Source organism: Streptomyces sp. NPDC104202, assembly GCF_055584185.1.
The window spans coordinates 55,063-108,679 of record NZ_JBVJMN010000008.1 but is presented as its reverse complement, the minus strand read 5'-3'; the positions used below and the strand labels follow the sequence as shown (position 1 = coordinate 108,679).

General features: G+C 74.1%; 55 protein-coding genes and 1 other RNA gene (2 of these 56 running past the window's edge). 28 read left to right on the top strand and 28 right to left on the bottom strand.

The features are described from left to right. The 3 genes from ACZ60W_RS08190 to ACZ60W_RS08180 form a co-directional block, all read right to left on the bottom strand. Positions 1–3 carry the 5' end (the start) of an endonuclease/exonuclease/phosphatase family protein gene (locus ACZ60W_RS08190; protein ID WP_469754553.1) on the bottom strand. It extends 1,020 nt beyond the left edge of the window, so 3 of the gene's 1,023 nt are visible here — the first part of the coding sequence; its start codon is at positions 1–3; the stop codon falls past the left edge of the window. Between the two features lie 188 nt (positions 4–191). Further along, positions 192–965, bottom strand: a complete 774-nt coding sequence (locus tag ACZ60W_RS08185) for a TetR/AcrR family transcriptional regulator (RefSeq protein WP_469754616.1) — start codon at positions 963–965, stop codon at positions 192–194. 34 nt (positions 966–999) lie between these two features. Beyond that, positions 1,000–2,634, bottom strand: coding sequence for an MFS transporter (locus ACZ60W_RS08180; protein ID WP_469754552.1), 1,635 nt, complete (start codon positions 2,632–2,634; stop codon positions 1,000–1,002). A 194-nt stretch (positions 2,635–2,828) separates the two neighbouring features. Here ACZ60W_RS08180 and panB point away from each other — a divergent pair, with 194 nt between their 5' ends. From panB to ACZ60W_RS08165, 3 genes are all read left to right on the top strand, one after another. Continuing rightward, complete coding sequence (gene panB / locus ACZ60W_RS08175) at positions 2,829–3,692, top strand: 3-methyl-2-oxobutanoate hydroxymethyltransferase (protein WP_469754551.1); 864 nt, start codon at positions 2,829–2,831, stop codon at positions 3,690–3,692. A 153-nt stretch (positions 3,693–3,845) separates the two neighbouring features. Then, entirely contained in the window at positions 3,846–4,838 is a 993-nt protein-coding gene (locus ACZ60W_RS08170) for an ATP-binding cassette domain-containing protein (protein ID WP_469754550.1), read from the top strand. Then, on the top strand, positions 4,835–5,707 hold the full coding sequence (locus ACZ60W_RS08165; protein WP_469754549.1) for an ABC transporter permease: 873 nt from the start codon (positions 4,835–4,837) through the stop codon (positions 5,705–5,707). The genes ACZ60W_RS08170 and ACZ60W_RS08165 overlap by 4 nt, the downstream gene beginning before the upstream one ends. 13 nt (positions 5,708–5,720) lie before the next feature. Here the strand turns inward: ACZ60W_RS08165 and ACZ60W_RS08160 are convergent, their stop codons facing one another. Then, entirely contained in the window at positions 5,721–9,047 is a 3,327-nt protein-coding gene (locus ACZ60W_RS08160; protein WP_469754548.1) for an AfsR/SARP family transcriptional regulator, read from the bottom strand. 99 nt (positions 9,048–9,146) lie between these two features. Between ACZ60W_RS08160 and ACZ60W_RS08155 the strand changes: the two genes are divergently transcribed. Further along, positions 9,147–9,941: a site-2 protease family protein gene (locus tag ACZ60W_RS08155; RefSeq protein WP_469754547.1), complete on the top strand. Its 795-nt coding sequence runs from the start codon at positions 9,147–9,149 to the stop codon at positions 9,939–9,941. A 4-nt stretch (positions 9,942–9,945) separates the two neighbouring features. Here ACZ60W_RS08155 and ACZ60W_RS08150 read toward each other — a convergent pair whose 3' ends face one another. Further along, positions 9,946–10,179: a hypothetical protein gene (locus ACZ60W_RS08150; RefSeq protein ID WP_469754546.1), complete on the bottom strand. Its 234-nt coding sequence runs from the start codon at positions 10,177–10,179 to the stop codon at positions 9,946–9,948. A 47-nt stretch (positions 10,180–10,226) separates the two neighbouring features. Then, positions 10,227–10,925: an NADPH-dependent F420 reductase gene (gene npdG, locus ACZ60W_RS08145; RefSeq protein WP_469754545.1), complete on the bottom strand. Its 699-nt coding sequence runs from the start codon at positions 10,923–10,925 to the stop codon at positions 10,227–10,229. A gap of 102 nt (positions 10,926–11,027) precedes the next feature. On the opposite strand from npdG, the gene ACZ60W_RS08140 reads away from it, so the two are divergent. After that, positions 11,028–11,630, top strand: coding sequence for a hypothetical protein (locus ACZ60W_RS08140; protein WP_469754544.1), 603 nt, complete (start codon positions 11,028–11,030; stop codon positions 11,628–11,630). Positions 11,631–11,791: 161 nt separating this feature from the next. Then, complete coding sequence (locus ACZ60W_RS08135; protein WP_469754543.1) at positions 11,792–13,099, top strand: MFS transporter; 1,308 nt, start codon at positions 11,792–11,794, stop codon at positions 13,097–13,099. A 59-nt stretch (positions 13,100–13,158) separates the two neighbouring features. On the opposite strand, the gene ACZ60W_RS08130 is transcribed toward ACZ60W_RS08135, so the two are convergent. Next, complete coding sequence (locus ACZ60W_RS08130) at positions 13,159–13,392, bottom strand: hypothetical protein (RefSeq protein WP_469754542.1); 234 nt, start codon at positions 13,390–13,392, stop codon at positions 13,159–13,161. Between the two features lie 61 nt (positions 13,393–13,453). Between ACZ60W_RS08130 and map the strand changes: the two genes are divergently transcribed. After that, positions 13,454–14,311, top strand: a complete 858-nt coding sequence (map, locus tag ACZ60W_RS08125) for a type I methionyl aminopeptidase (protein ID WP_469754541.1) — start codon at positions 13,454–13,456, stop codon at positions 14,309–14,311. A 115-nt stretch (positions 14,312–14,426) separates the two neighbouring features. After that, positions 14,427–15,077, top strand: coding sequence for a biliverdin-producing heme oxygenase (locus tag ACZ60W_RS08120; protein ID WP_469754540.1), 651 nt, complete (start codon positions 14,427–14,429; stop codon positions 15,075–15,077). A gap of 96 nt (positions 15,078–15,173) precedes the next feature. Here the strand turns inward: ACZ60W_RS08120 and ACZ60W_RS08115 are convergent, their stop codons facing one another. Both ACZ60W_RS08115 and ACZ60W_RS08110 read right to left on the bottom strand, forming a co-directional pair. After that, positions 15,174–15,842 (bottom strand): PhzF family phenazine biosynthesis protein, encoded by a 669-nt coding sequence (locus ACZ60W_RS08115; RefSeq protein ID WP_469754539.1) that lies wholly within the window; start codon positions 15,840–15,842, stop codon positions 15,174–15,176. An 87-nt stretch (positions 15,843–15,929) separates the two neighbouring features. Then, positions 15,930–16,760, bottom strand: a complete 831-nt coding sequence (locus ACZ60W_RS08110; RefSeq protein WP_469754538.1) for an HtaA domain-containing protein — start codon at positions 16,758–16,760, stop codon at positions 15,930–15,932. Between ACZ60W_RS08110 and ACZ60W_RS08105 the strand changes: the two genes are divergently transcribed. The 5 genes from ACZ60W_RS08105 to ACZ60W_RS08085 all read left to right on the top strand — a co-directional run bounded on the left by ACZ60W_RS08105 (position 16,752) and on the right by ACZ60W_RS08085 (position 21,522). Continuing rightward, positions 16,752–16,976, top strand: a complete 225-nt coding sequence (locus tag ACZ60W_RS08105; RefSeq protein ID WP_469754537.1) for a hypothetical protein — start codon at positions 16,752–16,754, stop codon at positions 16,974–16,976. The two genes, ACZ60W_RS08110 and ACZ60W_RS08105, sit on opposite strands and share 9 nt — an antisense overlap. 194 nt (positions 16,977–17,170) lie before the next feature. Continuing rightward, positions 17,171–18,328, top strand: coding sequence for an iron uptake system protein EfeO (gene efeO, locus ACZ60W_RS08100; protein ID WP_469754536.1), 1,158 nt, complete (start codon positions 17,171–17,173; stop codon positions 18,326–18,328). A gap of 31 nt (positions 18,329–18,359) precedes the next feature. Continuing rightward, positions 18,360–19,631 carry an iron uptake transporter deferrochelatase/peroxidase subunit gene (efeB, locus tag ACZ60W_RS08095; protein WP_469754535.1) on the top strand — a complete coding sequence of 424 codons (1,272 nt, stop codon included), beginning with the start codon at positions 18,360–18,362 and terminating at the stop codon, positions 19,629–19,631. 27 nt (positions 19,632–19,658) lie between these two features. After that, positions 19,659–20,540, top strand: coding sequence for an iron uptake transporter permease EfeU (gene efeU / locus ACZ60W_RS08090; protein ID WP_469754534.1), 882 nt, complete (start codon positions 19,659–19,661; stop codon positions 20,538–20,540). Further along, a complete protein-coding gene (locus ACZ60W_RS08085) occupies positions 20,497–21,522 on the top strand; it encodes an SCO2278 family lipoprotein (protein WP_469754533.1) in 1,026 nt (341 codons plus the stop codon). The genes efeU and ACZ60W_RS08085 overlap by 44 nt, the downstream gene beginning before the upstream one ends. 37 nt (positions 21,523–21,559) lie before the next feature. Here the strand turns inward: ACZ60W_RS08085 and ACZ60W_RS08080 are convergent, their stop codons facing one another. Together ACZ60W_RS08080 and ACZ60W_RS08075 are read right to left on the bottom strand one after the other, a co-directional pair. Continuing rightward, positions 21,560–22,339 (bottom strand): bifunctional DNA primase/polymerase, encoded by a 780-nt coding sequence (locus ACZ60W_RS08080; RefSeq protein WP_469754532.1) that lies wholly within the window; start codon positions 22,337–22,339, stop codon positions 21,560–21,562. Between the two features lie 125 nt (positions 22,340–22,464). Beyond that, on the bottom strand, positions 22,465–23,097 hold the full coding sequence (locus ACZ60W_RS08075) for a TetR/AcrR family transcriptional regulator (protein WP_469754531.1): 633 nt from the start codon (positions 23,095–23,097) through the stop codon (positions 22,465–22,467). A 155-nt stretch (positions 23,098–23,252) separates the two neighbouring features. Between ACZ60W_RS08075 and ddaH the strand changes: the two genes are divergently transcribed. Continuing rightward, entirely contained in the window at positions 23,253–24,083 is an 831-nt protein-coding gene (gene ddaH, locus ACZ60W_RS08070; RefSeq protein ID WP_469754530.1) for a dimethylargininase, read from the top strand. Between the two features lie 69 nt (positions 24,084–24,152). On the opposite strand, the gene ACZ60W_RS08065 is transcribed toward ddaH, so the two are convergent. From ACZ60W_RS08065 to ACZ60W_RS08055, 3 genes are all read right to left on the bottom strand, one after another. After that, positions 24,153–25,163, bottom strand: a complete 1,011-nt coding sequence (locus tag ACZ60W_RS08065) for a small ribosomal subunit Rsm22 family protein (protein WP_469754529.1) — start codon at positions 25,161–25,163, stop codon at positions 24,153–24,155. Positions 25,164–25,221: 58 nt separating this feature from the next. Next, positions 25,222–25,674 (bottom strand): hemerythrin domain-containing protein, encoded by a 453-nt coding sequence (locus tag ACZ60W_RS08060; RefSeq protein WP_469754528.1) that lies wholly within the window; start codon positions 25,672–25,674, stop codon positions 25,222–25,224. A gap of 89 nt (positions 25,675–25,763) precedes the next feature. After that, positions 25,764–27,035: a Bcr/CflA family multidrug efflux MFS transporter gene (locus ACZ60W_RS08055; protein WP_469754527.1), complete on the bottom strand. Its 1,272-nt coding sequence runs from the start codon at positions 27,033–27,035 to the stop codon at positions 25,764–25,766. An 83-nt stretch (positions 27,036–27,118) separates the two neighbouring features. On the opposite strand from ACZ60W_RS08055, the gene ACZ60W_RS08050 reads away from it, so the two are divergent. After that, complete coding sequence (locus ACZ60W_RS08050) at positions 27,119–28,120, top strand: Gfo/Idh/MocA family protein (RefSeq protein WP_469754526.1); 1,002 nt, start codon at positions 27,119–27,121, stop codon at positions 28,118–28,120. On the opposite strand, the gene ACZ60W_RS08045 is transcribed toward ACZ60W_RS08050, so the two are convergent. Further along, on the bottom strand, positions 28,107–29,738 hold the full coding sequence (locus tag ACZ60W_RS08045; protein ID WP_469754525.1) for an alkaline phosphatase D family protein: 1,632 nt from the start codon (positions 29,736–29,738) through the stop codon (positions 28,107–28,109). The two genes, ACZ60W_RS08050 and ACZ60W_RS08045, sit on opposite strands and share 14 nt — an antisense overlap. A gap of 102 nt (positions 29,739–29,840) precedes the next feature. Here ACZ60W_RS08045 and ACZ60W_RS08040 point away from each other — a divergent pair, with 102 nt between their 5' ends. Continuing rightward, positions 29,841–30,617, top strand: coding sequence for an SDR family oxidoreductase (locus ACZ60W_RS08040; protein ID WP_469754524.1), 777 nt, complete (start codon positions 29,841–29,843; stop codon positions 30,615–30,617). 30 nt (positions 30,618–30,647) lie between these two features. Here the strand turns inward: ACZ60W_RS08040 and ACZ60W_RS08035 are convergent, their stop codons facing one another. Beyond that, a complete protein-coding gene (locus tag ACZ60W_RS08035; RefSeq protein WP_469754523.1) occupies positions 30,648–30,971 on the bottom strand; it encodes a nuclear transport factor 2 family protein in 324 nt (107 codons plus the stop codon). A 204-nt stretch (positions 30,972–31,175) separates the two neighbouring features. Between ACZ60W_RS08035 and ACZ60W_RS08030 the strand changes: the two genes are divergently transcribed. Both ACZ60W_RS08030 and ACZ60W_RS08025 read left to right on the top strand, forming a co-directional pair. After that, positions 31,176–31,610, top strand: a complete 435-nt coding sequence (locus ACZ60W_RS08030; RefSeq protein ID WP_469754522.1) for a hypothetical protein — start codon at positions 31,176–31,178, stop codon at positions 31,608–31,610. Positions 31,611–31,754: 144 nt separating this feature from the next. Further along, on the top strand, positions 31,755–32,276 hold the full coding sequence (locus tag ACZ60W_RS08025; protein ID WP_469754521.1) for a DUF1203 domain-containing protein: 522 nt from the start codon (positions 31,755–31,757) through the stop codon (positions 32,274–32,276). Between the two features lie 1,170 nt (positions 32,277–33,446). Here ACZ60W_RS08025 and rnpB read toward each other — a convergent pair. Next, positions 33,447–33,845, bottom strand: an RNA gene (rnpB, locus tag ACZ60W_RS08020) — RNase P RNA component class A. A gap of 78 nt (positions 33,846–33,923) precedes the next feature. Here rnpB and ACZ60W_RS08015 point away from each other — a divergent pair. Together ACZ60W_RS08015 and ACZ60W_RS08010 are read left to right on the top strand one after the other, a co-directional pair. Then, positions 33,924–34,706, top strand: a complete 783-nt coding sequence (locus ACZ60W_RS08015; protein ID WP_469754520.1) for a MerR family transcriptional regulator — start codon at positions 33,924–33,926, stop codon at positions 34,704–34,706. Beyond that, positions 34,703–35,560: a hypothetical protein gene (locus ACZ60W_RS08010; protein ID WP_469754519.1), complete on the top strand. Its 858-nt coding sequence runs from the start codon at positions 34,703–34,705 to the stop codon at positions 35,558–35,560. Before ACZ60W_RS08015 ends, ACZ60W_RS08010 begins: the two co-directional genes overlap by 4 nt. On the opposite strand, the gene ACZ60W_RS08005 is transcribed toward ACZ60W_RS08010, so the two are convergent. Next, positions 35,505–36,947 (bottom strand): RNB domain-containing ribonuclease, encoded by a 1,443-nt coding sequence (locus ACZ60W_RS08005; protein ID WP_469754518.1) that lies wholly within the window; start codon positions 36,945–36,947, stop codon positions 35,505–35,507. The genes ACZ60W_RS08010 and ACZ60W_RS08005 overlap by 56 nt on opposite strands. A 150-nt stretch (positions 36,948–37,097) precedes the next feature. Between ACZ60W_RS08005 and yaaA the strand changes: the two genes are divergently transcribed. Both yaaA and eda read left to right on the top strand, forming a co-directional pair. After that, on the top strand, positions 37,098–37,865 hold the full coding sequence (gene yaaA / locus ACZ60W_RS08000) for a peroxide stress protein YaaA (protein WP_469754517.1): 768 nt from the start codon (positions 37,098–37,100) through the stop codon (positions 37,863–37,865). A gap of 74 nt (positions 37,866–37,939) precedes the next feature. Further along, positions 37,940–38,578: a bifunctional 4-hydroxy-2-oxoglutarate aldolase/2-dehydro-3-deoxy-phosphogluconate aldolase gene (gene eda, locus ACZ60W_RS07995; protein WP_469754516.1), complete on the top strand. Its 639-nt coding sequence runs from the start codon at positions 37,940–37,942 to the stop codon at positions 38,576–38,578. Between the two features lie 15 nt (positions 38,579–38,593). On the opposite strand, the gene ACZ60W_RS07990 is transcribed toward eda, so the two are convergent. The 5 genes from ACZ60W_RS07990 to ACZ60W_RS07970 are packed head-to-tail and all read right to left on the bottom strand — an operon-like array spanning position 38,594 to position 43,451. Beyond that, positions 38,594–39,400, bottom strand: a complete 807-nt coding sequence (locus ACZ60W_RS07990; protein ID WP_469754515.1) for a GNAT family N-acetyltransferase — start codon at positions 39,398–39,400, stop codon at positions 38,594–38,596. A gap of 50 nt (positions 39,401–39,450) precedes the next feature. Then, positions 39,451–40,782 (bottom strand): bifunctional RNase H/acid phosphatase, encoded by a 1,332-nt coding sequence (locus ACZ60W_RS07985; protein ID WP_469754514.1) that lies wholly within the window; start codon positions 40,780–40,782, stop codon positions 39,451–39,453. Beyond that, positions 40,782–41,525: a zinc ribbon domain-containing protein gene (locus tag ACZ60W_RS07980; protein WP_469754615.1), complete on the bottom strand. Its 744-nt coding sequence runs from the start codon at positions 41,523–41,525 to the stop codon at positions 40,782–40,784. The genes ACZ60W_RS07985 and ACZ60W_RS07980 overlap by 1 nt, the downstream gene beginning before the upstream one ends. Further along, positions 41,522–42,352, bottom strand: coding sequence for a Nif3-like dinuclear metal center hexameric protein (locus tag ACZ60W_RS07975; protein WP_469754513.1), 831 nt, complete (start codon positions 42,350–42,352; stop codon positions 41,522–41,524). The genes ACZ60W_RS07980 and ACZ60W_RS07975 overlap by 4 nt, the downstream gene beginning before the upstream one ends. A 58-nt stretch (positions 42,353–42,410) precedes the next feature. After that, positions 42,411–43,451 (bottom strand): ABC transporter substrate-binding protein, encoded by a 1,041-nt coding sequence (locus ACZ60W_RS07970; RefSeq protein ID WP_469754512.1) that lies wholly within the window; start codon positions 43,449–43,451, stop codon positions 42,411–42,413. Positions 43,452–43,681: 230 nt separating this feature from the next. Between ACZ60W_RS07970 and ACZ60W_RS07965 the strand changes: the two genes are divergently transcribed. Next, positions 43,682–44,821: a hypothetical protein gene (locus ACZ60W_RS07965; RefSeq protein WP_469754511.1), complete on the top strand. Its 1,140-nt coding sequence runs from the start codon at positions 43,682–43,684 to the stop codon at positions 44,819–44,821. A gap of 48 nt (positions 44,822–44,869) precedes the next feature. After that, complete coding sequence (locus ACZ60W_RS07960; protein WP_469754510.1) at positions 44,870–44,998, top strand: hypothetical protein; 129 nt, start codon at positions 44,870–44,872, stop codon at positions 44,996–44,998. Positions 44,999–45,122: 124 nt separating this feature from the next. Here ACZ60W_RS07960 and ACZ60W_RS07955 read toward each other — a convergent pair whose 3' ends face one another. Genes ACZ60W_RS07955 through ACZ60W_RS07945 form a run of 3 tightly spaced genes read right to left on the bottom strand, consistent with a single transcriptional unit; the run spans position 45,123 to position 48,116 of the window. Then, entirely contained in the window at positions 45,123–46,064 is a 942-nt protein-coding gene (locus ACZ60W_RS07955; protein ID WP_469754509.1) for a 3-oxoacyl-ACP reductase, read from the bottom strand. A gap of 49 nt (positions 46,065–46,113) precedes the next feature. Then, positions 46,114–47,190, bottom strand: a complete 1,077-nt coding sequence (locus ACZ60W_RS07950) for a Zn-dependent alcohol dehydrogenase (RefSeq protein WP_469754508.1) — start codon at positions 47,188–47,190, stop codon at positions 46,114–46,116. A gap of 53 nt (positions 47,191–47,243) precedes the next feature. After that, on the bottom strand, positions 47,244–48,116 hold the full coding sequence (locus ACZ60W_RS07945; protein ID WP_469754507.1) for a MaoC/PaaZ C-terminal domain-containing protein: 873 nt from the start codon (positions 48,114–48,116) through the stop codon (positions 47,244–47,246). Positions 48,117–48,404: 288 nt separating this feature from the next. On the opposite strand from ACZ60W_RS07945, the gene ACZ60W_RS07940 reads away from it, so the two are divergent. Genes ACZ60W_RS07940 through ACZ60W_RS07925 form a run of 4 tightly spaced genes read left to right on the top strand, consistent with a single transcriptional unit; the run spans position 48,405 to position 51,837 of the window. After that, on the top strand, positions 48,405–49,337 hold the full coding sequence (locus tag ACZ60W_RS07940) for an ABC transporter ATP-binding protein (RefSeq protein WP_469754506.1): 933 nt from the start codon (positions 48,405–48,407) through the stop codon (positions 49,335–49,337). Continuing rightward, positions 49,334–50,053 carry an ABC transporter permease gene (locus ACZ60W_RS07935; protein WP_469754505.1) on the top strand — a complete coding sequence of 240 codons (720 nt, stop codon included), beginning with the start codon at positions 49,334–49,336 and terminating at the stop codon, positions 50,051–50,053. Before ACZ60W_RS07940 ends, ACZ60W_RS07935 begins: the two co-directional genes overlap by 4 nt. 9 nt (positions 50,054–50,062) lie before the next feature. Further along, positions 50,063–51,235: a sensor histidine kinase gene (locus tag ACZ60W_RS07930; RefSeq protein ID WP_469754504.1), complete on the top strand. Its 1,173-nt coding sequence runs from the start codon at positions 50,063–50,065 to the stop codon at positions 51,233–51,235. Then, on the top strand, positions 51,232–51,837 hold the full coding sequence (locus ACZ60W_RS07925) for a response regulator (protein ID WP_469754503.1): 606 nt from the start codon (positions 51,232–51,234) through the stop codon (positions 51,835–51,837). The genes ACZ60W_RS07930 and ACZ60W_RS07925 overlap by 4 nt, the downstream gene beginning before the upstream one ends. A gap of 180 nt (positions 51,838–52,017) precedes the next feature. Here ACZ60W_RS07925 and ACZ60W_RS07920 read toward each other — a convergent pair whose 3' ends face one another. Next, positions 52,018–53,226 (bottom strand): lipid-transfer protein, encoded by a 1,209-nt coding sequence (locus ACZ60W_RS07920; protein ID WP_469754502.1) that lies wholly within the window; start codon positions 53,224–53,226, stop codon positions 52,018–52,020. 13 nt (positions 53,227–53,239) lie between these two features. Continuing rightward, positions 53,240–53,617, bottom strand: the 3' portion of a protein-coding gene (locus ACZ60W_RS07915; protein ID WP_469754501.1) for an acyl-CoA dehydrogenase. It continues 1,818 nt past the right edge of the window; the window shows 378 of its 2,196 coding nt (coding positions 1,819–2,196); the start codon falls outside the window, past its right edge; its stop codon occupies positions 53,240–53,242.

Here is a 53,617-nt window from a genome sequence, read left to right as displayed (position 1 = left end):
CATCGCACTGTCCTCACTGCTGCCGTGCCGTCTTGCGTGACCCGGAGTCGACACTAGGCGATTCCGGGTCCGTCGTACTCCCCCAGGGACGACGGAGGCGCGTGGCGGGTTCCTGCAGGTGGCGCGGGCGCCGACCCTGTGACAGAACGCGCACATTCGTACGGGTCGGTGCCGCTGTGCGCCGGTCCGGGTCAGCCGCGGGGGCGCAGGCCCTCCATGACCGCGTCGACGACCCGTTCGGCGAGGCCGGGCTCCAGGGTGGCGCCGGGGCGGATGACGGTCCGCAGCAGCAGGGGGCCGGTGAGGAGGTCGTTGACGAACTCGACGTCGAGGTCGGCGCGGATCTCCCCCCGCTCCATGCCGCGGCGCACGGCGTCCAGGCCGATGCGGCGGCGCGGTTCGATGACGGTGTGGTGGTAGGCGTCCCAGAGCTTGGGGTAGCCCTGCATCTGCGCGAAGACGTGGTGGAGCACCGCGGAGCTGCGCTTGGCGAGGCCGCGCCGGCGCAGCGACTCCAGGAGCGCGACGAGGTCGTCCCTGACCGAAGTGCCGGGGAGCACCGGGTCCGGGGGCTCCACCGAGCGCACCAGGTCGATCAGGAGCTCCTCCTTGCCGGCCCAGCGGCGGTAGATCGTGGCCTTGCCGACGCCGGCGGTGCGGGCGATCCGCTCGACCGACAGGTCCGCGAGCGGCACCCCCTCGGCGAGGAGGCCGGCGGCCGCGTCGAAGATCGCCTGCTCGACGGCCTCGCTCCGCGGCCGCCCCCGGCGGGCGGGCTCGGCGGCGGCCCCGGGTTCGGCGGCGGCCCCGGGCGCGGCGGCTGCTCCGGGCGGCGAGGGCGCGGCGGGGGTGCCCGCCGCGCCCGGCGCCCCGGCGTCGGGGCCCGTGCCGGCTCCCCCGCCGGCGCCGGGGCGCGGGTGCCCGGCGTCGTGGGGGTCCGGGGTTCCGCCGTCCTGCAGCGACACGTGCTCCGCCTCTCGTCCGGGTGCTGCCACCTGGCTATCGTCGGGCCGATTCTCCCGCCTCGCCGCCGGTCGCGGGGACCGCGGCCCGGGCGGCGTCGCCGTCCGGGCCGTCGTCCGGGGTCTGCGGGGCGCGGCCCGGGAGGAACGCGGCGACGACGGCCGCGCCGGCCAGCGCGATGGCGGCGGAGGCGACGGCGGTGACGTGCATGGCGCCGAGGAAGGCGTCGTAGGCGGGGGCGACGAGGTCACGGCCCGCCGGACCGAGCTTCTCGGCGACGGCCAGGGTGGCCTCGACGGACTCGCCGGCCGTGTCGCGCAGGGCGGCCGGGACGGCGCCGAGGTGGCCCTCGATCTCGCCGCGGTAGGTGGAGGAGAGCACCGAGCCGAGGACGGCCACGCCGAGGGCGCCGCCGACCTGGCGGAAGGTGTTGTTGATCGCCGAGCCGGAGCCGGCCTTCTCGCGGGGCAGGGTCTGCATGATCGCGACGGTGACCGGCGGCATGATGTGGGCCATGCCGGCGCCCTGGAGGAAGAACACGACCTCCAGGACCCACACGGGCGTCGAGGCGTCGAAGAGGGCGAAGGCGGAGAGGCCGAGGGCGACGAGGAGCATGCCCGCGGTGCAGACGGCCTTGGCGCCGAAGCGGTCGACGACGAGCCGGGCCCGGGGCGAGAACACCATCTGCGCGACGGCGAGCGGCAGGATGAGCAGTCCGGACTGCAGGGCGCTGTAGCCGCGGACGCTCTGGAGGTAGAAGGCGGAGAAGAAGGTCACGCCCATGAGCGCGAAGAAGACGAGCGCGATCGCGGCGACGGCGGCGGCGAAGGCGGGCTTCTTGAAGTAGGTCATGTCGATGGCCGGGTGGTCGCTGCGCCGCTCGTGGAGCACGAAGCCGACGAGGACCGCGAGGCCGCCGAGGACGGGGGCGAGGACGGTGACGTCGGTGAAGTCGGCCAGCTCGCCGCCGCGGATGATCCCGTAGACGAGGAGGACGAGGCCGACGACGGAGAGCAGCACGCCGGGGACGTCGACGCGGCCGGGGCGGGGGTCGCGGGAGTCGGGCACGAGCCAGGTCATCAGGGCGAGGGCGAGGATCACCACGGGCACGTTGACGAGGAAGATCGATCCCCACCAGAAGTGTTCGAGGAGGACGCCGCCGGTGATGGGGCCTATCGCGATGGCGAGGCCGACGCTGCCGGCCCAGATGCCGATGGCCTTGGGCTGCTCGTCGCGCTCGAAGACGTTCATGAGGACGGCGAGGGTGGCGGGCATGACGAACGCGGCGCCGAGGCCCATCACGGCCCGGTAGGCGATGAGCTCGCCCGGGGTGGCGGAGAAGGCGGCGAGGGCGGAGCCGATGCCGAAGACGGTGATGCCGAAGAGGAGCACCTTCTTGCGGCCGAGCCGGTCGCCGAGCAGTCCGGAGGTGAAGAGGAGTCCGGCGAAGACGAGCGTGTAGGAGTTGATCGACCACTCCAGCTCGCTCTGGGTGGCGCCGATGCCGGTGGGCGCGGGGGCGGCGATCGTCCTGACCGCCACGTTCAGGATCGAGTTGTCCAGGACGACGATCAGCAGGCTGAGCATGAGGACGCCGAGAACGGCCCAGCGGCGCCGGTGGACGGCTTCGGACACGCGGGGCGGGGCGGGGACGACGGACTGCGGTGACATACGGACCACCGTAAGGGCGATTTTCGATACGAGACCGTCTCGTATCGAAAACCTGACCGAGGCTTTACGTTGCCGGGGTGTGAACAGCGCCACTCCGGCCCACTTCCCCGCCCGCCCGGCGAAGTGCCACCATGGATGTGGTCCGGGGACGCCGTGAGGGCGCCTCGAGATGACACAACAAGGAGCCGTTCACCATGACGCTTCAGGCTGCCCCGAAGACGTCCGCCGACAGCAGCAAGGCGCTGTACGGGGGCAAGGGCACTCGCCGCATCACCGTCCACGACATCGCCGCCGCCAAGGTCCGCGGCGAGAAGTGGCCCATGCTCACCGCCTACGACGCGATGACCGCCTCCGTCTTCGACGAGGCCGGCATCCCCGTGATCCTCGTCGGCGACTCGATGGGCAACTGTCACCTCGGCTACGACACCACCGTGCCCGTCACGATGGACGAGATGACGATCCTGTCCGCCGCCGTCGTCCGGGGCACCCGGCGCGCCCTCGTCGTCGGCGACCTCCCCTTCGGCTCGTACCAGGAAGGTCCCGTCCAGGCCCTGCGCAACGCCACCCGGCTGGTCAAGGACGCGGGCGTCCACGCGGTGAAGCTGGAGGGCGGCGAACGCTCGCTGGCGCAGACCGAGCTGCTCGTCCAGGCCGGCATCCCCGTCATGTCCCACCTGGGCCTCACCCCGCAGTCCGTGAACACCATGGGCTACCGGGTCCAGGGCCGCTCCGACGAGGCCGCGCACAAGCTGCTCCGCGACGCCAAGGCGGCGCAGGACGCGGGCGCGTTCGCCGTCGTCCTGGAGCTCGTGCCGGCCGAGCTGGCCGCCGAGGTCACCCGCTCGCTGCACATCCCGACCGTCGGGATCGGCGCGGGCGCCGGCACCGACGCCCAGGTGCTCGTCTGGACCGACATGGCCGGCCTCACCGGCGGCAAGGTCCCGCGCTTCACCAAGCAGTACGCGAACCTCCGCGAGACGCTCGGCGACGCCGCCCGCGCCTTCGCCGAGGACGTCTCCGGCGGGGCGTTCCCCGCCGAGGAACACACGTTCCACTAGGTCCGCCCCGGTCGTCCGGCCCGGAAAGCCCCAGGGCCGGACGAACCGGCACAAGCCACTGCGGCACCACCTACAGCCCGCCGACATCCCCCATCGGCGGGCTGTAGGCCGCCTGTAGGGGAATTGTCGGTGGCCCCTGGTCTAGTAGCGACCATGACGCGATCACACACCAACGCCGTCGAGGTCCGGGGCCTCGTGAAGCACTTCGGCGAGACGAAGGCCCTCGACGGGGTCGACCTGGACGTACGGGAGGGCACGGTCCTCGGGGTGCTCGGCCCCAACGGCGCCGGGAAGACCACCCTCGTCCGCTGTCTGTCCACCCTCCTCGCCCCCGACGCCGGGACCGCCGTCGTCGCCGGCTTCGACGTGGTGAAGCAGCCCCGGCAGCTCCGCCGCACGATCGGCCTCACCGGGCAGTACGCCTCGGTCGACGAGAAGCTGTCCGGCTTCGAGAACCTCTACATGATCGGGCGCCTGCTCGACCTGTCCCGCAAGGACGCCCGGAGCCGCGCCGACGAGCTCCTGGAGCGCTTCTCGCTCACCGAGGCCGCCAAGCGGGCCGCGATGACCTACTCCGGCGGCATGCGCCGGCGGCTCGACCTCGCCGCCTCGATGATCGGGAAGCCCGCCGTCCTCTACCTGGACGAGCCGACGACCGGTCTCGACCCCCGTACCCGCAACGAGGTCTGGGACGAGGTCCAGCGGATGGTCTCCGAGGGCGTCACCGTCCTCCTCACCACCCAGTACATGGAGGAGGCGGAGCAGCTCGCGAACGAGCTGACCGTCATCGACCGCGGCCACGTCATCGCCAACGGCAAGGTCGACGAGCTGAAGGCCAAGGTCGGCGGCCGCACCCTGAAGATCCGTGCCGCGGACCCGGCGGAACTGCCGGCCATGGCGTCGGCGCTGCGCGAGACCGGGCTGGACGGTGTCGCCGGCTCGACCGTCGTGCCCGACGAGGACGCGCTCTACGTGCCGATCCTCACCGACCAGCAGCTGACCGCCGTCGTGGGCCTGCTCGGCGCGCGCGGCTTCGGCATCGCCCACATCGGCACCCACCTGCCCAGCCTGGACGAGGTGTTCCTCGCGATCACCGGCCAGAAGTCGACCACGTCCGACGCGCTTCCCGAGGAGGTCGCCGCATGAGCGCCACCACGACCACCACCGAGCTCTCCACGTCCCCCGCCGACGCCGCCCCGGGTCCCGACCGGTCCCCGGCGCGTCCGGCCGGCGGCGAGGGCCGCATCGGCCTGCGGGCCAACATCCGCCACATCGGCGCGCTGGCCCGCCGCAACGCCCTCCAGATCAAGCAGGACCCGGAGTCGATGTTCGACGCGGTCCTGATGCCGATCATCTTCATCCTGCTGTTCGTGTACGTCTTCGGCGGCGCGATCGCCGGCAAGGGCAACAACGACGCGTACGTCAACTACGTGACCCCCGGCCTGATGGCGATGATGGGCATGAACATCGCCATGGGTGTCGGCGTCGGCATCAACGACGACTTCAAGAAGGGGGTGATGGACCGGTTCCGGACGATGCCGATCGCCCGCTCCTCGGTCCTCATCGCCAAGATCGTGGTCGAGGTCGGCCGCATGATGATCGCCACCGCGATCCTGCTCGGCACGGGCTTCCTGCTCGGCCTGGAGATCAAGACCTCGTTCGTCGAGCTCCTCGCGGCCATCGGCCTCGCGGTGGTCTTCGGCGCCTCGCTGATGTGGATCTTCATCCTGCTCGGTCTGACCATGAAGACGGCCCAGGCCGTCCAGGGCATGGCCATGCTCGTCCTGATGCCGCTCCAGTTCGGCTCCTCGATCTTCGCCCCGCCGACCTCGATGCCCGGCTGGCTGGAGGCGTTCACCGACTACAACCCCCTGTCGAACCTCGCCGACGCGGCCCGCGGCCTCATCAACGGCGGTCCGATCGCCCACTCCGTGTGGATGACCCTCGGCTGGGCCCTGGCGATCACGGTCGTCACGGCGCCGCTGGCGGTCTCCAAGTTCCGCAAGAAGACCTGACCGGAGCGGGGGCTCAGGACTCGGCGCGCTCTCTGATCGCGTCGGCGGCGCGACCGAGCAGGGCGGCGGCCTCCTCCGAGGAGAGGCCGCCGCCTTCGTCGTACGCCGCCGCGAACGCGTCCGCGCCGAGCGCGGCCCTGACGGCCTCCGTGGCCCGCTCCAGGTTCTGCCGCTCCAGCGGCGGCGCCAGGTGCCCCGGCTGCACCAGCCCCTCCCGGGCGCCGAGCAGCACCGCCCCGGTCCGGGCCGACGCACCGCCCAGCCCGCCCAGCGCCCACGCGGCGGTGGCGAGGTGGACCGCCGTCATCTGCGGGGCCACCATCATCGACAGCGCGCCCAGGGACCGCTCGTACGCCTCTGCGGAGTGCTCCAGCGCGGACGCGTAGTCCCCGTCCAGGTTGTCCAGCCAGCCGAGGCTGCCGAGCGTGAAGCCCTCGAAGATGGAGAGCGTCTCGGAGTCGAACTCGCTCCGCAGGTGCTGGAGGTGCTCCCTCGCCTCGGCCGTCCGGCCGCTGCGGCCGAGCGCCAGCGCGAGGAACAGCCGTGCCCCGAGCAGGGGTTCGTGGCTCCAGGTGTGCCCGCCGTCCGCCAGGATCCCGCGCAGGATCGCCACCCCCTCGTCGAGCCTTCCGGTCTCCACGAGGATGTCCGCGTACCGGGCCCGCAGCAGCGCCATCTGCGACTGGGCGCCGATCCGCTCCGCGTAGCCGATGGCGGCCTCGAAGTCCTCGGCGGCGCCCTCGAACTCCAGCCGCCGCTCCCGGGCCTCGGCGCGGGAGGAGAGGGCCTCCGCCGCGCCCCACGCGTCGCCGAGCCGGACGAAGATCTCCAGGCTCTCGTCGGCGTCGGCGCCCGCCTCGCCGGCCCAGTCGGACCGGTTGGCGAACATGTCGGCGCGCATCTGGAGGGCGTTGGCCAGCTCCCAGTCGTAGCCGTGCCGGCGGCAGGAGTCGACGGTCGTGTCGAGGAGTTCGCGCAGCCGGCCCGCCTCGCCGATGAGGAGCACCGCGAAGACGGCGAAGGAGCCGGGGAGCCGGCAGGTCTGGGGCAGCCCCGGCGCGTAGACGGCGGTCATCTCCCGCAGCCGCCGGACGCCGGCGGCGCTGGTCCACCGGCCCGTCTCGTGGTCCATGTTGAGGAGTTCGATCAGCCGCACCCCGCGCCGCGCCTCCCAGCGCTGCTCCTCGGAGAGCGGCGGCGGCAGCGCGGTGCACGGCTCGTGCAGGGGGGTGACGGGGGCGGCGGGCGGCGCGAACGGGTCGGGGCCGAGGGCGGCCGCGGCCCGCGCCCACTGGAGCGCGTCGACGCGCAGGTCGCGCATCTGCCAGTACCAGAGCAGCGAGTGGACGAGGACGAGCGCCTCGTCCTCGTCGCGGGCGGCGACGGCCCTGCGCAGCGCCGTGCGGAGGTTGCCGTACTCGGCACCGAAGCGGGCGATGGCGGCGACCTGGCCGGCGCCCCGCAGCTCGGGGTCGAGCCGGCGGGCCAGCTCCCGGTAGTGCGTGAGGTGGCCGCGTTCGGCCGCCCCGCGCTCGCCCGCCTCGTCGAGCCGCTCCGCGGCGTACTCCGCGACCGTCTCCAGGAGCCGGTAGCGCATCCCCGCGTCGTCCGGCTCCGACACGACGAGCGACTTGTCGACCAGCGAGCCGAGCACGTCGAGGACGTCGGCCCCGGTGTCGGCGCAGACCGCCTCGGCCGCCTCCAGGTCGCCGCCGCCGGTGAAGACCGCCAGCCGGCGCAGGACGGCCCGTTCGGGGTCGTCGAGCAGGTCCCAGGACCAGTCGACGACCGCCCGCAGGGTCTGCTGGCGCGGCAGCACGGTCCGGGCCCCGGAGGTCAGCAGCCGGAACCGGTCGTCGAGCCGGTCGGCGATCTGGCGCAGGGTCAGCATCCGCAGCCGGGCGGCGGCCAGCTCGATCGCCAGCGGCAGACCGTCCAGCCGCCGCACGATCTCCGCCGCCGCCTCCGCGTCCTCGTCCGTCCGGAACCCGGGGCGGACGGCCGCGCCGCGCTCCCCGAAGAGCCGCAGCGCGGTCCGCGCGGGCAGCGGGCCGAGCGGGCGCAGCACCTCGCCGGGCACCCCGAGGGGCTCCCGGCTGGTCGCGAGGACCCGGAGTCCGGGGCAGCGGGCGAGCAGGGTCTCGGCCAGGGCGGCCGCGGCCGCCACCAGGTGCTCGCAGTTGTCCAGGAGCAGCAGCATCCGGCGGCCCGCGCAGTGCTCGACGAGCCGGGCGAGCGGGTCGTCGCCGGTCCGCAGCTCCTCGGCGCCGGCGCCGCGCAGGACGGTCTCGCGGGCGCCGACGGCGGCCAGCACGGCCTCGGGCACGGCCTCCGGGTCGCGCACGGCGGCGAGTTCGGCCACCCAGACGCCGTCCGGCCAGGCCCCGGCCCCCCGCTCGGCCGCCTCCTGCGAGAGCCGGGTCTTTCCGGCGCCCCCGGTGCCGAGCAGGGTGACGAGGCGGGCGCCCCGCAGGTCCTCGCGGAGCGCGGCGATCTCGTCGTCCCGCCCGACGAAGCTGGTCAGCCGGGCGCGGAGGTTGCCGGGCGCGGCGGGGGCGCGCGGGCCCTCCGGGTGCGCGGCGTGCGCGGGCGGGGCGGGGGCGCGGGCGGGCTCCGGCGCGGGGGCCAGCAGTTCGGCGTGGAGCGCGCGCAGGGCCGGCGAGGGGTCGGTGCCGAGCCGGTTGGCGAGGGCGCGGCGCACCGACTCGTACGCGGCGAGCGCCTCGGCGGCCCGGCCGGTGTCCCGCAGGGCGCGGATCCGCAGGGCCTGGAGGGTCTCGTCCAGCGGGTGGGCGGCGCAGAGCGAGGTCAGCTCGGGGAGGACGGCGGGCGCCCCGCCGAGGGCGAGGGCGGCGTCGAGCCGGGCGCGGCGGGCGTCGAGCCGGCGGGCCTCCCAGCGGACGGCCTCGGCGTCCCGGTCGGGGAGGTCGGCGAGGGCGGGTCCCCGCCAGAGCGCGAGGGCGTCGTCGAGGACGGCGGCGGCGCGGGCCGGGTCCCCGGCGCCGAGTGCGGCGACCCCTTCGGCGGCGAGGCGCTCGAAGCGCCGGGCGTCGACGTCCTCGGGGCGGGCGTCGAGCCGGTAGCCGCCCTCGGCGGAGACCACCCGGTCCCGGCCGACGGCCTTGCGCAGCCGTCCGACGAGGGCCTGGAGCGCGGCGACGGCGTCGGCGGGCGGCTCGTCGCCGTGCCACACCTCGTCGACGAGGTCGGGCACGGGCACGGTCCGGCCGGCCCGCAGGGCGAGCACGGTCAGCAGCGCGCGGACCCGCGGGCCGCCGACGGTGACGTCGGTGCCGTCGGGCGCGTGGGCGAGGGTCGGGCCGAGCACGGAGTAACGCACGGGTCCCATTCTCCGCGAGACGGTCCCCGGCGGCGGAACTCGCCCCGCCCCCCGGTACGTTTCCCCCGCACCAGCCCTCCGTCCCCGGGAGTTCCCTCGATGACCACGGCCACCACCCGGAGCCACGAACGGCGGATCAGCCCCGTCTTCCTGGCGATCCTCGCCGTCATGGCCGTCACCGGCTGGGCGGTGTGGACGGACTTCGCCGCCCAGCCCGGTCTGGCGGTCTTCCTGTTCGTGACGTCGGCGTGGGTGGTGTCGCTCTGTCTGCACGAGTACGCGCACGCCAGGACGGCGCTGCACGGCGGGGACATCACGGTCGGCGCGAAGGGCTATCTGACCCTGAACCCGCTGGCCTACACGCACGCGGTGCTGAGCGTCGTCCTGCCGGTGCTGTTCGTGATCATGGGCGGGATCGGTCTGCCCGGCGGCGCGGTCTTCATCGAGCAGGGCCGGATCAAGGGCCGCTGGAAGCACAGCCTGATCTCGGCGGCGGGTCCGCTGGCGAACGTCCTGTTCGCGCTGGTCTGCACGGCGCCCTTCTGGCTGGGCGCCCTGGACGGCGTGCCGGTGGCCTTCCGGTACGCGCTGGCGTTCCTGGCGTTCCTCCAGGTGACGGCGGCGATCCTGAACCTGCTGCCGGTGCCGGGGCTCGACGGGTACGGCGTGGTGGAGCCCTGGCTCTCGTACGGGGTGAAGCGGCAGATCGCGCCGTACGCGCCCTACGGCTTCTTCGTCGTGATCGCGCTGCTGTTCGTGCCGGCGGTCAACGGCGCCTTCTTCGACGCCGTCGACGGGCTGATGCGGGCGCTCGGCGTGCCGGAGCTGAGCCGGTACTGCGGTGCGCAGATGTTCCGCTTCTGGGAGGGCACCCCGGACGTCTGCGGGGTCTGATCCCCTAGGCGTCGGCGGCCTTCTCGGTGCGGGCGCGGCGGACGTAGTACCAGGCCATGTTCGAGGAGAGGCCCGCGAGGAGGACCCAGACCACGCCCAGGAAGTTGCCCTGGACGAAGGAGACGACGGCCGCGGCGACGGCCAGGGCGCAGACGACGAGGGCGTAGAGCGCGAGGCGGGGCATGGGGGACGACTCCTGTCCGGGTACGGCCGATGGTGCCCGTCCAGTGTCCCCCATGCCCGGATGCGTCCGGTCTCCGGCTCCGTCACCCGGCCGGGGGCGGCTCAGACGTCGGTGACCCGCAGCCCCGCGTGGGCCTTGTAGCGGCGGTTGACCGAGATCAGGTTGGCGACGAGCGACTCGACCTGGTGGGCGTTGCGCAGCCGGCCGGCGAAGACCCCGCGCATGCCGGGGATGCGGCCGGCGAGGGCCTGGACGAGCTCGACGTCGGCGCGCTCCTCGCCGAGGACCATCACGTCCGTGTCGATCTCCTCCAGCGCGGCGTCCTGCAGGAGGACGGCGGAGAGGTGGTGGAAGGCGGCCGTGACCCGGGACTCCGGGAGCAGCGCGGCGGCCTGCTCCGCGGCGGAGCCCTCCTCGGGCTTCAGGGCGTAGGCGCCCTTCTTGTCGAAGCCGAGCGGGTTGACGCAGTCCACGACGAGCTTGCCGGCGAGTTCCGTGCGCAGGGACTCCAGGGTCTTGGCGTGGCCGTCCCACGGCACGGCGACGATCACGATGTCGCTGCGGCGGGCGACCTCGGCGTTGTCGGCGCCCTCGACGCCGTGGCCGACCTCCGCGGCCACGGCGCGGGCCCGGTCGGCGGCCCGGGAGCCGATGAGGACCTGCTGGCCGGCCTTGGCGAGCCGGTAGGCGAGGCCGCGGCCCTGGTCGCCGGTGCCGCCGAGCACGCCGACGACGAGACCGGAGACGTCGGGGAGGTCCCACGGGTCCTTGGGGGCGGGCTTGGTGTCAGTCGTAGTCATGGCCCCGACATTACCGACCGGTCGGGGCCGTGGACCTCTCGTACGGGTGGAACGTCGGCAACCGGCCGCACGGCGGGCCCCGCTGCGGCAGGATGCGGGCCCATGGATGCCGTACGGGTCGCGTTGCTGCGGGAAGTGCTCGCCGGGACCGAGTGGCCGGCGGCGGCCCGCCGGTTCGCGGGTGCGCTGCGCTCCTCGGTCGTGCCGCACCGGGGCGGGCTGCTCCTGGTGGGCACGGAGGAGTACGAGCCCTGGCACCTGGCGGCGCACCTCGTCGACGAGGCCGCCTGGTCGGGGCTGCCCGAGCTGGCGCCGACGCTGGTGCGGCACCGGGTGCGCCCGGGCGATCCGGCGCACCTCGCGGTCGGCCTCGGGCGGCTGGAGGCGGCCGGGCGCGGGGCGACGCTGCTGATGGTGGCGCCCGGCCGGCCGGAGCCGGGGCTGCTCCAGCGGGTGCACGACGCCCGGCGGGCGGGGGCGACGGTGCTCTCGCTCGACGGCGGCGACACGGAGGTGCGGGCGCTGGCCCACGAGACGCTGGCGGTGACGGAGGAGGCGGGTGTGGACCTGGACACGGTCCAGCACCTGGTGAGCGCGGCGGCCGGCGAGAACAGCCTGCCGTCCCCGCGCGGGAGCCGTCGCCTGCGCGACCGGCTCTCGGCGCTCGCGGACCGTCTGACGGCCCCGCCGCCGGCCCGGTGGTGAGGGCGGGGGCCCTGGCGGACCGGCCCCGCCGGTGGGCCGCGGCTCCGGCGGCCGGACGGGCCGCGGTGACGCGGCGCCGTCCGCCCGCCGTCGGTCCGGGACGCCCGACCGCCCAGTAATCGGGTTGCCCCGGGCACCGCGCCGACGGAACATGTCCCCTCGTGTCCTCCCCCCTTCTTTCCCGGCTCTCCGCCCTGCTGCCCGACACGGCGCCGTGGAGGTCGTCCCGCGACTTCCGGCTCCTGTGGGTGCAGGGGCTCGTCACCTACTTCAGCAGCGCGATGGCGATGATCGCCCTGCCGCTCCAGATCAAGGAGCTGACGGGCTCACCGCTCGCGGTCGGCGCGATGGGCGCGGTCGAGCTGGTGCCGCTGGTGGTGTTCGGCCTGTACGGCGGGGCGCTCGCGGACGCGGTGGACCGGCGGAAGGTGATCCTGGGGACGGAGGCGGGGCTGGGGCTGCTGGCCGGCCTGCTGCTGCTCAACGCGCTGCTGCCGGAGCCGATGCTGTGGCCGCTGTACGTGGTGGCGGCCGGGGTCTCGGCGCTCGCGGGGCTCCAGCGTCCGGCGCTGGACTCGCTGCTGGCCCGGATCGTGCCGCACGAGCAGCAGACGGCGGCGGCCGCGCTGAACTCGCTGCGCTGGCAGATGGGCTCGATCGCCGGTCCGGCGATCGCGGGTCTCGTCGTGGCGTGGGCGGGTCACGCGCCCGCGTACGGGGTGACGATCGCCGGCTTCGCGGTCTCGGTGCTGATGTGCCTCCGCCTCTCCCCCGCGCCGGCCGCGCGGGACGCGGAGAAGCCCTCGCTGCGGGGCATCGCGGAGGGAGCGCGGTACGCCTGGTCAAGGCCGGTACTGCTGGGCACGTACGCGGTCGACCTGGCGGCGATGTTCTTCGCCTTCCCCAACACGATCTTCCCGTTCCTCGCGGACGAGCTGGACGCCGACTGGTCGCTGGGGCTGATGTACGCGGCGGGCTCGGTCGGCTCGCTGGTCCTGGGGCTGACCAGCGGCTGGACCTCGAAGGTGCGCCGGCACGGGCTGCTCGTGGTCGGGGGCGCGGCCGGCTGGGGGCTGGCGATCGCGGCGGCGGGCTGGTTCGGCAACGTCTGGCTGGTGCTGCTCTGCCTGGCCTTCGCGGGCGCGGGCGACATGCTGAGCGGGCTCGGCCGGGCCACGATCTGGAACCAGACGATCCCGGAGGAGCTGCGCGGCCGGCTGGCCGGGATCGAGGTGCTGTCCTACAGCGTCGGCCCCCAGCTGGGCCAGGTCCGGGCGGGTCTGATGGCCGGCTGGACGGGCACGCGCGCGGCGATCTGGTCGGGCGGCGTGGCCTGTGTCGCCTCGGTCGGGCTGCTCTGTCTGGCCCTGCCGAAGCTCCTGTCCTACGACTCCGCCACCGACGAGGACTCGCTGCGCCGCAAGGCCCAGCAGGAGGAGGCCCGGCGGGAGGCCGCCGGGGCCGCCTGAGCGGCCCCGGCGCGCTCCGGCCGTGCGGGACCGGCCCGCCCCCGGCGGGGGCGGGGCCGTCAGTCGTCCGGGGCGTCCTTCTTCCCCGGGCCGTCGTGCCAGCGCGGGTCGGTCTCCCACTCCAGGTTCCGCTCGTGGGCGGACTCCATGGCGTGGGCGGCCTCCTCCCGGCTCGCGTACGGGCCGAACCGGTTCTTCGCGGGGCACTCGGGGCCCTCTTCGACCTTCTTGTGCTCCAGGCAGTAGTACCACTCGCCCGGTTTGCCCACCGTGCGCTTCTTGAACAGGGCCATCGTCGTCGGCTCCTTCCTCCGAGACCATGCTGCCCCAGACCCGGTCGTTAGACTCGCTGGCATGTCTGGCCAGTCGCTTCTCGTACCGGGGGAGCTCTCCCCCCACCGTTCCGTTCCGGGCTCCATCCGCCGTCCCGAGTACGTCGGGAAGCCCGCACCGACTCCGTACACCGGGCCCGAGGTGCAGGATTCCGACACCATCGAACGGATGCGGATCGCCGGCCGCATCGCCGCCCGGGCGATGGAGGAGGCCGCCAAGCACATCGCCCCGGGCGTCACCACCGACGAGCTCGACCGGGTCGCGCACGAGTACATGTGCGACCACGGCGCCTATCCCTCGACCCTCGGCTACCGCGGGTTCCCGAAGTCGCTCTGCGCGTCGATCAACGAGGTCATCTGCCACGGCATCCCGGACTCCACGGTGCTGCGGGACGGCGACATCGTGAACCTGGACGTCACGGCGTTCATCGGCGGCGTCCACGGCGACAACAACGCCACCTACCTCTGCGGCGACGTCGACGAGGAGTCGCGGCTCCTCGTCGAGCGGACCCGCGAGTCCCTGAACCGGGCCGTCAAGGCGGTGCGGCCGGGACGTCAGATCAACATCATCGGACGGGTGATCGAGTCCTACGCCAAGCGCTTCGGCTACGGCGTCGTCCGCGACTTCACCGGTCACGGCATCAACTCGTCGTTCCACTCCGGGCTGATCGTCCCGCACTACGACTCCCCGCACCATACGACCGAGATCAAGACCGGCATGACCTTCACGATCGAGCCGATGCTCACGCTCGGCACCCACGACTACGACATGTGGGACGACGGCTGGACCGTGGTGACCAAGGACCGCAAGCGGACCGCGCAGTTCGAGCACACCCTCGTGGTGACCGAGAACGGGGCCGAAATCCTTACGTTGCCCTGACCCCGCGACGGGGTAGCTTCTTTACCGACAGGACGTCGGGAACCAGTTGACTTAGGTAAGCCTAACTTGGCAGGATCGTCACTGGTTCCCGTCCCATCGGTCCCGGAGGCACGCCTTGGACACGCCCTTCTCCACGTTGATCCGTACGGCTTCGCACGAGCAGCACACGGAGGCGGAGACGTCGTCCTTCATGGGCGACCTGCTGGGCGGACGGCTGGGCGTCGACGCGTACGCGCGGTACACGGAGCAGCTCTGGTTCGTCTACCAGGCCCTGGAGGAAGGGGCCGAGGCGCTCCGAGAGGACCCGGTCGCCGGCCCCTTCATACAGCCCGAGCTCTTCCGCACGGCCGCCCTGGAGCAGGACCTCGCCCACCTGCGGGGCGCGGACTGGCGCGCCGGCGTCTCCCCGCTCCCGGCCACCGTCGCGTACGCCGAGCGGGTCGCCGAGTGCGCCCGAGCCTGGCCCGCCGGCTACGTGGCCCACCACTACACGCGCTACCTGGGCGACCTGTCGGGCGGTCAGATCATCCGCGACAAGGCGGAGCGCACCTGGGGCTTCGACCGCAAGGGCGCCGGCGTGCGGTTCTACGTCTTCGAGGAGATCGGCAACCCGGCCGCGTTCAAGCGGGCCTACCGCGAGCTGCTCGACGGGGTGAACGCCGACGACCTGGAGAGGCAGCGGATCGTCGACGAGTGCAAGCGCGCCTTCGCCTTCAACAGCGCGGTCTTCCACCAGCTCGGCGGCGAGTTCCCGCTGAGCGCCTGATCCGCGCACTCCCCGGACGCGCCGGTGCCCCCGTGCCCGGCGCGTTCGTCGTCGTGCCGTCCGCCGTCCCGTGCCGCCCCGTCCCCGGGGCGGTCGTTAGAGGGTGAGCGTGCGCTCCAGGCGGACCCGTCCGCCCAGCTCCACGATGCCGTCGGGGCCGGGGGCGGTCAGCAGCTGCGACCCCCGGCCCTGGGTGATGTTGAGGGCCCGGCCCAGCTCGGCCGTGAGCAGCAGCGCGGCGGCGCCGGTCGCCTCGTCCTCGTCGATGCCGTCGCCGCGTCCCGGGAAGCCCCGCGCCCTGATCCGGCCGGCGGCCTCCTCCTCCCAGGCCCAGGCGTAGATCCACTCGCCCGGCTCGGGCACGTCGAGGGCCTCCACCTCGGCGGCGGAGCCGTACTGGCGCAGGGTCCGGGGCGGCGCCCACTCGGCGCGCGCCTCGATCCAGGTGAACTCCCCGTCCCCACGGACCCACACCTCGCCGGCCGGCGGGTGGACGACCTCCAGGTCGAGCAGCCAGGCGGCGCCGACGAGGGGGTGCCCGGCGAAGGGCAGCCGGAGGCCGGGGGTGTAGATGTCGACGATCCCGCGCTCGGGGTCGTCCACGAACACCGTCTCGCTGAAGCCGAGTTCCTTGGCGAGCGCCTGCCGGGTGGACTCGTCGGGGTGCGTACGGGCGTCCCGTACGACTCCGAGCGCGTTGCCGTGCCGGCCGTCGCCCGCACAGAAGACCCGGAGGACGTCGATGTCAGTGGCCGTCGTGTTCATGCCGGAATTGAACCACCCGCGCGGGGAAGGCGGCAGGGCCGCACCCGTGGATCGGGTGCGGCCCCGCCCTTTCGGGGGGGTGGCGGATCAGGAGTCCGTGGCGCGGCGGCGCACGGCGATCACGACGGCCGCGCCCGCGGCGGCGGTCAGGCCGGAGGCGGCGAGCAGGAGGCCGGTGGGGGCGCCCGAGCCGGTGGCGGCGAGCGCGGCGGCCCCGCCCGCGGTGCCGGCGCCGCCGACCGTGCCGCCGCCGACCGTGGCACCGCCGAAGGCGCCGCCGGTGGAGGTGCCGCCGGTGCCGCCCGTCGTGCCGCCGGTGGCGGAGGGGGAGCCCGGGGTCGACGGGAGGGCGGTGTCCGCGTCGGAGGAGAGGGTGAGGGTGACCGCGTCGACGGCCGTGCCGGCGCGGTAGAAGCTCGCGCCGTCGGGGCCGGCGAACTGGGCGGCGCCGTCCCCGGTGAGCCGGGCCGGGATGCCGGCGAGGGTGACGACGCCGTTCGTCGCGGTCCAGTCGGCCCGGGACAGGTCCAGGTCGGCGAAGGCCACGTCGTCACGGGTGCCGCGGGCGGTGGTGACGTCGGCGGTGAGCGTGCCGGTGGTGCCCTTCGCCTTCACCTTGAGGTCGCCGACGGTCCAGTCGATGCCGTGGGCGGCGCAGGCGAAGGCGAGCTTCCCGGAGAACGCGGCCTCGGCCTTGCGGGCGTCCGCGTCGAGGTCGGCCTTGACGAAGCCGAAGTCGTAGGAGGAGCCGTTCTTCTTCGCGCCGCCGAAGGGGGTGACGGTGCCGCCGCAGCTCTCGGCGACGTAGGCGCGCCGGCTCTCCTTGACGCCCCAGGTGAGCCTGCCGTTCACGACGCCCGCGGGGCCGGTCGCCGTCGGAGCCGTGGTCGGGGGCGGGGTGGGGTGGTCGTGCTCCACGACCTCGGGCTCGCGGCCGCCCATGCGGACCGGATCGCGGTGCTGCACGAGGGGCGGATCGCGGCGGACGGCCCGCCGGCGGAGGTGCTGGACGCGGAGCTGCTCGGCCGGGTCTACCGGCAGCCGGTGGAGGTCTTCCGGCACCCGGGGACGGGCGCCCCCCTCGTCGTGCCCACGCGCACCGGCTCCAGGGCCCGTTCGGATACCGGAGAGTAAACCAAAACAGGACAATCCCCCCCGCTTGACCTCTGCTTGACCAAACCATGAGAACCCCATGAGGACCCTGTGATCCCGCCGTGTCCGGCCCGCCGGACCTGAGAGCTGAATCACGGGACGGGTGGGTATGGCTGAGGTAAGCCTCGGTTAAGTTAGGTCCGCCTCACCCACGTCCCCGCGTTCATGGAGCCCTCATGCGAGCCGTCCGCCTCTCCGTCGTCACCGCAGCCGCGACCGCGGCCGCTCTGACCGCCGTCACGGGCTGCACCGAGAAAAGCGACGCGAAGGCCGCCGACGGCGCGATCACCGTCGTCGCCAAGGACGACTCCTGCGAGGTCTCCCAGAAGGAGTTCCCGGCCGGTCACGTGAAGCTGGCCGTCGAGAACCGCGGCTCCAAGGTCACCGAGGTCTACGTCCTCTACCCGGACGACCGGATCGTCACCGAGCGCGAGAACATCGGCCCCGGCACCAAGGCCACCGTCACCGCCGAGATCAAGGCCGGCGACTACGCCGTCGTCTGCAAGCCCGGCATGACCGGCGCGGGCCTGCGCCAGCCGGTCAAGGTCACCGGCGCCGGCGGCTCGACCGCCAAGCGCTCCCCCGAGATGGACGCCGCCGTCGCCGCCTACCGCCAGTACGTCCAGGCACAGGCCGACGAGACCCTGCCCAAGGTGAAGACCTTCACCGACGCCGTCCGCGCCGGTGACGTCGAGGCCGCGAAGAAGGCCTACGCCACGTCCCGCATCGGCTGGGAGCGCACCGAGCCCGTCGCCGAGTCCTTCGGCGACATCGACCCCAAGGTCGACGTCCGCGAGGACGGCCTGGAGGAGGGCCAGGACCCGGCCAAGGACTGGACCGGCTGGCACCGCCTGGAGAAGGCGCTCTGGCAGGACAAGAAGATCGGCGCCGCCGAGAAGACCCTCGCCGACACCCTGGACAAGGACCTGGCCGACTGGGTGAAGCGCGTCGGCAAGGCCGAGATCACCCCGACCTCGATGGCGAACGGCGCCAAGGAACTCCTCGACGAGGTCGCCAGCGGCAAGGTCACCGGCGAGGAGGAGCGCTACTCCCACACCGACCTCGTCGACTTCAAGGCCAACGTCGAGGGCGCGCAGAAGTCCTTCGAGCTGCTCAAGCCGGTCGCCTCGAAGAACGACGCCAAGCTCGTCGCCGAACTCGACAAGCAGTTCGCCGCGCTGAACACGCTGCTCGACAAGTACCGCGCGGACAAGAACGGATACGACTTCACCCCCTACGACAAGGTCGGCAAGGCCGAGCGCAAGGAGCTCTCCGACGGCGTCAACGCGCTGGCCGAGCCGCTCTCCAAGCTCGCCGCCGCGGTCGTCAAGTAGTCGTCGGATCGGCAGGGACGGGGACAGGGACATGCCCGAGGACATACAGGAGCAGCCGGCGGGCGGGGCCGCCGCGCCCTCCCGCCGCACGGTGATCGGCTGGGGCGGTGCCGGGCTCGCGCTCGGCGCCGCCGCGGCCGGCGGCGCGGCCGCCGTGCTCGGCCGCGACGGGGACTCCACCGTCCCCGTCGCCGACAGCGGCGCGGCCGTGCCCTTCCACGGGGCGCACCAGGCCGGCATCGCCACCGCCGTGCAGGACCGGCTGCACTTCGCCTCCTTCGACGTGAAGACGAAGGACCGCGAGGAGCTGGTCCAGCTCCTGAAGGACTGGACGCGGGCCGCCGAGCGGATGACGGCCGGCGCCGAGGTCGGCGAGGGCGCCTACGGCGGCCTGCCGGAGGCGCCGCCGGACGACACCGGCGAGGCCCTCGGCCTCAAGCCCTCCCGCCTCACCCTCACCATCGGCTTCGGCCCCTCGCTCTTCGACGGGCGCTTCGGGCTGAAGGACCGGCGGCCCGGGGCCCTGGTGGACCTGCCGAGGTTCCCGGGCGACAACCTGGATCCGGCGCGCAGCGGCGGCGACCTCTGCGTGCAGGCCTGTGCGGACGACCCCCAGGTCGCCGTCCACGCCATCCGCAACCTCGCACGGATCGGCTTCGGCAAGGTCGCGGTGCGCTGGTCCCAGCTCGGCTTCGGCAAGACGTCCTCGACGACCCCGGACGCCCAGACCCCGCGCAACCTCTTCGGCTTCAAGGACGGCACCCGCAACATCGCCGGCACCGAGACCGAGCGGCTCGCGCGGCACGTGTGGGTCTCCGGCAAGGACGCCGAGGGCGGCGCCGCCTGGCTGGACGGCGGCTCCTACCTGGTGGCCCGCCGCATCCGCATGAACGTCGAGACCTGGGACCGCACCCCGCTCGCCGAGCAGGAGGACATCTTCGGCCGCGACAAGCGCGAGGGCGCGCCGGTCGGCAAGGCCAAGGAGCACGACGAGCCGTTCCTCAAGGCGATGAAGCCCGACGCACACGTCCGGCTCGCCCACCCGGACAGCAACCACGGCGCGACGCTGCTGCGCCGCGGCTACTCCTTCACGGACGGCACGGACGGCCTCGGCCGCCTGGAGGCGGGCCTGTTCTTCCTGGCGTACCAGAAGGACGTCCGCACCGGCTTCATCCCGGTGCAGACCTCGCTGGCGTCCGACGCCCTCAACGAGTACATCCAGCACGTGGGTTCGGCACTGTTCGCCATCCCGCCGGGCGTCCGGGACAAGGACGACTGGTGGGGCAGGACGCTGTTCTCCTGACGGAGCTGACGGAGAAGGAGCACCGACGTGTTCGGTAACTATCTGATCGGCCTGCGCGAGGGCCTCGAGGCCAGCCTGGTCGTCTGCATCCTCATCGCCTATCTGGTGAAGACCGGTCGCAGGGACGCCCTGCGGCCGATCTGGATCGGCATCGGCGTGGCCGTCGGGGTCGCCCTGGCCTTCGGCGCCGGCCTGGAGTTCGGCTCGCAGGAGCTGACGTTCGAGGCGCAGGAGCTGCTCGGCGGCTCGCTGTCCGTCGTCGCCGTGGTCCTGGTGACCTGGATGGTCTTCTGGATGCGGCGCACCGCGCGGCACCTCAAGGCCGAGCTGCACGGGAAGCTGGACGCGGCCCTGCAGATGGGCACGGGCGCGCTGGTCGCCACCGCCTTCCTGGCCGTGGGCCGCGAGGGCCTGGAGACGGCGCTGTTCGTCTGGGCGTCGGTGCGGGCCTCGTCCGACGGCACGTACGCGCCGCTCGCCGGGGTCCTCCTCGGTCTGCTGACGGCGGTGCTGCTCGGCTGGCTGTTCTACCGGGGCGCGCTGAGGATCAACCTGGCGAAGTTCTTCACCTGGACCGGCGGCATGCTGGTCGTGGTGGCGGCGGGCGTCCTCGCGTACGGCGTGCACGACCTCCAGGAGGCGCGCTTCCTCGGCGGCCTCGCGGACAAGGCGTTCGACATCTCCGCGACGATCCCCCCGGACAGCTGGTACGGCACCCTCCTCAAGGGCGTCTTCAACTTCCAGCCGGACCCGACGGTCCTTCAGGTCACGGTGTGGGCGCTGTATCTGGTCCCGACGCTCGCGCTGTTCCTCGCCCCGATAGGGTCGGGTCCGTCCGTGCGGGTGGAGAAGCAGAAGGCGACCGATGAGAAGGCTGAGGCTGCGGCGAGCGCCGAGACGACCGGTTGAGCGACCGGCGAGGCTGCTCGCGGCGACGGCGGCGGCGACCGTCCTGACGCTGACGGCGAGCGGCTGTGTGACGGTGCACGGCGAGACGGCCCTGCTGCCGCCCGCCACGAAGGCCGAGGCCGCGCAGGCCGTCGCGGACTTCACGGCCGCGTACAACCGGGCCGACAAGGCGTACGACCCGGCCCTCGACGCGGGCCGGGTCACCGGTCCGCTCGGCGAGGTCAACCAGGCGGGGCTGCGCGCCCGGTCGATCACCACGCCCGGCGGCAACAAGGACCACCGGCCCCTGGAGCTGACGGACACCCGGTTCACGCTGCCCCGCAAGGCCGGCTGGCCCCGCTGGTTCGTCGCGGACGCCGACCCCAACCGGGACGTCGACGGGGGCGACGGCGACCAGCGCTGGCTCCTGGTCTTCGTCCGCAACGGCCCGCAGCAGCTGTGGGAGGTCGCCTACCTCGGCATCCTCGACGCGGACCGGGTACCGGAGTTCGCCGAGGAGGAGGGGTACGCGGTGCCCGTCGCCGCCGACTCCGACGCCCTCGCGGTCGCGCCCGGGGACCTGGGCCGGCGGTACGTCTCCTATCTGAAGGACGGCCGGCCGGGTCCGTTCGCCGCGGGCTCGCACACCACGGGCTGGCGGGCGGACCGGCAGAAGGCCGCCAAGCGGCCCGGCCTCGCCACCCAGTACCTCGACCAGGCCACCGACCAGGGCGACTTCGCGCCTCTGGGGCTGCGCACCCGCGACGGCGGGGCGCTGGTCTTCTTCGCGACCCGGTACTTCGAGCGGCAGACCGCGGCGCCGGGCTACCGGCCCAAGGTCAACGCCGACGTCAAGGCGCTGATGACCGGCGAGATCAAGAACACCGTCACCCGCGAGTGGGTCTCCAGCCAGGCGGTCCTGGTGAAGCCGGCGGGCCCGGACCGCGACTCCGTCGCGTTCCTCAGCCGTCTCCAGGGCGTGGTGGCCGCGCAGGGCTCCTAGGCCGTCTCTTCCGGATCTTGCCTGGCGGGTCAGCGGGTCAGCGGGTCAGCGGCCAGGCGATCTCGTGGGCCGTGTGCTCGCCGTCGCCGTCGGCCCCGAGGGCCGCCGCGTGGCGGGCGCAGGCGTCCTGGAGGGTCTCCAGGAGGTTCAGCGGGTCGGGCAGCGGGTGCTCGGGGCCGCGGACCCAGGCGACGACCGGATGGGCGCCTTCGTCCCCGGGGAGACGGGCCGGCGGGACGAGGACGTAGCTGCCGCGGCAGTGCCAGCGCAGCCCGGGGTGCTCGTCCATGGTCTCGGGGTGGCAGTCCAGCTCACAGGGCCACCACTCGTCCTCGTCCTCGGGGGTGCCGCGGGTGGCGGTGAAGAAGAGCATCCGGCCGCCGACGGTGTCGACGTCGGCGGACTCGGCGACCGGACCCACCTCGACGCCCTCGGCGAGGAGGCGCTCCAGGGCGGCGCGGCCGGCGGCCAGGGGGACGTCGAGGACGTCGTGGACCATGCCGGTGGCGGTGACGAAGTTGGCCGCGGGCTCGTTCCTGGCCCAGCGTTCGATCTGCGCGCGGTCGGTGGTCGACTGCGTCTGCCAGGCGAAGGAGACGGGGTGCCGGGCGGGGGTGGGGCAGCCGATCCGCTCACAGGAGCAGCTGTAGCCCACGGGGGACGCGGCGGGTGCCAGGGGCAGCCCGGCGGCGGCGATGGCCAGGAGCAGCGTCTCGCGTTCGTTCCCGTCGTCGGCCGCGGTGCGTTTGGGGCGCCTGCGCAGCCACTGTGCGAGTTTGCCGTCCGTGCCGCGGTAGCGGCCGATGCCGTCGCCCATCTATCCCCTCACACCTCATGCTCGCCCGTTCGGCTCTGCCCATGGTCCCACCATCCTGCGCCTCGGGTGACCGGAGTGCGGAACCGGGGTGCCCGGGGACGGTTCCGCGGGGCGGTCCGGCCCGGTCAGTCCCTCGGCGCGAGGCCGCGCAGGGCGAGGTCGACGAGGGCGTCGGCGTAGGCGTGGGTGAGCGGCAGGGTGCGGTGGAGCCAGCGGTGGTGGAGGGGGCCGACGAGGAGTTCGACGGCGAGGCGGGGATCGGCGTCGGGGTCGGCGTCGCCCGCGGCCTGGGCGGCCTCGATGCGGCGGACGTAGTACTGGAGCTGGGGTTCGAGCAGGGCCTCGGTGAAGCGGGCGCCGAGGTCGGCGTCGACGATCCCCTCGGCGGCGAGGGCGCGGGTGGGGGCGTCGAAGGCGGGGTCGTTCATCTCGTCGACGGTGGCGCGGAGCACGTACCGGAGGTCGGCGGCGAGGTCCCCGGTGTCAGGGATCTCACTCCGGGCGTCGCCGCCGAGGGCCTCGTTGGCGCGGGCGGCGAGGTCGAGGAAGGCGTCGAGGAGGACGGCCGCCTTGGAGGGCCACCAGCGGTAGATGGTCTGCTTGCCGACCCCGGCGCGGGCGGCGATGCCCTCGACGGTGGTCTTGGCGTAGCCGGTCTCGGAGACGAGGGCGAGGGCGGCGTCGAAGATGGCGCGGCGGGAGCGCTCGCTGCGGCGGGAGGCGTCGGGGGCGGCCTTCGCGGGCCTGGTCTCGGACATGGCCTCAATCTAGCAGCCCGACGAGACGGGGCGTCTCGCCGGGTCGGGTGACATCGAACCACCCGAACGGTCCACTGCGCGAAGGGCCCCGAGGGCGGACCATGGGGTCCACCGATCTTCGGTTCTTCCGCCCACCCGTCCGTGAGGAGCCCTCATTGCGCCCCACTCCGCGCGCGTCCTCGCCCCGCCGTTACCTGATGTGCCCACCCGCGCACTTCTCGGTGACGTACTCCATCAACCCCTGGATGGACCCCACGAAACCGGTCGACCTGCCGCTCGCCCTCGCCCAGTGGGAGGACCTGCGCGACCGCTACCGCGCGCTCGGCCACACCGTCGACCTGCTGGAGCCCGACCCGGCGCTGCCGGACATGGTCTTCGCGGCGAACGGCGCCACGGTCGTCGAGGGCCGGGTCCTCGGGGCGAAGTTCGCCCACCCGGAGCGGGCGCGGGAGGCCGACGCCCACCTGGCCTGGTTCCGCCGGAACGGCTGGACGGACGACAGCCTGCGGGAGCCGGAGCACGTGAACGAGGGCGAGGGCGACTTCGCCGTCACCGCCTCCTGGATCCTCGCCGGCCGCGGCTTCCGCTCCAGCCCGCTCTCCCACGACGAGGCGCAGGAGTTCTTCGGCCGCCCGGTCATCGGCCTGGAGCTGGTGGACCCGCGCTACTACCACCTGGACACGGCGTTCTGCGTCCTGGACGACGCCCGGGACGAGGTCATGTACTTCCCGGACGCCTTCTCCCCCGGGAGCCGGGCGGTGCTCGCGCGGCTCTTCCCCGACGCCCTGATCGCCACCGCCGAGGACGCGGCGGCCCTCGGGCTCAACGCGGTCAGCGACGGTCTGCACGTCGTGCTGCCGCAGGCGGCGGTGGGCCTCTTCGAGCCCCTGCGCCGCCGCGGCTTCGAACCGGTCGGCATCGACCTGGGCGAGCTCCTCAAGGGCGGCGGCAGCGTGAAGTGCTGCACCCAGGAGCTGCGGCCCTAGCAAGGTCCGGGAGGCCCCGGGAACGACACGGGGAGACCCCGGGAAGGTCCCGGGATGCCCCGGGAGCTTCTAGGGGGTCTCCCCCGCCCCGGTCTCCGGCACCCCGGTCTCCGGCGGCCACGGGTCGCCCCACTCTACGTCACGGGCCTGCTTGTACAGGGGCCCGTGCCGCTTGGTGACCGTGTCGCGGGACAGGCCGTCGGGGCCGCACAGGTCCAGCAGCACCTGGCCCTTGCGGATCTGGGGCCTGCGGGTGACGCGGGAGACGGCGGGGGTCACCGGGAAGCGGGTCGCGGCGACGTAGGCGTACTTCTCGTCCTCGTACGGCAGCGAGCCGCCCTTCACCTGGCGGTGCAGCGAGGAGCGGCTCACCCGCGCCGAGAAGTGGCACCAGTCCTCGCCCGGCACGATCGGGCACGCCCCGCTGTGCGGGCAGGGCGCGGCGACGGTGAAGCCGGCGTCGACGAGCAGGGTGCGGGCCGCGATGATCCGCTCGTAGCCGTCGGGGGTGCCGGGCTCGACGATCACCACCGCCCGGGCCACCCGCGCCGCCTCGGCCACCAGCGCCGCCCGGTCGCCGTCGGTCAGCTCCTTGAGCACGTACGAGACGGTGACCAGGTCCGACGCGTCGAGCCGGAGCGCGCCGCCGATCCGGGCGGTGCGCCACTCGGCGTCCAGCCGCCCCGCCGCCAGCTCGCGGCCGAGCGCCAGTGCGGGCTCGGCCCAGTCGAGGACGGTGGTGCGCGGCGGCGTGCCCTCCCACGCCTCGGCGACGGCCCAGCTCGCCGCGCCGGTGCCGCCGCCCACGTCGGTGTGGGTCGCCGGCTCCCATTCCGGCGCCGCGTCGCGCAGGGCGTACAGCGCCCCCCGTACCGCCTCGAAGGTCGCCGGCATCCGGTACGCGGCGTACGCGGCGACGTCGGAGCGGTCGCGCAGCACGGGGGCGTCGGTCGGGGTGGTGCCCCGGTAGTTGGCGATCAGCCGCTCGACGGCCTTGGCCGCCTGGCGGGGCGGCAGCCCGTCGAGGAGCCCGGCGAGGGCCGCGCGCAGGGACTCGGCGGAGGGAGGGGAGGCGTTCACCGCGACATTCTAGGCGGCGGTGCGGAGGGTCCCCTCCGGCCCGGCGCGCCCGCCGGGGTCACCGGCCGTGGACCGCCTTCCAGGCGTCGATGGACCGGTCCCACTGCTCGCCGGTGAGTTCGGTCAGGGAGGCCGGGAAGAGGCCGTCCTCCTCCTTGGCGATGTGGTCGTGGAGTTCGTCGACGGCGCGGACGAACTCCGCCCGCCGCTCCTCGGACGCGAGGTCGAGTCCGGCCAGGAAGGCGGCCAGCTCGCGGTGCTCGCGGGCGAGGGCGTCCACGTAGGCGGTGTACTCCTCGTTCTCGCGCATCACGGCGAAGAGGCCGCGCTCCTCGCCGGCCCAGTGGTCGAGCAGCAGCACCGCCATCCGCTCGACGAGCTCCCGCGCGCGCTCGTGGTCGCCCGCGTCGAGCGCGCGCACGGCGTCCCCGGCGACGTCGGTCACCGCCTCGTGCTCGGCGATGAACTCCTTGATCAGGGGGACCTCACGGCAGCCGCAGTAGTGGCACATGCCGCAGATCGTCACATCACGGACGGCCGGACGGCCGGTGCCACACCGCCCGCCCGGACAGGTCGGCCCGCCCGGTCCGCGCCCGCCGCTCAGACGTCCGCGCGCGGGTTCCGCCAGGGCCGGCACAGCCCGAGGAAGCAGGCGAGGGCGAGGAGGGCGCAGCAGACCTGGACGACGGCCATCGGCACGGCGGTGTGCTCGCCCGCGATGCCGACGAGCGGCGAGGCGACCGCGCCGACGAGGAAGGAGGAGGTGCCGAGCAGCGCGGAGGCCGATCCGGCGGCGTGCGGGGTGCGCAGCAGCGCCAGGGCGTTGGTGTTCGGCATGGCGAGGCCCATCGCGGACATCAGGACGAAGAGTCCGGCGGCGATCGGGAACAGGCCGACCTCGCCGAAGACCCCGGCGGTCATCAGCAGCAGCGCCGTGGCGGCGAGGAGGATGGTGCCGAGGCCGAAGCCGAGCGCCTTGTCGAGGCGGACGCGGCCGACGAGGACCTTGCCGTTGATCTGTCCGACGGCCACGAGGCCGATGGAGTTGAGGCCGAAGAGCAGGCTGAAGGTCTGCGGCGAGGCGCCGTAGATCTCCTGGACCACGAACGGGGAGGCCGAGATGTACGCGAAGAGCGCCGCGAAGGCGAACCCGCCGGCGAGCATGTAGCCGGCGAAGACGCGGTCGGCGAGGAGGCCGCGCATGGTGCGCAGGGCCGCGCCGACGCCGCCCTCCTGGCGGCGGTCGGCCGGCAGCGTCTCGTCGAGGAAGCGCCAGACGACGGCGGTGAGCAGGACGCCGATCACCGTCAGGACGTGGAAGACGCCCCGCCAGTCGGTGACCCGCAGGATCTGGCCGCCGATGAGCGGGGCGACGATCGGCGCGGCCCCGGAGATCAGCATCAGGGTGGAGAAGAAGCGGGCCATCTCGACGCCGTCGTACAGGTCGCGGACGACGGCGCGGGCTATGACGATGCCCGCGGCGCCGGCGAGGCCCTGGAGGAGCCGGCAGCCGATGAGGAGTTCGGCGGTGGGCGCGAGGGCGCAGGCGGCGGTCGCGAGGACGTAGACGACCATGCCGACGAGCAGCGGGCGGCGGCGCCCCCACTTGTCGCTCATGGGGCCCACGACGAGCTGTCCGAGGGCCATGCCGGCGAGGCAGGCGGTGAGGGTGAGCTGGACGGTGGCGGCGGGCGCGTGCAGCGCGCCGGTGACCTCCGGGAGGGCCGGGAGGTACATGTCCATGGAGAGCGGGGGCAGGGCGGTCAGACCGCCCAGGACGAGCGTGACGAGCAGCCCCGCGCGCCGGGCGGCGACGACGGGGACGGGTGCGGTGATGTGCCCTTGTGTTGTTGTCCGGCCGCTCTCGGGCATCGACTGCTCCCTTTCGTTGAATCCTTGCCTATGCTCTCAGCTCGATCGGCATGGTCGAGACCTCTGTGGGACAGGTGGGCAGCATGGGAGACACGGTGCGCTGGGGAATCCTGGCGACGGGCGGCATAGCGGAGCGGTTCACCACGGACCTCGGGACGCTCGACGGCGCCGAGGTCGTCGCGGTGGCCTCCCGTACGGAGGCGTCCGCGAAGGGCTTCGCCGACCGGTTCGGCATCCCGCGGGCGTACGGCTCGTGGGACGGGCTCTTCGCCGACGACGACGTCGACGTGGTGTACGTGGCCACCCCGCACCACGCCCACCGGGAGGCGGCGGCCCTCGCCCTCCGTGCGGGCAAGGCGGTGCTCTGCGAGAAGGCCCTCACGCTCAACGCACGGGAGGCGGAGGAGCTCGTCGCCCTCGCCCGGGACCGCGGCCTCTTCCTCATGGAGGCCATGTGGACGTACTGCAACCCGCTCGTCCGACGGCTCGTGGAGCTGGTCCGCGACGGGGCGATCGGCGAGGTCCGGTCCGTCCAGGCGGACTTCGGCATCGCCGGCCCCTTCGACCCCGGCCACCGGCTGCGGGACCCGGCGGTGGGCGGCGGCGCGCTGCTCGACCTGGGCGTGTACCCGGTCTCCTTCGCGCAGCTGCTGCTCGGCGAGCCGGACACCGTCCAGGCCCACGCGATGATCTCGCCGGAGGGCGTCGACCTGAACACGGGCATGCTGCTGGGCTGGGCGTCGGGCGCCTCGGCGCTGCTGTCGTGCTCGCTGGAGGCCGACACCCCGATGACCGCCTCCGTGACGGGCACGCTCGGCCGGATCGACCTCCCGCGCGGCTTCTTCGCCCCCGAGCGGTTCACCCTGCACCGGCACGACCACGAGCCGGAGGAGTTCGCGACGACGGACGCCCCGCACTCCCTCCGGCACGAGGCGGCCGAGGTGATGCGCTGTCTGCGGGCGGGCCTCACCGAGTCCCCGCTCGTCCCGCTCGACGGCTCGCTCGCGGTCATGCGGACGCTCGACGCCGTGCGGGAGCGCGTCGGCGTCCGCTATCCGCAGGAGACGGGCCTCACGCCGGCGTGAGGCCCTGGTCGCCGACCTGGGTGACGAAGGAGGCGGCCGTGGCGACGGGGGCGCCCGGCCGCGTCACGTAGGGGACCGTGCGGAAGTCGGCGCGGGCGCTCTCCGTGCCCAGGGAGACCTTCACGTATCCGCGCCGGCCGTTGAAGAACTTCAGGTGCGGGTTGGCCCCCATGAGCTGGTCGTGGTTGGACAGGCGGTCGGCTCCGTCCCGGCCGCTGGCGATCGAGGTGGCGACGATCTCGGTGCCCAGGGTCCGGGAGGACGGGTCGCGGAAGTCGGCCTTGACGTCGAAGGCGTGGCCGACGTGGACGTCCCCGGTGAGCACCATCAGGTTCTCCACCCCGGCGGCCCGCGCCCCGGCGAGGAGCCGCTGCCGGGCGGCAGGGTAGCCGTCCCAGGAGTCCATCGACAGCTTGAAGTCGGCGGTGGCGCGGTCGCGTCGCTCGGAGAGGACGACCTGCTGCGGCAGGACGTTCCAGCGGGCGCCGGAGGACCGCCAGCCGTCGAGCAGCCAGCGCTCCTGGGTCGCCCCCGTCATCGTCCGCGCCGGGTTCTCCGACTCGGGTCCGGGGACCCGCCAGCCGTCGCCGTACGCCTGGTCGGAGCGGTACTGCCGGGTGTCGAGGATGTCGAACTGGGCGAGCCGCCCGAAGCGCAGCCGCCGGTACAGCCGCATGTCGGGGCCCACCGGCCGCTGGGGCGCGCGCAGCGGCTGGTGCTCCCAGTAGGCGCGGTAGGCGGCGGCCCGGCGGAGCAGGAACTCCTCCGGCGGGACGCCGTTCTCGGGGGTGTCGCCCGCGTAGTTGTTCTCGGTCTCGTGGTCGTCCCAGGTGACGACGAACGGGTGCGCGGCGTGGGCGGCGCGCAGGTCGGGGTCCGTCTTGTAGAGCGCGTAGCGCAGCCGGTAGTCCTCCAGGCTCAGCGTCTCCCGGTCGAACAGCGCCGGCAGGGTGCGGTCGGTGTAGGCCCGGGCGCCGCCGGTGGCGTTCACGGCGTACTCGTAGAGGTAGTCGCCGAGGTGGAAGACGACGTCGAGGTCCTCGGCGGCGAGGTGGCGGTAGGCCGTGAAGTAGCCGTCGTGGTACGCCTGGCAGGAGACCGCGCCGAGCCTGAGGGACGTGTTGTGGGCGCCGGCGGCCGGGGCGGTGCGGGTCCGGCCGACGGGGCTGGTCCAGGCGCCCGCCCGGAAGCGGTAGAAGAAGCCCCGGCCGGCGTCGAGGTGGTCGACCTCGACGTGGACGGTGTGCCGGAACTCGGGGTGCGCGGTGACCGTGCCGTGCCGCACCGGCCGGGTGAAGCGCTCGTCGCGGGCGAGTTCCCAGAAGACGGTGACGCGGTTCGGGGGCAGTCCGCCGTCGGGCTCGAAGGGGCGGGGCGCGAGCCGGGTCCACAGGACCACGGAGCCGGGCAGCGGATCGCCCGAGGCCACCCCCAGGGTGAACGGGTACTCGCTCAGGCGGCGTCCGTCGAGCTGGGCGGCGGCCGCGGCGCCCGCGACGGGAAGCTGGGTGGCGAAGGCGAGCGCGGCGGCCGCGCCGGTGACCGTGAGGAACCGGCGGCGGCCGAAGTGGCGTGCGGCGCCGCGCAGTTCCTCGGAGTGCTCGTGTATCTGATCCATGTGCCCCTCCCCAGACGGATGGTGTCCTTCCGTCATTCGAGGGGGGCGGGGCGACGTCCCCTTGTCGAGTACAGAACATCCACGTGTCGGACGGATGAGTTCATGGAGCACACGTCTCGCGTACGCTGCGCGCCCATGAGCATCGCAGTGGTGACGGGAGCGGGATCGGGCATCGGCCGGAGCGTGGCGGTGGCCCTCGCGGAGGCCGGCTGGTCGGTGGCCCTGGCGGGCCGCCGGGCGGACGCCCTGGCGGAGACGGCCGCGGCCCTCCCCACCGGCGACTTCCTTCCCGTCCCCACCGACGTGACCTCCGAGCGGGAGGTCGCCGCCCTCTTCGCCGCGGTCCGTGAGCGCTACGGCCGGGTCGACCTGCTCTTCAACAACGCCGGCACCTTCGCCGGCGGGGGCGTCCCCGTCGAGGACCTCGACCCCGGCACCTGGCGCGCCGTCGTCGACGTCAACCTGACCGGCGCCTTCCTCTGCGCCCAGGCCGCCTTCCGCGCCATGAAGGACCAGGACCCCCGGGGCGGCCGCATCATCAACAACGGCTCCCTCTCGGCCCACGTGCCGCGCCCGCACTCGATCGCGTACACCGCGACCAAGCACGCGATGACCGGCCTGACGAAGTCCCTCTCCCTCGACGGCCGCCCCCACCGCATCGCCTGCGGCCAGCTCGACATCGGCAACGCGGCCACCGAGATGACCGCCCGGATGCAGACCGGCATCCTCCAGGCCGACGGCCGGACGGCACCGGAGCCGGTGATGGACGCGGCGGACGTCGCCGCCACGGTCGTCCACATGGCGGCCCTCCCCCTGGAGGCGAACGTCCAGTTCGCCACGGTCATGGCGACGGCCATGCCGTACGTCGGCCGGGGCTGAGCCCCGGCCGACGCCGCCGGACGGCCGGTGCTACGCCTGCCCGGTCTCGAAGCGGGCCACCTTGCCGCCCTCGACGGTGAACTGCCACTTGGTGCGCATCTCGCCCCAGGTGTCGTTGCGGAACCGGGCGACGAGCGCCAGCCCGTCGCCCTTCTCCGACTCGATCTCCATGTGTCCCCGCGAGGAGAACACCTCCTTCTCGGTCCACGCCTCCAGGTCGCGCTCCGACCCGTCGTCGGACATCGTCGCGCCCGGGGCGAGCGCCCCCCGGAAGGCCTCCTGGTCGTTGGCGTTGAGGGCCGTCACGAACGCGCGCACGGCCGGGTCGCTGAGCTGGTTCACGGGAATCGTCATGCCCCAGCCGTACACCCGGGGGGCGTCCCGCCCCGGGCGCCCCGGCCGTGAGGTCCCCCCGACAGCGGTCCCGATCGCGCGGAACCTTCCCCTCCCCCGGCGACATCCGAGCGCCACACAGCCTATGAGCTGCGTGTTCCCCGGCCCGGGCGCGAGGCCGCGGGGCACGATCGCCCCACTGACGTATTCAGCCCGGGAGGATGCATGTCGGACATCGGCAAGGTCGTCAAGCTGTACGCGAAGGGCGCACCGGTCGGCGCCGAGGAAGGAGCCCTGGTGGGCTTCCTCGTGGACCAGGAGCGGGCGGGCGAATGGCTGGTCACCCGTGCGCGGGGCGGCTTCCGGTTCACCGCGAAGGGCACCGAGGAGACGATCGCCGCCGCCGGCACCGACCGCGCACCCGTGGCCGTCCGTCCCGACGACTCCGCCGCCTCCGTGTGGCGGATCCAGCGCGTCGACGGCGACGGCACGACGACCCTCGTCTCCCTCGCCGACCTCCGCACCGGCACCCATGTGATCGACCGGAACGGACTGGCCCTCGGCCGCGACCTCTTCGAGGACCGCTCCCTGCTCCCCAAACGCGTCTTCGTCCGCACCGACGACCGCGACCCGCAGTGGACGATCGAGGTCCTCGACTGACCCGTGCGGACGCCTCCCGGCCGCCACGGCGGAGCGGAACCACGCTCCCGGCCGTGCCGGCCGGGGCGCGGTCCCGGGGCGGCCGTGACCTCCGCGTCCGAATGCCGCCAGCGGGAGCCGGGCGGCCCGCGCCACCCTGGCCCCATGGACACCGACACCCGCACCGCCCGGTACCCCGCACGCCCCATCGCGGCCGACACCCTCACCCGGCTCCGCGCCCGCGACGACTCCGGCACGGCCCGCGCGCCGCACACCGCCACCGACGGCGGCGACCCCCTCCGCTGCTGCCTGCGCCCGTCCCGGCCCGGCGAGCGGATCGTCCTCGTCACCTACGCGCCCCTGCGCCGCTGGGCCGCCGCGACCGGCGCGGAGCCCGGCGCCTACGACGAGCAGGGCCCGGTCTTCATCCACGCCGGCGCCTGCGACGGCCCCGGGCGATCCGCCGGCCACCCCTTCGCCCGCCCCGGCGCCCTGCGCGTCCTGCGCCGCTACGACGCCCGGGGCCACATCGCCGGCGGGCGCCTCCTGGAACTCCCCGACGCCGCCGACGAAGCCCTCGACCAGGCCCTCGCCGACGCCTTCGCCGACCCCGCCGTCGCCCTCGTCCACGTCCGCGCCGTCGAATACGGCTGCTTCCACTACGAGGTCCGCCGCCCCACACCCTGACCCCACCACCCCGCACACGGAAAAGGGCCCCCGCCCAGGCGTAGACCTGTGCGGGGGCCCTCTCCACGCGGGCCGGCAGACGAGCCGGGCTGTACGCCGGACTCAGGGCCTGCATAGACATCTTCGGCTGTCGGTCCACGGCCGCATTCGCGAGGCAGTTCTCGTGGGGCCTCGCTCGCGTGCGTGATCACAAGGAATGCGCCGCCACGCGGGGCGAGAGGCGTCGGCACGACCCACCCTCCTGCTCTCTTGGCTGGACGCAGAGCAGCAATCTCCACGGGTGAATGGCCGCCAATCCATTGCACAAGGCCACCGGCTCGGGATTAAGTTGCCCCCAAGGGGGGTTGCTTGAAGAAACAGGGGTTTGGCCGCGCGTGCCGAACATGCCGTCGAAACATACTCGTCGATCAATTAGGTCTCGTCGCAGACCACTTCCGCCCGCTCAGTGGGCTTCCGTGCGTCGCCTCGGGGCAACCAGCGGTCGACGCATCTATGGAACTGGGGCCCCTGTCAGGTACGCGTCGGCGAAGATGGCCGGAGCCCAGCCGCCGGCATCGGCTCGGGAGGCAGAACACTGACTACTTGAAGCCCCCCGACTGGCTCCCCAGGTGGGAAAGCGATCACATCCCCACCCTCGCTCTTCCTGCCACGGGATGGCTGGGTGTCTGGCTCCCCAGGCATGACTCGTGGGCCCATGAACAGAAGATCAGCAGCATCCTCACCACAAGCCATTCCCCTCGCTGGGACAGCGTTCGGAACTGTTGGACGGTCTCCAACAGACAATTCCTCCGGATGGCGGGAAGCCTCATGGACCGGTACCGCACCGTGATGGTGGGCCGGGAGTACAACCCGGGTGAGAAATGCAACCCATCGTGCAAGAACGCCAAGGGACCGCTGTGCACGTGCTCCTGCAAAGCCAAGTACCACGGGCACGGGACGTGGCGCACGGGCTGGAAGACAGTTGGTGAAGTCGAGACCAGACGTAACGGCCGATCCTGGCATTGGATGGTGCTCACCCTGGACCGCTGACGCCGGCTTCCCCTGGAGGAGCGCCGAGCAGGCACCCGTTGCGTTCTCTCTGCGTTGCCCGAAGAGCCGAACAAGCACAGAGGGTCTCCGACCTGCGAAACGCAAGTCGGAGGCCCTTTCCTGGGCAAAGCCCGGGAGCGGCAGACGAGCCGGGCTGTACGCCGGGTTCTGTTCCCCGGGACCTCGCGGTCGTCGGGGTGACGGCCATCCATCTAGGGCCGGCGTTGCCGCCGGCCTCGTGCGGTCTACCCGCGGACTCGGGCGAGCAGCCCTCGAACATCCGCGCAGGGACACCGGGGTGTCCCCTCTTGACCTTGCTCCGAGTGGGGTTTACCTAGCCGCCTGAGTCACCTCAGGCGCTGGTGGTCTCTTACACCACCGTTTCACCCTTACCGGGAACCGAAGTCCCCGGCGGTCTGTTTTCTGTGGCACTGTCCCGCGGGTCACCCCGGGTGGCCGTTAGCCACCACCCTGCTCTGTGGAGCCCGGACGTTCCTCGGGGAGATCCGAGGATCCCCACGCGGCCGCCCGCCCGGCTCGTCTGCCGTGCCGACCATGCTACCCGCCGTCGCGGAAGCCGCTTGACCCTGTCGCGGCGTCAGGGTTTCTACTGGGCGCATGCGTATCGGCGAGATCGCCGCCCTGGTCGGGGTGACCCCCCGGGCCGTGCGGCACTACCACCAGACGGGGCTGCTGCCCGAACCCGCGAGGCGGGCGAACGGGTACCGGGTGTACGGGGTGCGGGACGCCGTGCTCCTGGCACGGATCCGGCGGCTCACCGAGCTGGGGCTGGGTCTCGAGGAGGTGCGGGGGGTGCTGGCGGACGACGAGGGGCGCGGGCTCGTGGAGGTGCTGGAGGAGCTGGCGGAGGACCTGGCCCGGCAGGAGGCGGTGCTCCGGGAGCGGCGGGAGCGCCTCGCGGTCCTGCTGACCGAGGCGCGGGCCGGCCGGCTGCCCGCCGAGGGGCCGGTGTCGCCGGAGGCGGCGGCGCTGCTCACCGGACTGGGCGAGCTGCCGGAGTCGCCGATGGCGGCGAAGGACCGGGAGATCCTGGCGCTGCTCGACGTCGTCGTGCCCGACGGGGAGCGGGCCCGGCTGATGGGGCTCATGGAGGCGTCGGCGGAGCGTGCGCGCGAGGTGTATCCGCTGCTGGACGCCCTCGCCGACGCGGAGCCGGACGACCCTCGGGTCGCGGAGGCGGCGCAGGTGCTCGCCGCCTGCCTGCCGGACGAGCTGGGGGTGGACCTCGCGGCCGCGGGGGCGGGCGACGGCCCCTCCGACGCCTCGCTCGCCGACACGTTCTTCGCGGAGCTCGCCCCGGCCCAGTCGGCGGCGGTCCGGCTGGCCGTCCGTCTGGTGCAGGACCGCGCCCGCGCCCGCGGCGGGGAGCGGGAGCTGTGAGCGCGCGGTCCGCCGCCGGGGACCGCTCCCGGCTGCTGCGGCTCCTGCGTCCCCTGGCGTACGTGGTGCTGCCGGCCGAGGTCGTCCTGGCCGTGCTGGTCGTCGGCGGGGTGCGGATACCCGCGGCCGTGGGTGCGGTGGGCGAGGCGGTGGTCCTCGGGCTGCTGCTCGCGGAGGGGCCGGCGTACCGGGGGCTGCGGCGGCGGGGGTTCTCGCGCCGGCGGGCGGTGGCGGAGCTGGTGCCCGGGCCGGTGCTGCGGCTGATGGGGCACGAGCTGCGGCTGCTGGGGAGTCTGGCGCGGTGGGTGGCACGGCGGCCGCACGGGGTGGCCGGGGCGGACGGGGTCTTCCCGCACGCCCGGGACCAGGCGGCCCTGATGTACGGCTTCGCGTTCGTGTGCGTGGTCGAGACCGTCGGGATGTCCTACCTGCTCGCCGGCCGGCCCGCCGTGCACGCGGTGGTGCTGGTCCTGGACGTCTCCACGGTGCTGTTCGTGCTCGGGCTGCACGCCGCGTCGGCGACCCGCCCGCACACGCTCACCGGGGACGTGGTCCGGCTGCGGCAGGCCGCCCACGTCGACGTACGGGTCCCGCTGGACCGGATCGCCACGGTCCGCCACGAGTCGCGGTTCTCGCACGAGAAGGCCGACGGCGAACTGAACCTCGCCGTCGGCGCGCAGACCTCCGTCACCCTGGAGCTGACCGAGCCGGTCGAGGTGGCCCGGCTGTTCGGCGCGCCCCGGCCGGTGACCGTGGTGCGGGTCCACGCGGACGACCCGCGGGAGTTCGTCCGCGCGCTCACGCGGGCGCGAACAGCACCTTCGACGAGCCCGGGTCCGCCTCCGCGAGCCTGACCCGCAGCCATTCGCCCAGCGGCAGGCGGGAGGTGCCGCCCTGGATGCGGGCGACGACCGCCGGGTCGTCCAGGTGGACGGTGCCGACGGCGGGTTCGCGCTCCTTCACGTCGATGACGTACGCGTCGAAGATCTCGCCGACGCGGCCGCTCAGGAGCGCCGCCTCGACGATGTCGACGCTCTCGCGCTCGACGGTGTTGGCGCGGCGCGAGCCGGCCGCCATCTCGTCGGGGAGGGCGGGCAGGGCGGCCCGTACCCATTCGGGCGGCTCGTTCCCCTCGACGGCGGAGACGCAGAGCTCGCCGGCGTACCGGTCCACGAGCCGGCGCAGGGGCGCGGTGCAGTGGGTGTACTCGTCGGCGACGGCGGCGTGCACGGCCGGGGTGGGGACGTGGCCGTCGGTGAAGACGGTGTACCCGGCGCCGCGCAGGAGGGTGGTGCACTCCTGGAGGAAGGCGGCGTGGCGCGGCTCGGCCGGGTCGGCGGAGCGGACGACGTCGGCGTACGAGACGTGGTGCGGCCAGGGGACGCCGAGGGCCTGCGCGGAGCGCCGCAGCCGGGCGACGGCTCCGTCGGGGGCGGTGGGCAGGGTGCGCAGGATGCCGGTGCCGGCGGCGGTCATGAGGTCGGCGGCGGCCATGCCGGTGAGCAGGGAGATCTGGGCGTTCCAGCCGTCGGCGGGGAGCGGGGCGCGGTAGGCGAGGGAGTAGGTGTGGTCGGTCTCGACGATCTCCTGCTCGGGGACGTTGAGGGAGATCCCGCCGCGTTCGGCTTCGAGGGCCTCGCGGAGCCGCCCGATGTCCCGGAGCAGGGCCAGCGGTTCCTCGGCGGTGCCGTCGTCGATCTGCCGCTGGACGGTCGCGTAGTCGAGCTTGGCGCGGCTGCGGACGAGGGCGCGGCGGACGTCGGTGGCGACCCGGCGGCCCTGGGCGTCGAGGTCGATGCGCCAGAGCAGGGCGGGGCGGGGTTCGCCCGGGAGGAGGCTGGCGGCGCCCTCGGAGAGGACGGCGGGGTGGAGGGGGACCTTGCCGTCGGGGAAGTAGAGCGTGAGGACCCGCCGGTGGGCCTCGGCGTCCAGCGCGCCGCCGGGGGTGACGAAGGCGGCGACGTCGGCGATGGCGTAGTGGACGCGGTAGCCGCCGTCGGCCCTGCGGGCCAGGTGCATGGCCTGGTCGAGGTCGGTGGAGGTGGGCGGGTCGATGGTGAAGAAGGGCAGGTCGGTGGCGTCGTGGGCGGGGAGTCGGGGGGCCTTCGCGGCGGCCTCGGCCTCGGCCAGGACGGCGGGCGGGAACTCCTCCGGGACGGCGAGTTCGGTCCGCAGGGCGCGCAGGGCGGCCCGCAGGGGAGCCTCGGCTGCGCCGGTCACGTGGATGTGGCGGCGGGGCATGGTCCCGAGCGTAGGGCCGGGCCCGGGGTGCGGCACGTCGGGCGCGCGGGGCGTCCGCCGGGACGCGCGGGCCGGGGCGGGGCCGCGCACCTCGTACGCTGGACGGCCGGGGCCGCACCCCCGTTTCCGTACGTACGAAGGAGAACCGCCGTGCTCGTGCTGTTGCCGCCCTCCGAAGGCAAGGCCTCCTCGGGGCGCGGGGCGCCGCTCAAGCCGGAGTCGTTGTCCCTGCCGGGGCTCGCGGAGGCGCGGGCGGCGGTCCTGGACGAGCTGGTCGAGCTGTGCGCCGCCGACGAGGAGAAGGCGCGCGAGGTACTGGGCCTGAGCGAGGGGCTGCGCGGCGAGGTCGCGAAGAACGTGGAGCTGCGGACGGCGGGCGCGCGGCCGGCCGGGGAGATCTACACGGGCGTGCTGTACGACGCGCTGGGCCTGGCGACGCTGGACGCGGCGGCCCGGCGGCGGGCGGGGCGCTCGCTGCTGGTCTTCTCCGGGCTGTGGGGCGCGGTGCGGGTCACGGACCGCATCCCGTCGTACCGCTGCTCGATGGGGGTCAAGCTGCCGGGTCTGGGGGCGCTGGGCGCGCACTGGCGGGGTGCGATGGCGTCGGTGCTGCCCGAGGCGGCCGGGGCCGGGCTGGTCCTGGACCTGCGTTCGTCGGCGTACGCGTCGGCGTGGAAGCCGAAGGGCGACGTGGCGGCCCGGACCGCGACGGTGCGGGTGCTGCACGCGCCGACCCGGAAGGTGGTCAGCCACTTCAACAAGGCGACGAAGGGCCGCATCGTGCGGAGCCTTCTGGAGGCGGGCGCGGAGCCGGGGTCGCCGGCGGAGCTGACGGAGGTCCTGCGGGGTCTGGGGTACGTGGTGGAGGACGGGGGGAAGACGGGGGCGCTGGACGTCCTGGTGGACGAGATCCACTGACCCCGCCCACTCTTGCGTTGCGCAGCGCGCAACGCTCGTTGCGGGTGACGCTCGCCGTGGGCAGGATGTGGCCCATGACGAGCGTGTTCGACCTTGCCCCGCAAGCCCCCGTCGTCCCCGTGGTCGTGATCGAGGACGCCGCCGACGCCGTTCCCCTGGCGCGCGCCCTCGTCGCGGGCGGGCTGCCGCTGATCGAGGTCACCCTGCGCACCCCGGCCGCGCTCGACGCCGTCCGGGCCATCGCCCGGGAGGTGCCGGAGGCGGTCGTCGGCGCGGGCACCGTCGTGTCGCCCGGCGGGGTCGCGGACGCGGTCGGCGCCGGGGCCCGGTTCCTGGTCAGCCCGGGGTGGACCCGGCGGCTCCTGGGCGCGATGCGGGAGTCGGGCGTGCCGTTCCTGCCGGGGGTGTCGACCACCTCGGAGGTCGTGGCCCTGCTGGAGGAGGGCGTCGACACGATGAAGTTCTTCCCCGCCGAGGCGGCGGGTGGCGTCCCGTACCTCAGGTCGCTCGCCGGCCCGCTCCCCGGTGCCCGCTTCTGCCCCACGGGCGGTGTCTCCCTCGCCTCGGCCCCCGCCTATCTGGCCCTGCCGAACGTGGGCTGCGTCGGCGGTACGTGGATGCTCCCGCCCGACGCCCTCGCGGCCCGCGACTGGCCCCGGGTCGAGGCGCTGGCCCGTGAGGCGGCGGGGCTGCGGGGCGCGCCGGCCGTCTGAGCGGCGCGCGCCGGATCACCCGGCCGGCGGATCGAACTCCACGCCGAGGTGGTCGGTCACCGGGCGGTAGCCCAGGCGCCGGTAGAGGGCGTTGCTGGTGGGGTTGGCGAGGTCGGTGAAGAGGAGGACCTGGGCGGCGCCGGAGTCCAGGGCCGCCCGGCCGACGGCGTCGGTGACCCCGGCGGCGTACCCCCGGCGGCGGTCGGCGGGCGGGGTGTGGACGAGGTGGACGCGGGCCTGGCCCTCCAGGGTGCGGGTGACGGCGGCCATCGAGACCGGTCGGCCCTCCGGCGTCTCCCAGAGGAGGAGCCGGCCCTCGGAGATCCGTTCGGTGACGAGGCCGGTGTAGTCCGCGTCGGGGTCGTCGCCGACGGCCGCCGCGAACTCCGCGGCCCAGGCGGCGGCGAGCGGGACGTCGGCAGGGGTGGCGATCCGGGAGCGGCCGGGCGGGGCCGGGTCGGGCGGGACCGGCGTCCCGAGCCGGAAGAGCCGCATCCGGACGGTGGGCGTCCACGGGCGGCCGGACGCCTCCGCGTACGCCTCGACCGCGGCCGTCTCCCCGCGCAGCGCGACCGGCTCCTGTCCGGCCGGGAACTCCAGGGCACGGGCCGCCTCGACGGTCACCGCCCCGAAGGCGGGCGCGCGCGGCGGGCAGACCGCCAGCGCGCCGGTGACCCGGCCGTCGGGCTCGGTCCACCAGGCCAGCCGGTCGGCCCGGTCCATCAGCGTCAGGACGGCGGTGTTGCGGGCGGGCTCGGCCGCGAGATGTCGCGCGGCCGCGGCGCGGAACGCGGTGGCGTCCCCGGTGAAGTGCCACGTCATGACGGGATGGTGGTACGGGGACGGGTCCCCGCGCCACTGCTTTCGCGGGGTCAGGTCCTCAGGTGGGAGGTGTCGTTGAGGAGGCGCACGGAGGCGTTGCCGTCGGCGTAGTAGGCGACGGCGGAGATCGAGGCCGCCGCCAGCTCCATGCGGAACAGCGACTCCGGCGGGGCGCCGAGCGCGAGCCGGACCAGCGTCTTGATCGGCGTGACGTGGGTGACGAGGAGGACGGTCCGGCCCGCGTGCGCGGCGGTGAGCCGGTCGCGGGTCGCCGCCACGCGCCGGGCGACCGTCGCGAAGCTCTCGCCGCCGCCGGTCGGCGCGGCCTTCGGCGAGGCGAGCCAGGCGTCGAGGTCGGCCGGGTACCGGTCGCGGACCTCGCCGAACGTGAGCCCCTCCCAGGCGCCGAAGTCCGTCTCCCGCAGACCCTGCTCGATCCGCACGTCGAGCCCGAGCCGGGCGGCGACGGCGGCGGCGGTCTGCCGGCAGCGGGTGAGCGGCGAGCTGACGACCTCCTGGATCGTGCCCCGGGCGGCCAGCGCCTCGGCGACGGCGGCGGCCTGCCGCAGTCCGGCCGCGGAGAGCTCCGGGTCGGTGCCGCCGCTGCCGGAGAACCGCTTCTCGGGAGTGAGGGCCGTCTCGCCGTGCCGCAGCAACACGAACGTCGCCGGCGCCCCCATGTCGGGCGCGCTCGCCGCCTGCCGCGGCGCGGGGGCGGGGGCGGGGCTCTCGGCGGGGGCGGGGCTCTCGGCGGAGCCGGACACGGCGGCCGGTTCGGGCAGGGCGTCGGCGCCGGTGACGGCGGCCGAGGAGGCGGCCCCGAAGGCGGTCGCGAGCGCGGCCCGGGCGCGGGCGGCGCCGGCGGCCGCGTCCCCGGGGGGTCCCGCCGGGGGTGGGGCGGCGGCGTTGCGGGCGGCCGAGGCGTCGAGGCCGGCGGACGACGCGGAGGGTTCCCACGCGCGGCCGAGCTTGCCGGCGTCCATGGCCTCGTTGGCGAGGCGGTCGGCGTGCTTGTTGCGCTCGCGCGGGATCCACTCGTAGCGGACCCGGCCGGCCGGGAAGACGCGTCCGGCCTCGGCCGCGAGCGGCTTCATGTCCGGGTGCTTGATCTTCCAGCGGCCGGACATCTGCTCGACGACCAGCTTGGAGTCCATGCGGACGTGGACGGTGGCGTCCGGGAAGAGCTCCCGGGCCACCTTGAGCCCCGCCACCAGGCCCTTGTACTCGGCGACGTTGTTCGTCGCCACGCCGATGTACTCGGCGGCCTCCGCGAGCGTCTCGCCGGTGGCCGGGTCCAGGACGACCGCACCGTAGCCGGCGGGCCCCGGGTTGCCCCGGGAGCCGCCGTCCGCCTCGACGATCAGCTCGCGCGACGACGTCATTACAGCCCGGACTCCGCGGTGCGGACGAGGATGCGGCGGCAGTTCTCGCACCGGACGACCGCGTCCTTGGCGGCGGCGCGGACCTCGTTGAGCTCGGTGATGTTGAGCTCGATGTGGCAGCCCTCGCACTTGCGCTGGTAGAGCCGGGCCGCGCCGACGCCGCCCTGCTGCTCGCGGAGCTTCTCGTAGAGCTTCAGCAGGTCGGCCGGGACGGAGCCGGCGACGAGCTCGCGCTCCTTGGCGACCGTGGCGGACTCGGCGTCCAGCTCGCCCTGGGCGGTGTCGCGGCGGGCGGTGGCGTCGTCGCTCTTGGCCTGGACGGCGGAGACGCGCTCGGACAGCTCGCCGACGCGCTCCTGGAGGGACTCGCGGCGCTCCATGACCTCCAGGACGATCTCCTCCAGGTCGCCCTGGCGCTTGGCGAGCGAGACGATCTCGCGCTGGAGGTTCTCCAGGTCCTTCGGGGACGAGACGGCGCCGGAGTCGAGCCGCTGCTGGTCGCGGGCGGCCCGCTGGCGGACCTGGTCGACGTCCTGCTCGGCCTTGGTCTGCTCGCGGCCGCAGTCGCTCTCCTCGGTCTGCGCGGCGACGAGCAGGTCGCGCAGCTGGGTGAGGTCCTTGGTCAGCGACTCGATCTCGGCGTGCTCGGGCAGCGAGCGGCGCCTGTGGGCGAGCTGCTGGAGGCGCACGTCCAGGGCCTGGACGTCGAGGAGGCGGATCTGGTCGGCGGGCGCGGCGTTCAGTTGGGGGCTCCAGGAGAGGTGTGGTGGGAGGACCAGGGGTCGGTGACCGTCTTCGAGACGTGGACGCGCAGGTCCCAGCCGTGGCGGTCGGAAATCTCGTCGAGCTGGGCGGCGGCCTGCTCGCACCAGGGCCATTCGGTGGCCCAGTGGGCGGCGTCGACCAGGCCGAGCGGCGCGGACCGGGCCGCGCGCTGGGCGGCCTCGGAGACCGGGTGGTGGCGCAGGTCGGCGGTGAGGTAGGCGTCGACGCCCGCGGCCCGTACGGCGTCGAAGAGGCTGTCGCCGGAGCCGCCGCTGACGGCGACGCGGCGCAGGACCATGTCGGGGTCGCCGGCGACCCGGATGCCCTGCGCGGTGGCGGGCAGCCGCGCGGCGGCGCGGGCGGCGAACGCGGCGAGGGTCTCGGGGCGGTCGAGCTCGCAGATCCGGCCGAGGTTGTTCTCCGCGACCAGGGGGCCGGTGACCCGGAGGTCCAGCGCGCCGGCGAGGGCGTCGGAGACGCCCGGGTCGGCGGTGTCGGCGTTGGTGTGCGCGACGTGCAGGGCGATGTCGTGCTTGATCAGGCCGTGCACGACGCGGCCCTTGAAGTGGCCGGCCGCGACCGTCGTCGTCCCGCGCAGGTAGAGCGGGTGGTGGGTGACGAGGAGGTCGGCGCCGAGGGCGATCGCCTCGTCGGCGATCTCCTGGACCGGGTCGACGGCGAAGAGCACGCGGGTGACCTCGGCGTCGGGGTCGCCGCAGACGGTGCCGACGGCGTCCCACGACTCGGCCCGCTCGGGCGGCCAGAGGGCGTCGAGCTCGGCGATGACTTCAGACAGACGGGGCACGAGGGAAAGGCTACCTGGCCCCCGTGCCCCGTCGTCCTGGCCTGTGGACAACCGCGGCTTACTCGACCAGGTCGGCGCGCAGGTCGTCGAGGACGCTGTTCGCCGCGGTCACGCCGAGGCCGAGGTACCAGGTCTCGTCCGGGACGTCCTTGGCCCGGCCGGCCTCGACGGCCGTCAGGTTCTTCCAGAGCGGGTTGGCCTGGGCGGTGTCCTTCTTGGTCGCCTTGGCGTCGCCGTAGACGCCGGTGAAGATCCAGTCGGCGTCGGCCTCGTCGATCTTCTCGGGGCTGATCTCGGCCGCGAGCTCGTCGATCTGCTGGTTCTTCGGCCGGGGCAGGCCGGTGTCCTCCAGGATCGTGCCGATGAAGGACGCCCTGGCGTAGAGACGGATCTTGCCGGGGAGGTAGCGGACCATCGAGACGGTCGGCTTGTCCGGGCCGACGTCCGTGCCGAGCTGCTTCGCCTTGGTCTCGTAGGCGGCGAGCTTCGCCTTCGCCTCCGCGGTCCTGTCCAGCGCGGCGGCGTTCAGGAGGTAGTTCTCCTTCCAGGTGAAGCCCGGGCGGATGGAGAACACGGTCGGCGCGATCTTCGACAGCTCGTCGTACTTGTCGGCGGCCCGGAGCTGGCTGCCGAGGATGAGGTCGGGCCGGAGGTTGGCGATGGCCTCCAGGTTGAGGTTGTTGATGGTGCCGACGGACTTCGGGGAGCCGGCGTCCTTCGCGAGGTAGCCGGGGATGCCGTCGTCGCCCTCGGAGGGGGCGTAGCCGACGGGCTTGACGCCGAGGGAGACGACGTTGTCGAGCTCGCCGACGTCCAGCACGACGACCCGCTTGGGGGCGGCCGGGATCTCGGTCTTCCCGAGGGCGTGGGTGAGGGTGCGGGGGAACCGGCCGGGCTCGGCGTCGGTGCCCATGGCCGCGGTCTTGGCGGCGGCGTCGCCGAAGTCCTTGCCGCCGGTGGCGACGTCCTTCTTCTTCGCCGTGTCCTCCTTGGCGGCGGGCGAGCCCGCGCCGGAGTCCCCGCCTCCTCCGCAGGCCGCGAGGGAGAGCGCGGCGGCGAGGGCGACGGCGGCGGCGGTGCCGCGGCGGCGGAGGGACATGAGAGGGCTCCTGTAGGGGTCGTCCTGGCGGGGACACGGGGACCGTTCGGCGGAGCCCCCGACTCCGCTTAGGGTCGCCTTACCTTACTCACCGTGCGCCACTCCAGCACAACCACCCCCTCCCTCCCGGGCGAACCACGGCACGACCACCCTTATGTGTGAAGTGACCCGGCACGTGTTGTTCGGCTGGAAGTGCGAAAACTAGCTTCGTGGCCGGAGGTGACGAGTCGATGACAGCGTGTGCCATCGAGACCGCGGCCGAGGACGACGGCCGCGACCGGGAACGCGGCGGGGACGCCGCGTGGCCGACGGGGTTCACGATCACGGCGAACGGCGCGTACGCGGCCAGGCTCGCCGGCGCCGGGAACGGCCTGTACGTCGAGCGGTGGACCCTCGACGGCCCGGAGCCGTACGCCGTGCCGCTCCCCCTCGGCCAGCCCGAGGAGCCGGGCACCCAGCTGCTGCCCCTCGCGGACGGCCGGGTCCTCGTCGCGCGCCGGGTGGACGGGCGGCGGAACGCCTTCTCGCTGCTCTACCCCACGGGCCCCGCCACCGGCGAGCTCGCGCTCGGCGCGGTCGAGGCGCCCGGCTCCGAGCGGCTGGTCCTGCTGCCCCCCGCGCCCGACGGCATCCGGGCGTACGCGATGTGCGTGGGCTCCCACACCACCACCCTGTGGCTGGTGGCGGGCGGCGCCTTCGGGCCCGAGCGGGTCGCCGAGGTCCGGGGCGGCTGCTCGGGCGGGGTGTGGCTCGACCGGGCGGGCCGGATGCTCGCCCTGGACCGGCGGATCGACGGCGGCCCCGTGAAGGCCGTCGCCGTCGACCTGGAACGGGGCGGGGAGGTCACGCCGCTGCTCCAGATCACCGAGGAGAGCGACGACCGGCTGCTCCTCGCGGACGCCGACAGCGGACTGCTGCTGATCCGCTCCGACGCCCCGGGCCACGACCGGCTCGGCTGGGGCGTGCTGGGCAGCCTGCTGCCGGTGCGGTTCCCCGAGTGCCTGCGCCTCGACGACGCGGCGGTGACGCCCTTCGCCGTCCAGCCCGGCCAGGTGCTGGTGCCGGAGAGCTGCTCGGTGGCGCTGCGGATCGACGCGGCGGCCGGCAGCTGGGTGGGCACCTGGCGGCCCTCCTCCCGCCGGATGGGCCACCTGGCCGCACCCGTCGGCTGGCTGGCCGGTGCGGGCCTGTGGACGACGGGCGGGCAGCTGCGACTGCCGTACGCGACGGCCGAGGTGCCGTGCGGGCTGGCCGCCCTGGAACCGCCGCCGGATCCCGAGCCCGTGGCGGCGGCCGCCGACGCGCCGCGGGTGTGCCGCCCCGTGCCGCTCCAGCAGGCACCGCTCACGGACCGCAGGCCCGCTGACTAGAATCACGGGCCGCACGACAAGACCGATTCGTACGGGGTGAGTTCCATCATGGCGGAAGCAAGCACGGAGGGGCAGGAGCCGAACGGCTCCGGCAGGCATCGGGGCGAGGCGTCCCCGGCGGAGGACTCCGCGTCCTCGCCGCACGGGCGCCACCGCCGCGAACCCGACGCGCAGTGACCGGTTCGCACACGGGTTGACGAAGGGCCCCGGGGTCACCCCCGGGGCCCTTCGCCGTCCCCACCTCCGCCGTCCCGCCCCCACCGGACGGGCGGCGTCGGTCCCTCCCCGCCTCCGGCCCGGGTCAGTCCTTCCTCAGCCCCAGCACCTCCGACGCCGCGAAGGTCTCGCCCGCCGGGCGGGACGCGTAGTGCGGGGTCAGCACGGCGTCCAGCTCCTCGTACGTGAACGCCTCCTTGGCCGTGTCGAACTTGGCCGCGACCCGCGGCCGCTCCACGACGGCCACCATCCCGCCGTGCACGACGAGCAGCTGGCCGTTGACCCCGGCCGCCGCCGGCGAGGCGAGGTAGCCGACGAGCGGCGCCACGTGCTCCGGGGACAGCGGGTCGAGCTCGCCCTCCGCCGGTTCCCCGAAGCCCGCGAAGACGTCCTCGGTCATCCGGGTCCTGGCCCGCGGGCAGATGGCGTTGGCGGTCACCCCGTACCGGGCGAGCGCGAGCGCCGTCGAGGTGGTGAGGCCGACGATGCCGCCCTTCGCCGCCGCGTAGTTGGGCTGACCGGCCGAACCGGCGAGGAACGCCTCGGAGGAGGTGTTGACGATCCGGCCGTACACCCCGGACTCCCCCGCCTTCGCACGGCCCCGCCAGTGGACCGCGGCGAAGTGGGTGGTGTTGAAGTGGCCCTTGAGGTGAACCCGTACGACGGAGTCCCACTCGTCCTCGCTCATCGAGAAGACCATCCGGTCGCGCAGGATGCCCGCGTTGTTCACGAGGACGTCCAGCTTGCCGAACTCGGCCACGGCCAGGTCCACCAGCGACCGCGCCGTCTCGAAGTCGGAGACGTCGCCGAGGTGGGCGACGGCCCGCCCGCCCGCCGCGCGGATCTCCGCGGCGACCTCCTCGGCGGGCGCGGCGGAGGCGGCACCCGAGCCGTCCCGGCCGGGCTGCCCGTAGTCGTTGACGACGACGGCCGCGCCGAGCCGGGCCAGTTCCAGCGCCTCGGCGCGGCCGAGGCCGCGTCCGGCGCCGGTGACGATCGCGCTCAGCCCTTCCAGGGGGAGTGACATCTCGCGGGGGTCCTCTCGGATCTCGGGCCGGGTCGGCCTTCGGGACGGATCAGATCTCGATGCACGTGCGGAGGGCGACGCCGGTGCGCATCTGCTCCAGCGCCTCGTTGATCCCGGCCAGCGGCACGCGGTGGGTGATGAGCGACTCCAGGTCGATGCGGCCCGCCCGCCAGAGCGCGATGGCCCGCTCGTACGACCGCAGCACGTCCCCGCCGCCGTACATCGAGGGCAGGATGCGCTTCTCGTCGAAGAACAGCTCGAACATGCTGAGCTGGAGGTGGTCGTCGAGGGCGCCGGCGCCGACGACGCAGAGGGTGCCGCCGCGCCGGGTCGTCTCGTAGGCGGTGCGGGCGGTGGCGGACCTGCCGACGACCTCGAAGACGTAGTCGAAGCCCTCGCCCCCGGTGACGCGCTGCTTGGCGTCGGCGAGCGCGTCCGGGGCGACCGCCTCGGTGGCGCCGAAGCGGAGCGCGGCCTCGCGCCGGGACTCCACGGGGTCGACGGCCACGATCTGGGCGGCGCCCTGGAGCCGGGCGCCCTGGATGGCGGAGATGCCGACGCCGCCGCAGCCGATGACGGCCACGGACGAACCGGCCTCCACCTTCGCGGTGTTGATGGCGGCACCGAGGCCGGTGGTGACGCCGCAGCCGATGAGGGCGGCGATGTCGAAGGGCACGTCGTCGGGGATGGGCACGGCGCAGCCGGCGTCGACGACGACCTCCTCGGTGAAGGTTCCGGTGCCGGCGAAGCCGAAGACGTCGCCGCCGGGGCGCTTGAAGTTGGGCACGCCGGCGTTCATGAAGCCGGCCAGGCACAGCTGGGTCTGGCCGCGCCTGCAGGACGGACAGCCGCCGCAGGCGGGCAGCCAGCAGAGCAGCACCCGCTGTCCCTGCGCGAGGCCGGTGACGCCGTCGCCGACGTCGAGGATCTCCCCCGCCCCCTCGTGGCCGGGGACGAAGGGCGCGGGCTGCGGGAGGATCCCGCTCATCGCGGAGACGTCGGAGTGGCACAGGCCGGTGGCCCTGACGCGGATCCGCACCTTGCCGGGGCCGAAGCCCACCGCCTCGACGTCGTCGAGGACCTCCAGTTTGTCCTGGCCGATCTCGTGCAGTACGGCTGCGCGCATGGTGCGGATCCCCTCAGGAGTACGGACGGTGCGGGAGTGGGCGTCGGGTGGTGTCAGGAGTGCTCGACGACGGTGTCGGCGAGCACGGGGGCGTCGTCGCGTTCGACGGCGGTGACCGTCACCTGGACGGAGCCCTCGCCGGCCCACATCCGCACGCGCAGGGTCTCGCCGGGGAAGACCACGCCGGCGAAGCGGGTGCGGTAGGCGCGGACCCGGGTGACGTCCCCGTCGAGCAGGGTGTCGACGACGGCCTTGAGGGTCATGCCGTACGAGCACAGGCCGTGCAGGATCGGCCGGTCGAAGCCGGCGAGCTTGGCGAACTCGGGGTCGGCGTGGAGCGGGTTCCAGTCGCCGGAGAGCCGGTAGAGCAGGGCCTGTTCCTCGCGGACGGGCCGCTCGACGGTCGCGTCGGGCGCCCGCTCCGGGACGGGCAGGCGCTCGGAGGGCCCGCGGTCGCCGCCCCAGCCGCCCTCCCCGCGGACGAAGATCTGGGCGTCGCTGGTCCACAGCGGCCCGTCGTCGTCGGCGGCCTCGGTGCGCAGCACGAGGACGGCGGCCTTGCCCTTGTCGTAGACGGCGGCGACGCGCGAGGTGGAGACGGCCCGGCCGCCGGTCGGGACGGGTCGGTGGAGGGTGATCGACTGTCCGCCGTGCAGGACGGCGGTGAGGTCGATGTCGATGCCGGGGGCGGACAGCCCGCCGACGACGCCCATGCCGGCGCCCGCGACGGTGGCGAAGCTGGGCAGGACGTGGAGCCGGGACTCCAGGGTGTAGCGGAGCTCGTCGGGGTCGGTGGCCGGGCCGGGCTTGCCCTGGAACGAGCCGGCGCCGAGGCCGAGGTGGTAGAGCTGGACGTCCTTGTGGTCCCAGGCGATCTCGGCGCTGCGGGGTTCGGCGGCGACGGCCTTGGCGGGGTCGATGGGCATCGGGCTGCGGCTCCTCGTGGCGGTGAAAGACCTCGATGCGACCGTCCGCACCGTCGGTCGCACCGAGGCCGTGCGGGACCGTCCCGGATCGCGGCCGTTCTAGAACGCGTTCCAGTTCGGTGGACCCCATGTATAGCCCAGGCGGCAGGAGTTGGGAACCCTCCCCGCGACTCTCCCTGACGGTACGTCAGAATTGGGGCCCCGCGCGCGACCCGGGACATTTGTCACGGCCGACCGCGTACATCCGCGCCTGCCGGGACCCCGCCCCGGATTCGTACCGTCGTCCCCATGACGACAGACACCCCGCACGGCCCGGCGGTCTCCTTCGAGGCCGCGACCAGGACGTACGGCGCCGTTCGCGCCGTCGACGGCCTCGACCTCACCGTCCGGCGGGGCGAGACCGTCGCCCTCCTCGGCCGCAACGGCGCCGGCAAGTCCACCGCCATCTCCCTGCTCCTCGGCCTCGACGCACCCGACGGCGGCCGGGTCTCGCTCTTCGGCGGCCCCCCGGACCGCGCCGTGGCCGCCGGCCTGGTCGGCGCGATGCTCCAGGAGGGCCGGCCCGTCCCCCGGGTCACCGTGCGCGAGCTCGTCGGCTTCGTCGCCCGGACCTACCCCGCCCCGATGCCCGTCGCCGAGGCCCTGGCGCTCGCCGGCCTGACCGGCCTCGCCGGCCGCCGCGTCGACCGGCTCTCCGGCGGCCAGGTCCAGCGCGTCCGCTTCGCCGTCGCCCTCACGGGCGACCCGCGCCTGGTCGTCCTCGACGAACCGACGGCAGCCCTCGACGTCGAGGCCCGCCAGGAGTTCTGGGACGCCCTGCGCGGCTACGCGCACCGCGGCAACACCGTCCTGTTCTCCACCCACTACCTGGAGGAGGCCGACACCCACGCCGACCGGATCGTCGTCCTCGACTCCGGCCGCGTCCTCGCCGACGGCACGAGCGAGGAGCTCAAGCGCGCCGCCGGCGGCGGCCTCGTCTCCTTCGACCTCGCCGGCGGCCCCACCGACGGACTCGGCCTGCTCCCGGGCGTCACCTCCTACGAGATCCGCGGCGACCGGGCCCGGCTGCGGACCGGGGACTCCGACGCCACCGTCCGCGCCCTCGCCGCGCAGGACGCCGTCCGCGGCCTGGAGGTCTCCCCGGTCACCCTCAACGACGCCTTCCTCGCCCTCACCCACGCGCCGCGCACCGCGCCCAAGGCCCTGGAGACGACCCGATGATCACCGCGTACGCACGCCTCGAAGTCCGCCGCACCCTGCGCGACCCCGGATTCGCGATCTCGACGATCGGCGTCCCGGTGATGATGTACCTCCTCTTCACCAACCTCGGCGGTGACGACAGCGGCTACAAGACCGCCGCCATGGTCGGCATGGCCGCGTACGGGGCCCTCGGCGCCGCCCTCTCGCTCGGCACCGGCGTCGCCGAGGACAAGTCGACCGGCTGGCTGCGGCAGCTGCGGATCACCCCCATGACGCCCCGCCAGGTCGTCACCGGGCGCGCCCTGACCGGATCGGTCGTCGTCCTCCCCGCCATCGCCGGCGTCCTCCTCGCCGGCGGCCTCGCCAACGGCGTGCGGATGGAGGCGTGGCAGTGGCCGGCCGTCGCCCTCACCCTCTGGCTCGGCTCCCTGCCCTTCACCCTGCTCGGCATCGGCAACGGCTACCGGCTCACCGCCCAGACCACCGGCGTGGTCAACGTCGCCTGCAACCTCGGGCTGGCCGTCGTCGGCGGCCTCTGGTTCCCCGTCGTCCTCTTCCCCGACTGGCTGCGCACGCTCTCCTCGTACACCCCCACCAACCGGTTCGCCGAGCTGGGCGTGTCCGTCACCGAGGGCACGGCCCCGGGCGCGGCGGCCCTGACGGTGATCGTCGTGTGGGCCGCGCTGTTCGGGGCGTACGCGGCGGTCTCGTACCGGCGTGCGGCGAGGACGGTGTAGGAAATGGGCATGACGAACGGGTGGCGCGGACGGCTCGCGGGCGTACGGGAGCGGCGACGGGCGCGGGCCGACCGGGGACCCACGGGACTGAGCCTGCTCCCCTGGCTGCTGATGGGGCTCGGCGCGCTCTCCCACCTCGTCGGCGGCGAGGCGCCGAACCCCTGGATCGGCGGCCTCGGGCTGCTCGCCTTCAACTCCCTCTACATCGCCGTGGTCTTCCGGGCCTTCCACCCGCGCGCCCGGGAGGCCCCCCTGACCTGGGCCCTCCTCGGCACCCTGGGCGCGCTGACCTTCGCGCTCGCCATCGGCTACGGCCGCGAGTGGCTGCTGTTCTTCCCGCTCCTGGGACTCGCCGTCGGAGCGGTGGTCCGCCGCGGCAGGCTCCTGATGGTGATCACCGTCCCGCTGGTCGTGGCCGCCGGCCTGGTGACCTTCTGGCGGGACGGCTGGAACTCCTTCGGCATCGTGTACGGCACGTTCATCTCGGTCATGGTCACCGCGACGATCCTCGCCCTCGACCAGACGGTCCGGCAGCTGCGGGCGACCCGCGAGGAACTGGCCAGGACGGCCGTCGAGAAGGAGCGGCTGCGGTTCTCCCGCGACCTGCACGACCTCCTCGGCCACACCCTCTCGGTGATCGTCGTCAAGTCGGAGGTCGTCCGCCGGCTCGCCCCGACGGACCTCGACGCCGCGCTCGACCAGGTCCGCGACATCGAGTCGGTCGGCCGCCAGGCGCTCACCGAGATCAGGGAGGCCGTCACCGGATACCGCGAGGGAAGCCTCGCCACCGAACTCGACCGCGCCCGCGACGCGCTGGTCACCGCCGGCATCGAACCCGTCGTCCGCCGCTCCGGTCCCCTGCTCGCCCCGCAGACCGAGGCCCTCCTCGGCTGGGTCGTCCGCGAGTCCGCCACCAACGCCGTCCGCCACAGCGGCGCCTCCCGCTGCGTCATCGCCCTCGACGGCGGCCCCGACCGCGTCCGTCTCACCGTCACCGACGACGGCCGTGGTCCCGCCGAGGGTCCCGGAGCACCGGGCAGCGGCCTGCGGGGTCTGCGCGAGCGGGTCGCCGCCGCAGGCGGCACCCTTGAGGCGGGACCGGCCCCCCGGGGCGGCTTCCAGGTCACCGCGGAACTCCCCGCGGAGACCCCCGACCCGCACCAGGGAGAGCCGACACCATGATCAGAGTCCTGCTCGCGGAGGACCAGGGCATGATGCGCGGGGCCCTGGCGCTGCTGCTGGGGATGGAGCCGGACATCGACGTCGTGGCGCAGGTCGCCCGGGGCGACGAGATCGTCGACGCGGCCCTGCTGTCCCGGCCCGACGTGGCGCTGCTCGACATCGAACTGCCCGGGCGCTCCGGCCTCGACGCGGCGGCCGACCTGCGGACCGAGGCACCGGACTGCCGGGTCCTGATCCTCACGACCTTCGGCCGCCCGGGCTATCTGCGCCGGGCGATGGAGGCGGGCGCCGTGGGCTTCCTCGTCAAGGACGGGCCCGTCGAGGAGCTCGCCGAGGCCGTCCGGAAGGCGCTGCGCGGCGAGACCGTCATCGACCCCGCCCTCGCGGCCGCCGCCCTCGGCGCCGGGCCCAACCCCCTCACCGGCCGCGAACGCGACGCCCTCGCCGCCTCCGTCGACGGCGCCACCGTCGCCGACATCGCCGCCACCCTGCACCTCTCCGAGTCCACCGTCCGCAACTACCTCTCCTCCGCCATCGGCAAGACCGGCACCCGCAACCGCATGGAAGCCGTCCGCGCGGCCCGCCGGCAGGGCTGGCTGTAGCGCGGGGCGGGTGAGGGAAGGCGCGCGGTCCGGGCCGGGGCGCGCCGGTGACCGGCCGCGGGTCGTGGAGCGCGAAGCGCAGCGTCGTGTCCTCCACGGGGTCCGCCCGGAGGCCGTCCGCGTCCGGCAGGGAAGCCGCGACCACCCGCGCCTCGGCGCGCGGGGACCGCGGCGGGTCCCTCACTCCGTCGCGTCGGCGTCCCTGCGCAGGAGGGTGACGACGGCGGCGCCGCCGAGGCCGATGTTGTGGGCGAGGCCGACGCGGGCACCGGGGACCTGGCGGGCGCCGGCCTCGCCGCGGAGCTGCCAGACGAGTTCGGCGGTCTGGGCCAGGCCCGTGGCGCCCAGGGGGTGGCCCTTGGAGATGAGGCCGCCGGAGGGGTTCACGACCCAGCGGCCGCCGTAGGTCGTGGCGCCGGACTCGACGAGTTTGCCGGAGGCGCCCTCCTCGCACATGCCGAGCGCCTCGTAGGTGAGGAGCTCGTTGACGGAGAAGCAGTCGTGGAGCTCGACGACGTCGACGTCCTCGATGCCGAGGCCGGAACGTTCGTACGCCTGGCGTGCGGCGGCGCGGGACATGGGGCGGCCGACGGCGTCGATGCAGGAGCCGGAGGCGAAGGACTCCTCGGTGTCGGTGGTCATGGCCTGCCCGGCGATCTCCACCGCCCGTCCCCGCAGGCCGTGCGCGTCGACGAAGCGCCCGGAGACGACGAGCGCGGCCGCGGCGCCGTCGGAGGTGGGCGAGCACTGGAGCTTGGTGAGGGGGCGGTGGACGGTCTTGGCGGCGAGGATCTCGTCGACGGTGTAGACGTCCTGGAACTGGGCGTAGGGGTTGTTCGACGAGTGCCGGTGGTTCTTGGCGCCGACGGCGGCGAGCTGCACCTCGGTGGTCCCGTACCGCTCCATGTGCTCGCGGGCGGCGTTGCCGAAGATCTGGGCGGTGGGCGGGGACATCTCGAATCCGTGGGCGGCGGCCATGATCCCGTAGTGGCGGGCGACGGGCGAGGTGCTGAAGTCGCCGGCGCCCGCTCCGCCGCCGAGGGCGCCCCGGGTCATCTTCTCGAAGCCGACGGCGAGGACGCAGTCGGCGATCCCGCCCTCGACGAACTGGCGGGCGATCATGAGGGCGCTGGAGCCCGTCGCGCAGTTGTTGTCGAGGTTGTGGACGGGAATGCCGGTGAGGCCCAGTTCGTACACGGCCCGCTGTCCGGCGGTGGACGCCTGGAAGCAGTAGCCGACGGCGGCCTGCTCCACGCGCGCGTAGGGGACCCCGGCGTCGGCGAGCGCCGCCGTGCCGGCCTCCCGGACCATGTCCCAGTACTGCCAGTCCCGGGTCTCGGGCTTCTCGAACTTCGTCATCCCGACACCGACGACGTACGCCTTGCCCATCTTCGGTTCCCCCTCAGTCTCTCGGCAGGCCGAGCAGCCGCTCGGCGACGACATTGAGCTGTACCTGTGTGGTGCCGCCCGCGATGGTGAGGCAGCGGGACATGAGCAGTCCGTGGACGGCCCGTTCGCCGGGGCCCTCGCGCACCGCGCCCTCGGGGCCGAGGAGTTCGAGGGTGAGTTCGGCGACCTTCTGCTGATGGAGGGTCTGGACGAGCTTGCGGACGCTGGCGCCCGCGCCCGGTTCGAGTCCGGACACCTGGAGCAGGGTCGTGCGCAGGCCGATGCACGCGAGCGCGTGGGCCTCGGCGAGCAGGGCGCCGACCCGGGCGCGCACGGAGCCGTCCTGTTCCGCGGCCCGTTCGATGAGCGCTTCGAGGCCGGTGTCGAAGGC

Bases quoted from the DNA above. Each gene is read 5' to 3' on its own strand.
- ACZ60W_RS08075 (WP_469754531.1), bottom strand. From the start codon at position 23,097: ATGTCCGAGACCAGGCCCGCGAAGGCCGCCCCCGACGCCTCCCGCCGC.
- ACZ60W_RS08030 (WP_469754522.1), top strand. From the start codon at position 31,176: ATGTCGGACATCGGCAAGGTCGTCAAGCTGTACGCGAAGGGCGCACCG.
- ACZ60W_RS08180 (WP_469754552.1), bottom strand. From the start codon at position 2,634: ATGTCACCGCAGTCCGTCGTCCCCGCCCCGCCCCGCGTGTCCGAAGCC.
- ACZ60W_RS07935 (WP_469754505.1), top strand. From the start codon at position 49,334: ATGATCACCGCGTACGCACGCCTCGAAGTCCGCCGCACCCTGCGCGAC.
- map (WP_469754541.1), top strand. From the start codon at position 13,454: ATGTCTGGCCAGTCGCTTCTCGTACCGGGGGAGCTCTCCCCCCACCGT.
- ACZ60W_RS08155 (WP_469754547.1), top strand. From the start codon at position 9,147: ATGACCACGGCCACCACCCGGAGCCACGAACGGCGGATCAGCCCCGTC.
- ACZ60W_RS08050 (WP_469754526.1), top strand. From the start codon at position 27,119: ATGGGAGACACGGTGCGCTGGGGAATCCTGGCGACGGGCGGCATAGCG.
- npdG (WP_469754545.1), bottom strand. From the start codon at position 10,925: ATGACTACGACTGACACCAAGCCCGCCCCCAAGGACCCGTGGGACCTC.
- ACZ60W_RS07940 (WP_469754506.1), top strand. From the start codon at position 48,405: ATGACGACAGACACCCCGCACGGCCCGGCGGTCTCCTTCGAGGCCGCG.
- ACZ60W_RS08150 (WP_469754546.1), bottom strand. From the start codon at position 10,179: ATGGGGGACACTGGACGGGCACCATCGGCCGTACCCGGACAGGAGTCG.
- ACZ60W_RS07930 (WP_469754504.1), top strand. From the start codon at position 50,063: ATGACGAACGGGTGGCGCGGACGGCTCGCGGGCGTACGGGAGCGGCGA.
- ACZ60W_RS07945 (WP_469754507.1), bottom strand. From the start codon at position 48,116: ATGCCCATCGACCCCGCCAAGGCCGTCGCCGCCGAACCCCGCAGCGCC.
- ACZ60W_RS08015 (WP_469754520.1), top strand. From the start codon at position 33,924: ATGCGTATCGGCGAGATCGCCGCCCTGGTCGGGGTGACCCCCCGGGCC.
- eda (WP_469754516.1), top strand. From the start codon at position 37,940: ATGACGAGCGTGTTCGACCTTGCCCCGCAAGCCCCCGTCGTCCCCGTG.
- ACZ60W_RS07950 (WP_469754508.1), bottom strand. From the start codon at position 47,190: ATGCGCGCAGCCGTACTGCACGAGATCGGCCAGGACAAACTGGAGGTC.
- panB (WP_469754551.1), top strand. From the start codon at position 2,829: ATGACGCTTCAGGCTGCCCCGAAGACGTCCGCCGACAGCAGCAAGGCG.
- ACZ60W_RS08025 (WP_469754521.1), top strand. From the start codon at position 31,755: ATGGACACCGACACCCGCACCGCCCGGTACCCCGCACGCCCCATCGCG.
- ACZ60W_RS08170 (WP_469754550.1), top strand. From the start codon at position 3,846: ATGACGCGATCACACACCAACGCCGTCGAGGTCCGGGGCCTCGTGAAG.
- ACZ60W_RS07970 (WP_469754512.1), bottom strand. From the start codon at position 43,451: ATGTCCCTCCGCCGCCGCGGCACCGCCGCCGCCGTCGCCCTCGCCGCC.
- ACZ60W_RS08005 (WP_469754518.1), bottom strand. From the start codon at position 36,947: ATGCCCCGCCGCCACATCCACGTGACCGGCGCAGCCGAGGCTCCCCTG.
- efeB (WP_469754535.1), top strand. From the start codon at position 18,360: ATGCCCGAGGACATACAGGAGCAGCCGGCGGGCGGGGCCGCCGCGCCC.
- ACZ60W_RS08140 (WP_469754544.1), top strand. From the start codon at position 11,028: ATGGATGCCGTACGGGTCGCGTTGCTGCGGGAAGTGCTCGCCGGGACC.
- ACZ60W_RS08085 (WP_469754533.1), top strand. From the start codon at position 20,497: ATGAGAAGGCTGAGGCTGCGGCGAGCGCCGAGACGACCGGTTGAGCGA.
- ACZ60W_RS07990 (WP_469754515.1), bottom strand. From the start codon at position 39,400: ATGACGTGGCACTTCACCGGGGACGCCACCGCGTTCCGCGCCGCGGCC.
- ACZ60W_RS07985 (WP_469754514.1), bottom strand. From the start codon at position 40,782: ATGACGTCGTCGCGCGAGCTGATCGTCGAGGCGGACGGCGGCTCCCGG.
- ACZ60W_RS08080 (WP_469754532.1), bottom strand. From the start codon at position 22,339: ATGGGCGACGGCATCGGCCGCTACCGCGGCACGGACGGCAAACTCGCA.
- ACZ60W_RS07955 (WP_469754509.1), bottom strand. From the start codon at position 46,064: ATGTCACTCCCCCTGGAAGGGCTGAGCGCGATCGTCACCGGCGCCGGA.
- ACZ60W_RS07925 (WP_469754503.1), top strand. From the start codon at position 51,232: ATGATCAGAGTCCTGCTCGCGGAGGACCAGGGCATGATGCGCGGGGCC.
- ACZ60W_RS07965 (WP_469754511.1), top strand. From the start codon at position 43,682: ATGACAGCGTGTGCCATCGAGACCGCGGCCGAGGACGACGGCCGCGAC.
- efeO (WP_469754536.1), top strand. From the start codon at position 17,171: ATGCGAGCCGTCCGCCTCTCCGTCGTCACCGCAGCCGCGACCGCGGCC.
- ACZ60W_RS08130 (WP_469754542.1), bottom strand. From the start codon at position 13,392: ATGGCCCTGTTCAAGAAGCGCACGGTGGGCAAACCGGGCGAGTGGTAC.
- ACZ60W_RS08055 (WP_469754527.1), bottom strand. From the start codon at position 27,035: ATGCCCGAGAGCGGCCGGACAACAACACAAGGGCACATCACCGCACCC.
- ACZ60W_RS08060 (WP_469754528.1), bottom strand. From the start codon at position 25,674: ATGTGCCACTACTGCGGCTGCCGTGAGGTCCCCCTGATCAAGGAGTTC.
- ACZ60W_RS07960 (WP_469754510.1), top strand. From the start codon at position 44,870: ATGGCGGAAGCAAGCACGGAGGGGCAGGAGCCGAACGGCTCCGGCAGG.
- ACZ60W_RS08115 (WP_469754539.1), bottom strand. From the start codon at position 15,842: ATGAACACGACGGCCACTGACATCGACGTCCTCCGGGTCTTCTGTGCG.
- ACZ60W_RS08165 (WP_469754549.1), top strand. From the start codon at position 4,835: ATGAGCGCCACCACGACCACCACCGAGCTCTCCACGTCCCCCGCCGAC.
- ACZ60W_RS08035 (WP_469754523.1), bottom strand. From the start codon at position 30,971: ATGACGATTCCCGTGAACCAGCTCAGCGACCCGGCCGTGCGCGCGTTC.
- ACZ60W_RS08040 (WP_469754524.1), top strand. From the start codon at position 29,841: ATGGAGCACACGTCTCGCGTACGCTGCGCGCCCATGAGCATCGCAGTG.
- ACZ60W_RS07920 (WP_469754502.1), bottom strand. From the start codon at position 53,226: ATGGGCAAGGCGTACGTCGTCGGTGTCGGGATGACGAAGTTCGAGAAG.
- ACZ60W_RS08045 (WP_469754525.1), bottom strand. From the start codon at position 29,738: ATGGATCAGATACACGAGCACTCCGAGGAACTGCGCGGCGCCGCACGC.